Here is a 57,671-nt window from a genome sequence, read left to right on the forward strand (position 1 = left end):
TATGATGTTGTATTCCTTGAAAGCGATGAAGGGAGCGTCCGAATTGCTGACGTTCGTTTGCATAAAATAAACTGAGTTCCATAACTCTCTCCGCGGCGCCTGCCATCATAGCTGCTTTAGCTAACGCCAGATAATAAAGTGATTTTTCAGATATCAACACAGAGTCAACCTGATAGACAGTCAGTCCGTCGATCTTAACTTGAGAGAAAATAACTGAATCTCTAGGCTCTGCAGCAATGTTATTCTCTTCCCTGATTTCTGCATGGGCGAGAGGGACCAGTGCAGCTACTTGCTTGCCGTTCAAATCTCCGCATATCAGAATTTGCTCCATATATCTTGCCCATGGAACAGCTGATGCTGAGCCACCCAGTGTATATCCATCACCTTCATCAACAAAGGAAAAGTTAGAATCATTTTGCAAAGCTAATGTGAGCGGTATGTCTCCCACCTGACCCCCTACTTCTGCAAATAACCATTTTCCGATTAAGGTTTCCGCTAATGGCACAGGCACCCCATACTTTCCAGCAAGCTTCAAAATGTTATAGGCATCAATATAATCGCCACCAACTCCACCTGCTTGTTCAGAGAAACCGATGGAAATGATGCCAGCCTCAGCTAGAACGTCCCAAAGTTCTTGCGGCCAGTGACCATTTTCTGCACGATCTAGTAACTCCTTTGTACAATAATGCTTAAAGATTTTATTCGTTGAATCCATAATCAGCTCATAGCTTTCACTCATTGTGCCACAACCCCTTTCGCTACGATTCCTCGTAATATTTCTGTTGTACCGCCGCGAAGAGTGAATCCTGGTCCATGAAGAATCGATTGAGCCATTAATCGGCTTAACCGATCGTTAGATGACATTGAAGGGATACGTGAAATGATCAACCTCGCCTTTTCAGCAACATTCGTTTCAAAAACAGTTCCTAAATCTTTTACGAGGGCCGCAATCATATTGACATCCTGCCCCTCTTCCAAATATTTAGCTACACCCATCGACATATTGCGCAGAGTCCATAAATCAGGCAGCAGAGCAATTGTTTCTTTCAAGCCTGCCTCATCTTCATTTTCCCGTAAAATATGGATCATTTCTTCAAGTAAAGGATAGGTGCTTAGTATCCTTTCTGGGCCGCTTCTTTCATAAGCTAGCTCAGCCATACCCTGCTTCCAGCCATTTCCTTCCGTTCCAATGAGACGATTATCAGGCACGAAAACGTTTTCAAAAAAGACCTCATTAAAGTGATGCTCCCCTGTTAAAAACTGTATTGGCCGCACCGTCACTCCTTTTTCCTTCATATCGACGATTAATTGACTCATTCCTGCATGGCGCTGGTTTTGGTCGTAAGGAGATGTTCTGCAAAGAACAATCATATAATGGGAGATATGTGCACCGCTCGTCCAGATCTTTGAACCATTTATCAGCCAGCCTCCATCTGTCCTTTCTGCTTTCGTGCGAATCGCAGCAAGGTCAGAACCAGCGTTCGGTTCGCTCAGCCCAATAGAGAAAAAGCATTCTCCTTTTGCAATTTGAGGTAAAAAAAACTGTTTTTGCTCCTCTGACCCATATTTCAAAAAAAGCGGACCTGTTTGTCGATCAGCAAACCAATGTGCAGCAACAGGTGCTCCAGCAGCTAATAATTCCTCTGTTAGAATATAGCGCTCAATCGCACTTCTTTCACCCCCGCCATATTCCTGCGGCCAGGTCATGCCAATCCAGCCCTTTTGACCAAGCTTTCGCGAAAATTCGATGGAATCTCCGCTTAACCATGAATCACATTTAGATTCAAATGTGCCAGCCAATCTTTCATTTTGGAGAAAGCTACGTATAGTTGCTCGAAAATCTTTTTGGTCTTGTGAGAATTTCACAACTGGAAGTTCTAATTTAATCATTGGATTCACCTCTTTGTTTACCGATATACGATATTTAGTATCTATAATTAATATTATACTGGTTTTTTTATTTAGGTGTCAATTCTAAATTTTTAGAATTTTACATACAGTTTGTTAGAAATCAAAATCTGTATATTGGCAGATTAATTGATATTAAAAAGGCTATGCCTTCATTTTAATGAAGGCATAGCCTTTTTTTCTTAAATTAAAATGCTGTTTTAGCTCCAAGATAACGAGAATCCCAATATTCTAGAGTGATATCACTAATCGTCACACCATTTGATGACCCTGCATGAATAAATTGATTATTGCCTAGGTAAATACCTGCATGAGATGGACCAGCTTTGTAGGTTTCAAAGAAAACAAGGTCTCCTACTTTTGGTGAAGAAACCGATTTCGTTGCATTCCAAATCGTTTCAACTGTCCGCGGAATTGAAATGCCGATTTTATTAAATACATAGTTCAAGTAACCGCTGCAATCAAACCCTTTTGTGGTGCTTCCACCCCAAACATACGGCACGCCAATATGTTTTTTTGCTTCTTTAATTAACGCTTCCACTTTGGCTGTAGAATTAATAATCTCAGACGGCGGTGGTGTCTGTGTGCTGCCAGATATTTTTAATTGTTGTCCTGGGTGAATAGTATCTGACTTTAAGTTATTCATTGACTTGATTTGTGAAACCGATAATTTATGGCGAGAAGCTATTCCCCAGAGACTATCCCCTGCTTTCACGGTGTAAACACTTTCATTATTTTGCGGAGGTGTAGGAGTTGATGCTGTCCCTTGCAGTTTCAATGTTTGTCCTGGAAAAATTGTATCGCCTTTTAAACCGTTCAGATTCTTTAAATCTATCACAGATAGCTGATGGTTAATTGCAATTCCCCACAAAGTATCGCCAGACTTCACTGTATAAGTTTTTCCATTAGCAGCCGTTGTTTTGCTGCTTTTAGGGTCTGCCAGTACAAGTGATTGCCCAGTGTATATAATTGAGTTATTCAATTGATTCCATTCCATCAGTTGATTAACTGAAAGTTGATTCGCTGTTGAAATTTTCCATAATGAATCTCCAGCTTGTACCCGATATGTATTAACCTGTGCGCCTACCTCAGTATAGGTTGCAGCAAATATGCCCGCAGCTGCTGCTACTGTAATCAGTTGCTTTCTCAAGATGTAACACCCCTTTTATAATCACTAACAGATTAATAGTAGTAAAAATTTCCACAAAAACCTATACTGAAAATCATGGTTTATATGGAATATTATTCTAATATCATTCTTTCTATAGGCATAAATGGGATGAGCATCCATAATTTTCGATAGCTTCCGCCTATCATTTTATTCTATTTTAACCTTTCAATGGTCTTTATACCTAAAGTCTATGAATTTTTTATGGATATTTTTATTTAAAGGGTTAATTAGGCTCACTTTCCTCCTATTTTTAACGATGTTTAAAGTTTTTCTTGATTTATCTCATTCGTTTTTCCCGCTTATCTTTGTTAAATAATTCTTATTCAATTTAACCATTGTCATTAAAATAGGGGCATTTATCAATCCAACAAGTTCACATGTTAGATGGGGCTCCATCTTTTTTTGGAACCCCATGGTCTTAGCTTTTGGAAATTAACATCCATACGAGAATTTGATGCTCTCCTGTACGTTTCATTACCCGATAACCTGTCGCAGATGTACTAGCTACTCCTTGATCATTGGGCAGACAATATCCATTTACTTTACATGTTCCATCATCTCACACCAAGAGTTTGCCGATCAAACCAACCGATATCCATTCCTCCCTCTCAGTCCTAGGTACATATATTTTCGAAGGGTGCCACTCAGGATTCAAAATCGGTTCAGTTCTAGTTACTGGAGTTGTGTTTCCTTCCTCATCCGTTAATTCAGGGCTAACTACTTGATAAAGAACCTTTCGCCACACATCCTTTAAATAGCAATCATGCCAATTGAGATGATGGGCATCTGCAAGGATAGACGGTGCAGAACTAAAGACACCTAAGATGTAATGTTCTTCTGATTGCGCTTTCCTCACCTTTTCCCCAACTAGTGTAACGAAATATCCCCGCTCGATCGTTTGTCCTTTCAAACATTTCTGCATAGTCTGCTCCCAGCGGTTGGCAGTTCCTTGCAAGAATAGATTTTCGGTCGATCCTTACAGAACAGCCGCCAATCTTTCCCCTGATGGTGATGTACATTTGCACCATGCCAAGAGTATGGATACAAGGTTGAGCGTGGGCATATTCTCCACTGGCCGTTTTAGAAGCTCCTTCTGCGTGAGAATACTGGCCAGTAGCTACTTCCAGCACCCTCCGCATGAGAATAATTACCGGATGCAACCGTGCCTCCTCCCTCTGCGTGAGCAAAATTACCAGAAGACACAGCTCTTGAACCTTCCGCATGGGAAGAAACTACACTCGCCGATGAACCTATTCCTTCTGCATGCGCCCCATCGCCACCCGCATCGGTAAAGGGCTCCAATCAACATTGTTATCAATAGTTTGTCTTATCAAAACCTATGAAAAAACAACAATCTTTTAGAAAAGAGCCTTTTTTATATCAATGAGACTGTCATATATTATATCGAATGCAATGTTTACAGTGGCTAATAATAGAACGATTATAAAGGCAAACCATCAAACAACAATATTTCTATATAATTTTAAAAAAGGATTCCAGTAAAATGACTTTTAATCACCTTACCAGAAACCCCATCTACTAATTCACAAGTCAACTTAACCACTTACGCGTATTTTCTTCCCTCACAGTGATTTTTCGTCCATCCAAACTCTCTAAAAACGGTATGATATATTTCCTCGATAATCCGAGAATTTCTTTTGCTTCACTCACTGAGAAAGATGCTTTTGTTTCTTGTTTCAGTAAAGTAACAGCATTCTTATAAGTAGTTGCGTTCCAATAAAATTGCTCATCAAGTGCAATGATGGATCCTTGCTCCACCAAAAATTTTTTTAATTCATCTTCTAAAGCTGCAGGTAAACCAGCCTCTTGATAATAATTTTCAAAATGCTTCACATTTGTCCCAGCATCTTTCAGGTTGCACAGCATCGTTTCTGTTCGCTTACTCCAGCTTGCGGGCACATGAGGGTGGAAACTAGCTTTGTATATAAATTGTTCATCCCTCTTCATTAAACCTTGGAAAACAGCTTCATTTACGGTGTATTCAATCAGTTTCTTTGGATAAATAGTTTGGAATTGTTGGATAATCTCAGCTTTATTTGGGCCTTTTTTCATTGGGTTTTCTTTATGATATTCAAATAAAGCATCACTTAGATCTTCTATAAGACGAGTCTTGATCTTCTGAAGTGAATATTCCTTAGAACTTACTTGAATAAACTTTTCCCCTTTCAGCTCCTGTTCAATTAGATCAATACTAATAGAAGTTTTTTGCATCAGTTCATTCACAGTAAGCATCCTCGCTTCTCCAAGTGCATTTATCAGCCTATCACTTATACTTCCTTCTTTCTTCTGAGCTAACTCAATAACAGTTTCAAAACCGAAGCGATATTTTTCACCTCGAGGCTCGATAATCCAGCCTCCTCCTATCGTTTCTTGAGGACTTGGCCTTCTTATTATAAATCGGTCTCCTCTTTTCGCTACAATTTCGTTTTCCAGCCGTAATTGACATAAGATTTCTTCCCTCACATCACCCTTTACTTCTTTGCGATCAAAAAAGATGATTCTTCCCATTACTTCTGCTGTTCCTATATGGACTTTTACCGTCATTCGCTGCTTTATAGTTATTGCTAAGGCATCCGAAAGACTCAGCACAACATCCACCGTCTTTGTATTATTAAAGTGTTCTGAAGCTACAAGCACATCGCCTCGTTTTAATTCTTCTTTTGAAACACCCGTAAGATTTATCGCCGTTCTTTGTCCGGCAAAAGCATGATTTTTGTACTCGTTATGGACCTGCAGCTTTCGTGCCCGAACCTTTACTCTAGCTGGCAGGACTGTCAAGTATTCACCCTCTTCTACCTGACCTTCGTACACCGTACCTCTAACGACCGTTCCTTGTCCCTTCACTGTAAACACTTGATCTATAGGAAGACGAAATGGCTCTTGCACATCACGAGGCATTATCCCCTGTAAAGTATCGATAATCTTATCATTGAGTGTAGCAACTCCCTTTTGGGATAGGCTATCTATTAGAATGACAGAAGCATCTGCAAAAACCGTTCCTTCTAAACTCTCAACTATTTCCTCTTGTACAAGCTCGATCAGGTCGTCCTCTACCCGATCAATTTTGGTGATAGCGATGATTCCAGTTTGAATTCCTAATAACCGAAGGATGTTCAGATGTTCTTTTGTCTGAGGCATGACTCCCTCATCAGCCGCAACTGTGAGAACTACTAAATCGATACCAGCCACACCTGCAATCATTTGTCTAATAAACCGTTCATGTCCCGGAACATCAATGACAGAAATTTGCATTTCCGCATCTTGATATAAAGGTGCAAATCCAAGCTCAATGGAGATTTGTCTTTCTTTCTCTTCTTTTAATCGATCCGTATCTATATTAGTTAGCGCCTTTGTTAAGGTTGTTTTACCATGATCGATATGTCCAGCCATTCCTATTGTAAAATATCTTTTCATTGCTGCCACCTATTCTATTTTCATTCCTTTATAATGTAGCTGGAATAAACAAATTGTTCAAGATATTGGTTTAAATCGAAAGATACGCCCCCATCGCCCCGCTATATTTTCCTTTTTTAAGAAAAATCGCCTCATAGCCTAACATAGTTGTAAACTTATATAGCTTCTCCTGCAAATTATTATTATTCGACACTGTACTGCCGATAAATAGGATTGAATTAAGCTGATGCTGCGTGGAGATTTGCATGCCTAAAAGGACGATGGTTTCAGCTAGCATGTTGGTTAAAGCTGCCATTTTGTCAGCATCTGCTGCTTCTTTCGATTCGGTAACCTTTGCAAAATTACTTGCAGTCAATTCCCCATCTATAGGAGGATTCCCATTTGAATAAAGATCTTTAACCAACAAGTCAATCTGTTCTCTGTTTCCTGAATCTGATAATTCTACAAGCTCTTCGTATGAACTCTTTCCAGTTAACAACTGCCCAAGACCCATAAAAGTCCCTCCTCCTACTCCACTTCCAAGTACACGGTCGCTCTTACCGTTTTTATTAACGTAAAAAGAGGTTCCTGTTCCGATATTTATTAGTAAATAGTTCTCCCTTTTAATGTCTTCTTCCCTCATTAAATAGGTCGCACCATTGCAACTTGCAGAAAATTCATCTACAATCTTCGCATCTGGGAGATATTTTCTTTGTATATCAGCCGCTCTCCCCCCCGTTAATACAAAGGTTGATTCAGATTGCAGGAGCTGTAACCACTGAATAAGATCATTCACTTTCTGTAGCGGAAAGGATTTATAATGAAAATGGTTCTTTTCCTCGTATACTACTTTTACAAGCGTACCACCCGCATCAATTCCAATCTTATTCATATCCGTCCATCTCCTTTTCACTCTTTCTTGAAAATGGTATCAAAATAAGCCAAAACAACACCAGTGCCACACCTTCTAGGATCAAAATATAAATCGGATAAGGTCCGAAGTAATCTAAAATGGACCCGTTCACTGGTTTATATGACAAAAACATATAATTGCCTCCAGTCCATTTATTAACAATCATCGCAATGACAGCAAATAAGTTTATAGCAAGGATCGCAACAATTAACCCTTTTTTAGTAGGGCGATATTTCATTACAAACACATAGTAGAAACATATCCAAATAATCAGCATATGTGTAAAAAAGAATTGAAAATAGCGAAAATGAGGAAAACCAAGAAATAATTCAGGTGTGATCATCGCCATTGTAGCCCCTGCGACACCAATATAAAACACAACTTGAAATAAAAACCGAGACTCAGTTATGAGCAGTAATAAACATAAAATCAGACTGATTGAGCATAAATGAAGAGGCAGTGCAAATGAGAGATTCCATTGATCTCCAGTCCAGAGCCACACGTGATAGAAAAACTCAAACAGGAATAATAGAATTAACATCGTTTTTCTCATGACTAAGTGAAACGAATGAAGTATAGATTGATAGCGATAAATGAGATAAATACCGATTAAAAACATCGCAATCATGACAGAGTGTGAGATAGAGAAAAGAGAAAAAGGAAATTCCTCATATTGATGAGCGAAATATTTACTCATAATTTGATCCTTTCTTTGCTATTTCAATTATTATTGGCTCTTTATAAGTTATATCCCTTTATTCTTAGGCAAAGTATTATGAAAAAGTTCAAATCAGAATGCAAGATTATCCAATTAAAGATATCCAACCAAATTAACCTGTCAATGAACTACTGCTATCAAATTAAAAAAGAGCCACGTCACAACACGAAGCATGGATGATCATTCATTAAAAGCTTATTTCCTGTTTTTAAAGTGCAGGCTTTTGCTACTTGGAAAGCAAATATAGGGACTAAGTTTGGTAATAAACGGGGGTAAAACAAGCGAACATCTTACCAGTAGCTAAACGGATAAGGCATGATTGATTTTGAAATAAGAGTTGTACAATGAATAAGAATGATGTAAAGGTTACTAATCTATCAATAGAAAATGCAAATAAATTGTTGAGGGAATTGGTGAAAAAGCAATTTAAAGAATAGAAGAACTCGGTTTAATACAGTGGAGTTCTACTTTTAGGTCAAGTGTACATGACCTTAATTTTTCTGTCCAGATAAGTATAGACTTTCCAGCACCATATCCCATATATGTTGAAAAACCAGGATCGAACGTTCTTTGTGGTTCTTGGCTTCTTAATGTTTTATTTCGTTTCGCATATGCTAATAAACCCGTTAGAGAACCGATGGTAGCACTTGTAATCAAATCTAATACCATTGACATCACCCTTTCAAATTTTAAAATTTGGCACAAAAAAACAACCAGTGGGTCATAATTATTATTTGCTTATAAAAATAGCAAATAAAGCCATCAACCCAAAGATCGTAATTGCAATGCACCACTAATCCAAGTAGGACAGTAAAAATAAGGATATGTATTAATTTCACTATATTGCTAGTTTTTATTCAATGAGAATTCATATACTTTAATCTTTTTATTCCAGTGAAATGGTCGCTTTTGCTTTGCTGCTGCTTTTTTATCTATTTTTTGATTTGGTTGGTTTTCAAGTTCTTCAGGGTGTGTGGACTTCATACACCCTGAAGAATTCCAATTAATAAACAACGTCTGTAAAGGCGTTTAAATATTTTTAACCAAAATCCGCTTTACTTTGCGGTGTTATTTGACCAAAATCTGCTTTACTTCGTGGCGTTATTTGACCAAAATCTGCTTTGCTTCGTGGCGTTATTTGACCAAAATCTGCTTTGCTTCGCGGCGTTATTTGACCAAAATCTGCTTTGCTTCGCGGCGTTATTTGACCAAAATCTGCTTTGCTTCGCGGCGTTATTTGACCAAAATCTGCTTTACTCGAAATACTTGTTTTATTTTCTTCTTCCAGCAGACCTAGTGGAGTAAGAGTACCAATAGCAATCAAATTTGTCATTATAAAAGATTTTAAAATGATTTTTTTCATTTGATCTCCTCCATTATTTTTATAATGTTATCCCTTGCCTCGTGAGCTTTTTCAAAAAACAAAGCTTCATTTTGAAAATCATTCCTTTTTTTGAAGAATATAGCCAAGTCTAATGTTAGTTCAGCTACTTCAGACCACAGCCCTTGTTTTTTAAGATCTTCGAGAGATTCTGTTATTTTTTTTAGATTGTATTCTTCGTACATAGCGTGAATAAGATTGAATTTGGCGATGTGTTCAATTTCATTATGATTAATAGCTTTTAGATTACCAATTTCATATAACTGTCGCCCTTCTTCTTTTAGTCCTTTTTTATAAAGTACATAACTTAAATCGAACATGGTTTTTATTCCGATTACAGAGTCATGATGTTCTTGAATTAAAAGAGCCTGCTCAAGTGTTTCTTGTGCTTTTGAAAGTAAATTTCTTCGTGCATAGTTTAAACCTAAGTTTCTGTAAACTAATCCAGTAGTAAAAGGTTTGTTGTTTTCTTTCGCCATTGTTAGCGCTTCTTTGTAATGTCTTTCTGATTCTTCATACTGAAATAAATCTAGTTTAATAGCTGCAATGACCATTTTACTTGTGATAGTACGTTCTATATATGCAGTATCGTCTTTAAATAATTCGTTAGCTTTTACTGCATGATTTAAGGAGAGGAGGTGTTGGTCTATTCGATAGAAGGCAATAGCTAATTGGTAATGGAATTCCGCGATTTCTATTTTATCTGGAATCTTATGAAGTTTGTTTTCAGCGATCTTATAGAAATTAATTGCTTTTACATATTTCTTCTCATAGAAGGCGTATACTCCAGAAAAGAAGTAAAAGTAATATTGAATCATGTCATCAGTTTTTTTTTCGATGTCTGTTCTCTCTATTGCGTTTAAGATTTCACCTGTTTTTTTGTATTCTTCTAGCATCATGCTATAACGAGAGTCTACCAGGCTAAAATAAAGTAAAACATCTTGATTTTCTTCCATGTCATCAAACGAATTTTTGATCTCCTTTCGTAATGTTATTGCTTCTTCAATATTTCTTTTTTTGATTGATATGTACCATGCATTTAAACGGTTTACTACATGTTCATAATCAATCTTTGCCATTTTTACTGCCATTTGATCCTCCTTTATAAAATAGTTTTTTCTTTCCGAGGTTATAGACTCCCATATCAAATTGCCAATATGGTTACGATAGTTTAACTTATACTTATTATAACAATATTTAGGAATATTCATAGTGTTTTTGAGAAAAAAAGGAATAATCGTATGATAATCGTAAGGTATTTTCGCTAAAAAAATAGGTGTTTATACCCTTTTTGCTTAAATGTATTTTTTCTATTTATTACCTATTGAACATATATTATAATTCACAATAAGGAGGTGAAATAGATGAAAAAGAAAATTGTGTTACTATTGTTTGTGTTCTCAGTATTTGCGGTCTCATCAGTATCTGCTGCACCTGATAGAGAACCTATTTGTATTAAAGTTCCAGGCGGACAAGACATTTGTGAATGGTAAGTTTTATAAAAAATAAAAGTTTAGTTCGGAATAACTAAACTCTAATATGTTATTTTACATACTGTAGACAAGCTCTATGAAAAACGGGTTTGCCCACAGTCTTTTTAAATTGAATAAATACATTTCATAGGGTGTGTTTGGTTAACTGTATAGCTCAGTCTCCTCGATTTTCAAAAGGCTATAGATGATTTAGCCTTTACTAGATAATGAAATCCTCTGCAGTTTGCTATGCCTTTTTTATACCCACCCCCTAAAATAAACAATATTTAGATTCTTATCAAACAAACCTCCTCATTGAAAAATTCTACTACAATAAGGTGCTTTGATTCTTCCTCTAGCACGGTTCCAGATCCCCCTATATATGGGAATCGTTTACCTCTGTTTCGGTTACTTTTTCGCGAATATGGCCCATAGCCTTTTTAAGATTTCTATTTCCTGCTTTAACCAAAGGTTTTCTTTTTGAATCTCGGCCAACTCTTTCGGCGTCAAGGCTTCTTTCTCTGAACTGATCGAAATCGTTACTTCTTATACACCATACTCGCTACTTAGTTCTTTAACAGATCTGCTAGAATGATACAAATCCACAATCGTTTTCTTAAAACCAAGGTTATACTTTTTCCTGCAGGTTTACGTTCCAATTTGGACACATCCTCTTAACATTTATAATCACCTTGTTAGAAGCGATAATCAAAAATGAAGCTATTAAGATATAGATCCCATAATAATGCAGAATTTCATCTGTCTAGCGTATTGCATGTAGAAGCAATGCAATCCCATAAAGAAAAGACAAACTGATCGTTTCCAAATTTTCTTTCTATTCTTCTTATCAAGTGCATGCGATTGTCTTTCTCTTGCTTTTCTTGTCATTATTAAGGATACGAACTGTTTTAGAACTTTGAGGATTCTTCATTTTTTATTTCTAACCTTTATATTAAAATTCACATCGAATGCGCCTTGGTTACTAAGAAAAGACACAATTTATTCAGAGATAAAAATAATTTGACAAACAATTCAAAATAAAACAATAATAGATAGTGTAACTAGAAAATAATGATGTATCAAGAAGAAGGTTAGCCGATAATGGCTAACCTTTGATTTGCAATATATTTTAAAATCATACCTATTCTTTTCGAAATAGACCGGTAAACCTTAACACAATATTCATGAAATCATCATAGGATGAATCATTTTTTTTCCGGCGATTATACCATTTTCTGATGGTTTCTATTAGCCAAAAAGGAACGGATTTTCCATCAACAATATGATAATGCTCCTCATAGGCCTGTTTCAAATGCTCCCAGCGAAAGTCATTGCCAGATTGGACATACTCGGAAACATCTATCAATTTTGCTCTGCCATTTTGCAGTAAAATGTTCTTCAAATGGATATCACGCGGATTCAACCCTTTTTCTCTGACATACACTCTGGCATCTTCTACATCCTTTATCGCTTGTTTAGGTATATGGATTCCTTGCAGCAAACAATCGAAAAGCGTTTGGCCTGCTTCATAGCTTAAAACAAGGCAATTGTCATAAGAAGCAAAACAAGTAGAAAAGAATGGAGATTGTCCCAATATATTGTAGACTTCTTCCTCTATTTTTATCTTTGCCTTTTTATCCTCCGCATATAGTTTAAATGCAAAACCAGGAACGTCCAGGGATTGAAAGACTGCTGCGTCTGTCCCTACCCCAATACATCTAAGCGAGTCATGACTACCACAAATGGTCACAGGCTCATTATTCGAATTGGAAGTGACGTTAATCTGCGAAAGAGGTTCGATTGCAATATCCCATTTGTTATTCATCTTTTCTCCCTTCCCTTGCATTCACGGAAGTTGATTAATAAGCTCTTGTATGGTTACTATTTTGCTACTTATGGCAATACAGATACCAATTGCTTATTATGATGAGTATGAATGCAAGACTATACTTATGTCCAGCATTCTGAACTTTTTGCTTTGCATTTTTGACCGTTCGGATGAAGGAAATAAAATAAAAAGGAACCCATCATTATTAAAGATAATGGGTTCCTTTTTATAACATATCTATTACTTTTTCTTAACAGTGATCGTCCATTCAGCCTCGCCTACAGCTTCATAATTCGTTACTGCATGGCCATTCTCCGCTGCCCAACGAGGAATGCTTTCTGTTGCTTGAGTACAATCAAAGTTAATGATCAGCTCTTCGCCTGACTGAATTTCATCAATCACTTTCTTAGCTTCTACTAAAGGAAAAGGACAAACCTGCCCAACCACTTCTAATGTCTTTGCCATTATAAATCCCTCCTATGATGTTATCGCGGCTGAAGCCGCATTTGATTTTCCTGGACGAATAAAAACAAAATATGACGCTGTCCATGTTCCAAGAATAATAAAAATTAATGAAACCCAGCCTTGCCAAGTCATCATCGCCGTCATTACCAGGCCATTTCCAATCGAACAGCCGCCTGCTAAACTTGCACCAAACCCCATCAAATTCCCACCAAGAAAGCTGTTGATTCCCGTTTTTGTATCCGGCATGCGGAATCGGAATTCTCTGCTCGCTTTCGCAGCAATAAACGAGCCTAAAAAGATGCCGAGCACCAAAAATACTCCCCAATTGATTAATGAAACATCGCCTGTTACCGAGTATTGTAAAATATTCGCTGATGGCGTTGTAATACCTAATCCTGCCATCCTTCCTGTAGCTTGGCTCAAGGGCCATGCAGAAATAGCAATAACTCCTATTAATACAGCTGTAAAGAATGGATGCCAGCGCTTTTCAAATAACAGATGCCCGAGTCCCTTACGCTTTGGCTTCAAGGATGGAATGACCACTTTTGGTTTGCGCAGCTCTCTCATCACAATTGCAGCGACTATCACTACCAAAATGGCAATAAACACCCAAACTGAAATACCAGTCGTCTCTGCGATTGAATTGTTAGGCAGCTGGGTAGCCTGCATTGCCTGATTAACAGGCAGCAAGAACCCTGATTTCATTACCGCACTCATAAACATATAACCAAAAAGGGCGATCCAGCTTCCAATTAAACCTTCGCCTGCACGATACCACGTGCCGGTTGCACAACCTCCAGCCAAAACAATACCTATTCCAAAAATAAAAGAACCGATAATTACAGCTACCCAAGGAAATGCTCCAGCGGTAAATTGAATCAATCCAGTTTGAATTAAGATATAGACCCCAACACTTTGTACAGCAATTGCGATTAGAAGCGCGTAAAACATGCGATTATCCTTCGCTATATACATATCACGGAAACCGCCAGTTAGACAGAATCTGCCGCGCTGCATGACAAAACCCAGCAACGCCCCGCAAATCAACCCCGTGATCAACATTTGCATCATTTTCATCCCGCCTTTTGATAAAACATAGTAAACCAATATGATTTATATATTATATAACAATTTTATGATCAGCAATAGGTATATTTTAGGATATTTTAACCTTTTTTTGTATGATATTCCTTTATTTAATAATATCGATATCGCTTTAGAAAGCAACAAACTTGGTCTTAATCTAAGCCAAACACCCGATTGTTTTTTTAAATTCCTCACCCAAATCAGCTTTATACGCGAGGTTGGCTTTCTCATTACTATTAGGGATGTTCACATTGATGTTTTATCAGCTTTCGCATACTTTCACTTGTTCTTCATAATATGATTAAAAAAGGGGGAAAGGATTTGCACAGGCTTCCCGAAAATTATATAGGAGTTGAGTATCCCAATGAAATGCTGTCTATTATTAAAAGTGGGTTAAAGTCAAAAACAAAGCCGAAAAAAATACTTATAGCAGGTGCAGGCATTTCGGGATTAGTGGCAGCCTCCTTGCTCAAACAAGCCGGACACCAGGTTGCGGTCATTGAGGGAAATAGTCGAATAGGCGGAAGGATATACACAGTAAGGGAACCATTTACGAATGGAAACTATTTAGATTTAGGGGCAATGAGAATTCCAAACACACACGTCTTAGCCTTTGAATACATACGCAGATTCAGACTTCGCACAAATATTTTTAATCATTCCACACAGAAGGACCTTATCTTTGTTAATAACATCCATGTCTCTGTAGAAGCCTATGAAAAAAATCCAGATATATTAGGCTTCCCTGTTCGGGAATGGGAAAAGGGAAAAACAGCGGCTGAGCTTTTCTTAATTGCCGTTCAGCCATTTATGGACCTCTATGAAAATAGCTCTCTATCAGAACAGATTTTCTTGAGCAAGCAATTTGGTAAATATTCTATGGAAACCTTTTTAAAAAAGAATCCGCTCGGTCCTTCGCTATCATCGACCGCCATCAATATGATCAACGTAATGCTGGGCATTGAAGGCTTTAAGGAACTAGCTTTTATCAGTATATTATCAGTAACTTTTCCGCTTTTTAAACATGGCATCAAATTTTATGAGATCACCGGTGGCAATGACAATCTCCCATACGCTTTTACCCCTGAATTGCATTCTGAAATCTTACTTAATGAGAAGATAGAAAAGATTACTCAAACAAGGGAGGGCGTTCTCTTTCAAACAAAGAATCAGATAACAGGTGAATTCCATACTTATTCAGGCGATTACGCCATCCTGACTATCCCTTTTACCGCTATGCAATTTGTTGAGATTTCACCTTATTCATCTATTTCATTTAAGAAAAGGCAAGCCATTCATGAGTTGCAGAATATCCCTGCCATCAAAATCGGCATCGAATTCAAGCATCGTTTCTGGGAAGCAAACAATCAAGGAAACGCCATTTCAGATTTACCTATACGATTCAGTTATATTCCTAGTCATGATCTAGGAAAAAGCGGTCCGGGTGTCCTTTTAGCAAGCTATTGCTGGGGGCATGATGCTTTATTGTGGAATAGCTTGTATGATAAAGAAATCATCTATTATGCACTCAAGGAGCTGGCCAAAGTTTACGGCAACGTGGTTTACCAGGAATATATGCAAGGATTTTCATTCGATTGGAGCAGAAACCCATTTTCAGCAGGATGCTTAACATTATTTTCACCAACTCAACAAGCCGCTTTCGGCAAAACCATTCAACAAACTGAGGGACGGCTCCATTTTGCTGGAGAACATGCCTCATCTTTTCCTGGATGGATAGAAGGAGCAATTGAGTCCGGTATACGCGCTGCACATGAGGTGAGTGGCATACAATAGGAAGTGAAGTAAATTGTTTCTATTAAGTATATAATCGCTTCTTTTTTATCAAAAAAGCGTGGAAAGCAGATTGCCGCTTCCCACGCTTCTTCCTCTTATTCATTATTTACTTTAACAAGCTGCTTGCCGGTATTTTCCCCGCGAAACAAGCCAATAAATGCATCAGGAGTGTTTTCCAGTCCTTCAATCACATTCTCGCGATATTTGATTGAGCCTTCACTCACCCATTGGCCAAGCTGCTTTAAACCCTCTCGGTGCTGTTTAGCAAAGTCTCCGACTATGAAGCCTTGCATGAGTGCGCTTTTTTGGATTAATTGTCCTTGGACTCTTGGACCTGAGTCAATAGATTGCAGATTGTAAGCTGAGATTTGGCCGCATAAAATAATTCTTGATTGATAGTTGATCCTTCTGATCACTGCGTCGGAAATCTCGCCGCCTACATTGTCAAAGTATATATCTACACCATTTGGACAATGTTCTTTGAGCTTCTGCTTTACATTATCGGTTTTATAATTAATTACTTGATCAAAACCAAGCTCTTCTTTCAAGTATTTGCACTTTTCCGCCGTACCTGCGATTCCTACGACATAACAGCCTTTGATTTTAGCAATTTGGCCTACAGTAGAACCTACTGCGCCAGCAGCTCCCGATACGACAACCGTTTCCCCCTGCTTTGGCTTTCCAATATCCAAGAAGCCAAAATATGCAGTCAGTCCAGGCATGCCAACAACGCCAACTGCTGTGGAAATAGGTGCCAGGCTAGGATCAATCTTTCTAATATTATCTCCTTTTGATACAGCGTAATCTGCCCAGCTCAAGCGGCCTTCTATGATATCTCCAATTTGGAATTTTTCGTTGCGGGATTCTACAACCTTACCTACGACTCCACCGCTTAACACCTCGTTTAATTCAAACGGATCGGCATAGGTTTTGACTCCATTCATCCTGCCTCTCATATACGGATCGACAGACAAATAAATCGTACGGATTAATACTTCACCATCCCCAATTTCAGGGACATCTTTCGTAATAAGCTTAAAGTTATCTTGGTTAGGCATTCCTTCTGGTCTTTTAACTAACAGAATACTTCTGTTTTCCATAATGTATTCCTCCTCAAATTATAGGGTACTGCCTCCATCAACACTTAATACTGTGCCAGTTACAAAGTCGCTTGCTGAAGATGCTAGATAGATGGCTGCTCATTTAAGCAAGTGTTCATCGCCAATTTTTCTTAAAGGAATTGTTTTTAGGATTGATTCTTCGTTTTTATCAAGTATTCCTGCTGACATTTTAGTCCGAAACATGCCAGGAGCAATTGCATTGACATAGATATTATGCCGTGCCCATTTAATCGCTAAATCTTTTGTAAAATGGATGACAGCCGCTTTGCTTGTTGTATAGCCAATTGTATTAGTCACTTCAGGCTCTCTTACAGTTAATCCTGCAGCTGAAGCAATATTGATGATTTTTCCGTATCGCCTCTCAATCATATGCTTTCCAACAGCTTGGCTTAAGAGAAAGGTGCCAGTTACATTCACATCTAATACTTTTCTCCAAGCCTCCAAAGGCATCTCTTCGACAGGTGCTCCCCAAGTGGCTCCGCTATTATTAACCAATATATCAATTTGGCCAAAATCACGCAGAATTTGCTGAAAAAGCTCTTTTACGCCTGTTTCATCCGTTACATCAAGCTCATATCCATATGCTTTCACACCATATTTCTCAGATAGATTGCCAGCAACTTCTTCGCAATTGGACTTTTTTCGTGAACATAGGGCAAGGTGGCATCCTCTTTCGGCATAAATCTCTGCAATTTGCTCGCCCAGTCCCCGCCCTCCACCTGTTATTAACGCTACTCTGCCAGTCAAATCAAATAATTGATTAAAATTCATCCCATCACCTCATTAGCGGGGAATCTTTTGATGACGAGCCACGATGCTTTCCCTTGCTTGATTATATTGTTGTTTTAATTCTGCGGTAATTTCCTCTATCGATTGGACTTCATGAATAGATCCTATGCCTTGTCCAGCGCCCCAAACGTCTCTCCATGCTTTTACTTTATTATTTAGTTCGCCAAAGTTTATTTCTTTTTTCACTAAATTGGCTGGATCTAAACCTGAATTAATAATGCTCGGAATTAAATAGTTCGCGTTTACTCCGCTGAAGGCGTCTGTATAAATAATGTCATCAATTCCTGAATCAATAATCATTTGCTTATATTCGTTCTGAGCTAAGCTTTCCTTTGCAGTAATAAACCTTGTTCCCATATAAGCGATATCAGCACCAAGAATTTCTGCAGCTAAAATATCTTCTCCTTTAGATATTCCGCCAGCAAGCATTAGCGGACCGTCGAAGAATTCTCTTACCTCATGAATAAATGCAATTGGATTGTAAGTTCCTGCATGTCCACCAGCTCCGCTTGTCACCAGTACGAGACCATCTGCGCCTTTTTCTAACGCTTTCTTTGCAAATTTAATATTAATAACATCAGAAATAACCATACCGCCATATTTATGTACAATCTCTGCAACTGGACCTGGATCACCAAGTGATGTAATAACTATAGGAGGCTCGTATTGTTCAATTAGTTTAAGATCTTCTATATACCTTTTATTTGAACGATGAGTGATAAAATTGATTCCCCATGGGGCTGCTTTTTTATCTGGGTTTTCGTTATTAAATTCGGTTAATTCTGTGTTTATTTGACTCATCCATTCTTGTAAAATCTCTTCTGAGCGGGCGTTTAGAGCTGGAAATGTGCCAACTACACCAGATTTGCAAGAATTAATTACGAATGCTGGATTGCTGATTAAAAACATAGGTGCAACCATTACTGGCAGACTTAAAGATTCCTTCATACTTTCAAAGTTGTTGTTTTTCATTATGAGACCTCCTAAATTTATATCAAAGAGATCGGCATGAACATTCAGCCGACCTCTTTTCAAGCTAATTAGTCAACTTCTTTTAGCACAATTTCACCGTCTTCTACTGTAGCCATCCTTATTAAGTTTACGAGACCGCCTTCCTCATCAATGCTAGGAATCTCATAAACTTTTTTATCGTCTGGTAAATTGTCTAATCCATCTTGAATATGTTCTCTAATTACTTTTGCATCATCAACATTTTCGGCTGCTTTCATTGCTTCTACTAATAGATAAGTAGCTAAATAATGATAGCCTGCCTCAGAGCCAGGATCCTTCTTGTATAAATCACGATACTTATCAATAAACTCAGGTGTTCCTGGGTACTCCGTATAGATAAGAGGTGTAACGCCAACTGATCCTTCTAAAGGCTCGTAAGTTTCAGTCACGTTCTTCATCTCATCCAGCTTGGCCTGATCCATTATGATAAATCCACCCTCAAATCCAAGTTCTCTCGCCTGCATAACCACCTTTGCAGTTGGCTCTGAAGCACCGCCTATGAATAATACATCAGGATCTTCCTTTAAAGTATTTGTCAGAATGGTGAAGAAGTCTGTATCCTTTGCGAAATCGATTGAAGCTTGGTGCACGACCTCTCCACCGTGTTCCTCCCAATAAGGGACAATCGCTTCAGCCCAATCTTTTCCGTATTGCGTGACTGGTGGAAGGGCTGCCAGTTTCTTGCCGAATCTTTCCATCGCATAGGTTGAAAAAGGTTCTACATAACCTTCATAGCTTGGTGGAATTCTAACTGTGAGTTTATTACCTCTTTCAGTAATATCCGGTTCGCTTGAATAGGCAACAATCAAGAAGTTATCAATCTCATTAAATACCTGTAATGCTGCAATTCCCCCGCTATGCGGAGAGAAAATGATTGGCGTTTTACTCTCTTGAACTAGCCTTTTCCCATTTGAAGCGGTTTCATTAGGCATGTATTTATCGTCAAGGGAAACAAGGTTTAACTTATACTTCTCCCCTGCTACCTCAAATCCCTCTTTATTAATTTCATTTACTGCCATTTTTAAGCCGTTTAAAGTATTTTCACCATATAGAGCTGCTGCTCCGCTAAGAGGTCCGCTATACCCTATATTTACTACCTTCTCTTTACTAGAGCCTCCACTGGACTCTGCACATGCTGACATCATAACCACTGCAAAAGCTAAGCTGATAATGAATAACATTTTTATCTTTTTCATTGGTATTTTCCCTCCCTATTAAAAGTGGAGTTGGCCTGATTGAGGAAGCACGGTATTGGGTGCCCGCAACCATTTCAACTGGTTGATTTATTTTTCAAGCTCCAATATAGGCCTTTCTTACTTCTTCATTAGAAAATAGCTCGTCTGAAGTTCCATTAACAACTATTTTTCCATTTTCATAGACATAGCCTTTGTCAGCGATACTTAGAGCAGCATTTGCATTTTGTTCTGCCAATAGAATCGTGGTGCCTTCCTGATTAATATGCTGGATGCTTTTAAACATTTGCTCAACAATCAAAGGGGCTAATCCAATCGACGGTTCATCAAGGAGCATAAGCTTCGGCTTGGACATGAGCGCCCTACCAATTGCCAGCATTTGCTGTTGCCCTCCGCTTAATGAGCCAGCTGGGTCATCTCTTTTGTCATATAATATAGGGAACAATTCGTTTACTTCTTCTAAAGATTGCTTAATTTGATTTTTCTTCCTTCGATGTACATAAGCACCCATCATTAAGTTTTGCTGAACACTCATTTGCGGGAATAGTTTTCGATCTTCTGCACATTGCACAATGCCAAGCTGGACAATTTTATCAGGGGTTTTCCCGCCTATTTGTTCATCTTCAAAAAAGATTTCACCTGCTGCCGGTTTCAACAATCCACTAATCGTCTTAAATGTTGTACTTTTTCCAGCTCCATTCGCACCAAGTAATACCACGATTTCTCCTTCATTTACTTCAATGTTGACATCTTTAATACTTGTGTATTTCCCATATTTTGCAGTAAGGTTTTTTATACTAAGCACTGACACTCCCTCCCCCTAGATAAGCTTTAATCACCTCTTCATTATTCTTAATTTCATCAGGTGTACCCTCCGCAATTTTCTCTCCATAATTCAAGACCATTATATGATCGGCTAAACTCATAATCATTTGCATTTTATGCTCTATTAAACAGACTGTAATGCCTTGTTCAGCCATCTTTTTTATTAGCAAAGACAGCTCTTCCGTTTCATCTGGATTGACACCTGCAGTCGGCTCATCTAAGAAAACAATTTCAGGATCAGTTGCCAGAGCCAGTGCAAAAGCTACTCGCTTCTTTTCCTCCTGTGAAATATTTGCAACCAGCTGATCGCTGACATTCGCTAAACCCGTAAATTCCAATACCTCTAGCGCTTTCTCTTTACACCTTTCTTCCTCTTCCTTCAACCGTTTTGTTCGGAAAATAGCATCAAATAAATTTGATTTTGTTCGCAGTCGATGTCCGACAATTACATTGTCAAATACGGTAGACATTTCAAAGAGATTGGTTGTCTGGAATGTTCTTGCCATACCTAATAGGGCGATTTTATTAGCTGGAAGCTTGGTTATATCCTCCCCTTTATAAAATATCTGTCCTTCGGTAGGTGGATGTACCCCGGTAATAAGATTAAAGAAAGTCGATTTACCTGCTCCATTTGGTCCGATAATGGCATTTACCTTTCCTTGTTCTATTGAAAAGTCGACATGCTTAACTGCGATATTGCCGCCAAATTTTTTCGTTAAATGCTTTGTTTCTAATATCATTCTTTACCCCTCCTTTACATGCCCCTTCGATGTGATTACTTTCTTTTTAGTCTTCCAATTGGCATATTGCATCAATATAAAACCGACAATGCCGCGTGGTGAAAAAATGATTAATAACGTTAGAAGCGGTCCAAAAATAAGCATTCGGTAATCTTGTAGAAATTGCAGGTTTTGCGAAAGTAATACAATTAAGAATGTTCCGACAATTGGACCTGCAAATGTACCGATTCCTCCTACAATCATATAAGTAAGCAAATCGAACGTAATCGTAGTATAAGCAATTTCCGGTCCAATGAATCGAATAAACCCTGCATACATCGCGCCCGCTAAACCAGCAAAAAACGTCGAAAGCACAAAAGATAGCAGTTTATTTTTCTTAGTTGAGATTCCCAGCGATAACGCCAGCTCCTCACTATTTCTTATCGCTATAAAGGTTCTGCCTGTTAATGAGTGAATAATCCGGTAAATGACAAGTACAACAAGTAGAAATACGACCAAAGCAAAATAATATTGTGAGATTGGTGAAGTAAATGAGATAGGACCGATTGCCTCCGGTGCTGGGATACCAATTAAGCCACGCACACCCTCTGTTAAACTTTCCCACTTATCAATCACTAAATAAATGATATAACCAACGCATAAGGTATAAATCGCAAAGAAATGTTCCTTTGTCCTTAGTGCGAATAAGCCAACAACTAAACCGATGATCATCGTGATTAGAGGAGCTAACAAGAAAGCCATCCAAAAAGAAAATCCTGCTTTTACTGTAAGCAGACCTAATGCATATGCACCTATGGCAAAGAATCCACCATGAGCTAATGATAAGTAGCCAGTATAGCCTGCTAATAAATTCAACCCGTAAACAGCAATCGTCCAAATAAACGCGAGCGTTAAAATATGCAGATAGTATTGATTTTGAATCACGAATGGAAAAGCCGCTGCTAACAAGATTAGTAAAATAATAATGTTTCTCTTATTCAATAATTTCATTCTCTACGCTCCCCCTTTGGAAAATATACCTTGGGGCTTGGCAGATAAAATAATAATGAGTAACACAAATGCAATTAAATCTTTATAATCACTAGAAATATAGGTAGCACCAATGCTCTCAGTAAATCCTAAAATATATCCGCCTAATATAGCACCTGGAATACTGCCCATTCCCCCTATAATGATAATAACAAAGGCTTTTAATATAACTAAATGACCCATACCCGGAAATACAAGATTAATTGGTGATGTTAATGAAGCTCCAATTGCAGCAAGGGCGCCGGCTATGAAGAAAGTAAGAATGGCCACTTTATTTGTATTGATCCCTACGAGAGCTGCACCTTCACGGTTCTGAGCCATTGCAATGATGGTGGAGCCGATAAAAGTTTTCTTTAAAAACCAGTACAGGAATATCATTACAGCAATTGCTGCTGCAACAATAATGATTCTTTGCAGCGTCAATGTTAAACCGAATACATTGACCACCTGCCCAAACGGTGTGGGCATTTGGCGATAATCAGCTCCCCATAGTAATTGGGCGAGCGCTTCCAAAAATAACAATATTCCAATAGCCGCTACCTTATCCTGAATTGGCGGGGAATGACGGAGAGGATGAAAAACAAGCCTCTCCATTAATACACTTAATACCCCTACAACAATAATCGACACAAGAATCGCAAGAATATAATGCAAGCCCGCGTTGGTCATCATGATTAGTGTTATATAGCCACCAACCATATATAACGCCCCATGAGCAAAGTTAGGGATATGCAATATCCCATAAACCAATGTTAGCCCCAGGGCTACAAGACTATATACACTGCCAATCGTTAACCCGTTGAAAAGCTGCTGCAGCAATAATTCCATTCTTTTTTCACCCCTTAATTATTCAGTTGCAATCTTTTATATGCAGGTATCTTTATGTTAAACCTCACTATGATTCACTACTTTCGCTTCTTCCTCCTCTTTTAGCTTGCGCCATAATATCTTTCCGCTGCTAGTCATTGGAAACTTGGTTCTGAACTCAATGACGCGAGGATATTTATAAGCCGCCATCTGTTTCTTAGACCATTCTACTAATTCGGATTCATCAATCTTCCCATCATAATCTTCATTTAAGATAACAAAGGCTTTTACCGATTCTCCTTTTCTCTCGTCAGGAATGCCAACAACGCAAGCTTGCTGAACCGCTGGATGACGATATAGATGGGATTCTATTTCTGTTGGCCAAACTTTATAACCGGAGACATTGATCATCCGTTTCACGCGGTCAACAATGAAGAAATATCCCTCTTCATCACATCTTCCCATATCTCCCGTTCGGAAAAATCGTTTACCATCCAATTCAATAAAAGCGCTTTCATTTTCTTCATTCCTATTATAATAGCCCGTCATTACTTGATGTCCGTGTACAATAATTTCTCCCACTTCATTGACATCAAGCTCCTTCTTAGTAACCGGATCAATTATTCTCGCATCCACATCAAAGAATGGAATGCCAAGACATTGCATTTTGGGTCGTTCTACAGGATTAGAATGCGTTTGGGCAATGGTTTCTGATAATCCATAGCCTTCCAGGAAGGTTAAACCGGTTAACTGCTGAAGCTTTTCACCAACAGCTTCAGGTAGTGTCGCGCCTCCTCCCGAAATGCCAATAAGGGATGAAACTTTATACGCATCCAACTTTGGATTAGATATAAAATCAATAATCATCGTACTAATAGCAATCCAGTTCGTACATTGCTGCTGATCAATTAAATCCAGAGCTGCCTGCCTGTTCCACCTTGTCATAATAACCATTGTTCCTCCCGTATAAATAGGAACATGCATGCTTTGCACCATTCCTGTTACATGGAAAAACGGCAAGGTTGATAAATGCACATTACTGGCAGACACTCTTCCCCATACTGCACCGCCAGCGACATTGGCTTGAACAGAACGATGGGTATGCATGCACCCTTTTGGCAGTCCAGTTGTTCCAGATGTATAAGGCAGAACGACAAGATCATTTGGGTGCGCGTTATAGGATTGTGGAACTTCATTTTTATCAATGCAGCTTTTCCATGAATGAAGATGATCTTCATCCCATTTTTTTGGTAATTCTTTTACTTCTGCGGGTAATTCTATTTCGAAATCTTTGTCAATATAGTCTGAGTATGAGGCAATGAGGAGATTTTCCAATGTTGTCGTTTGGACGAGAGGCTGAATATTTGTGTATAATTCCTGACCAATAATTGCTGTTTTAATTTGGCAATCTTTAATATAAAACTCCATTTCATGTGATAGCAGCATAGGATTAATTGGAACAACAACTGCTCCTGCCCTTGTAATGGCATAATAACTAATGATAAATTGAGGAGAATTTTGCATGAATAACAGAATTTTCTCATCCTTGATTATTTTAAGTTCATTTTGTAAATAGCCAGCAACGCTGTTTACTTCTTCAAGTAATTCACGATAGGTCATCTTCTTCCCATAAAAGAAAATCGCATTTTGATTAGGATAGCGGGCAGCGGTCACTTCTAAATTATTGTAAATAGAAGACTCTGGGACAATTAGCGTTTTTGGCAACCTTGGCCAATGTTCAAAATGACGAGTTTGCATGAATATCCCCCTTAATTTCTTATTAAATTAAGCTCTACCCTAGCATGAATGCAGGCTGGTTCAAAGTTGGGGGAACAGCTCCCCCAACATAAATCCTCTCGTATTAACTGTTAAACCTTGGCTCTCTTTTCTCTTTAAACGCCAGCACTCCTTCATGATGATCATTTGTAGTAACCATTGTTGCTTGGGTAATCCGTTCTTGCTCAAGCACTTCCTCAAGTGTTGAATTAAGCGATTGATTGGCAATTTTTTTAATAAATCCATATGAAAGACATGGCCCTGCAGCTAGTTTCTGTGCATATGCTTCAACTTTTTGTTCAAATTCATTCTTCTTATAGATGTGATTCACAATGCCGAGGTCATGGGCTTTTTCGACTGATAGCGGTTCAGCATTAAAGAATAGCTCTTTTGCTTTATTCAATCCGATTAATCTTGGCAGAAAATACAGCCCGCCGCCATCAGAAATTAAGCCTACCTTGGAAAAACTTAGAATAAACTTTGAATTTTCTTCAGCCAATATGAGATCACTTGCTAAGGCGAGATTAAATCCTGCTCCGGCAGCATATCCGTGCACAGCGGCTATAATTGGTTTTTCTAAACTGTCCATCATTACAATCAATTCATTCAATTTGCCTATATGCTCATAGGTCGCAAGGGGGCTGCCGCTGCCCATACGTTTAACATCACCGCCTGCACTGAATGCCCTTCCGGCTCCTTTTAAAATAATCACACGGATGCTTTGATCTGCTTTTGCTTTTGTTAATGAATCCTTTAATCCTTGGATAATTTCAGCACTGAAGGAATTTAAGCTTTCAGGCCTATTTAATGTTAAAGTCATAACACCCGTTTTTACATCGATTAATAAATCATTTGCAATTGATTCCATTTCTCAACACTCCTCTTTTATTTATCAATAACCACCATACCGTTTTCTTTGACAACCGGAGAAATATTATAAATGTCCCTTGATGCAACAAAAGCAACTTCATCATCCATACCATATTTAGAGAGCATTCTTCCTACACGCGAGGCTTTTAGAAGCTCTTCACCTCTATCTGCTGCTCCTTTGAAAAACTGGTGTGCTGCTAGAGCAGAGTCAGTCAATTCCCAGCTATGATCTGATTGTCTCAATAGGCATTCAATATAATATCCAACACCATAAAAGTCCTCAAGATTAAAGGAACCAGATGATCCAGAGCAAACGAGCACTATCGTTTCATCCGTATGTTGTTCAAGCACTTGCTTCGCCGAAAACGCCGCATTTAATAGAGACGCAACAAATACCTGTTTCGCTTCAATGGCATTTCTAATAGCCACCGTTCCATTTGTTGTCGATAAGATGACAGTTTTTTCTTTTACAACACCTTTTAGTTCTTGTGGGTGGGGAGAGTGAAAGCCTTCTATCGTTAAACCTTGATACTCACCAACTAATAGGTAGGATTCTTTCTCTCTGCTCTCTGCTTCTAATAGAGCTGCCTCCCCATTCAAAACAGGAAGTACTTCCTTTGCTCCATTTTTCAAAACAGAAGTGATCACAGAGGTAGCCATCAAAATATCAAATACAACGACCAGTTTATTTTCATTCAGCTTTTCCTTATTTAAATCTTCCTTGCATAATATAACATGCAGTTTCCCCATTTTCGCACCTCATTAAAGTGAACTAATCCTGTCTTTTTCGAGACGTCTCCAGTGCATATTGAATTAAATTATTTACATATACATTTAACTCAGCAAAGCGTTCATCCACTGTTTGCCCTTTCTTCCAGCGGTAATAGATTTGCTGGCAAATAACAGCCAATTTAAAATAGGCGAACGTTAAATAAAAATGGATATTCGAAACATCCCTGCCGCTTTTCTCTGCATATGCAGCGATAAACTCCTGCCTTGTAATAAAACCTGGCAAGGCCGTGATGGGTGCATCGCCTAACCCCTTTTTTAATAAATCAGAATCGTTCGCTTCGGTCCAATAGCTTAAAGCGCAGCCTAAATCTGCAAGAGGGTCGCCAACAGTTGTCATTTCCCAGTCAAAGAGACCTACAAGCTTTGTAAAATCACTATTGAACATTGAATTATTTAATTTAAAATCATAATGAATTATTGAGGGCTCTTGAGAATGTGGGATATGCCCTGTCATCCATTTTGTTAATTCATCCAAACCATAAATCTCTTCGGTTTTTGACCTTTCGTACCTTTTAATCCAGCCATGCACCTGTCTTTCTAAAAACCCTTCAGGCTTTGTCATTTCTGTTAATTTTGTAGCCTTATAATCGATTTGGTGCAAGTTTACTAACGTATCGACCATATTATATGAGATGAGCTTACCTAATTCTTTTGTCGGCTTTATCCCTTCAGGAAATTCAGTGTCTATGACGACTCCTTTTTTCCTTTCCATAATAAAAAATGGCGCACCGATTAAGTCTTCATTTCCAAACACAATTGGCTTAGGTGCTGGAGGAAAAAACGGATGGATTTCTTGTAAAATAGTAAACTCTCTTTCCATGTCATGTGCTTTAGGAGCCACTGGGCCAAGCGGAGGTCTTCTTAAGACCGCTTCCCATTCTCCCATATTCAATTGATATGTTAAGTTTGATCGTCCAGCACTAAATTGTTCAACTGTTAGTGTCTCTTCAGGCAATCCTTCAACTTGATCTCTCAAGAAGGATTCAATTTTCTTGAGGTCTAGCTCTTCGCCTTTTCGAATTGGAATCGTATCGGAAGTCATATTATCCTCCTGTAAAAATATTATGATTGTTGTAGAGGAGCATATCTTTCAAGATTCTCTTTTAACTTCTCCGGAATTTGAATGGATTTTTGTTCTATAAAGTTAAAGCAAACAGTAACACAGCTCGCTTTAGCGATGACTTTACCGCTGCCTGTCTCTGTAAGGATATGGCTTAAGCTAAAGCTCTTATTCCCAATGTCACTCACTTCAGTTACTACATGCAATGTTTGACCTGCGTAGGCCGGCTCTATATAGTCGCATTTGATAGAGGCAAGAATCATACTGAATGCAGAGTTTCTTTCAGGAAAAACTTGATGAAAAAATTTCGTTCTAGCTTCCTCAAAATATAGGAAATAACTCGTATTATTTACATGTCCGACCGCATCTGTTTCACTAAATCGAACAAATACGTCAATTTCATGAGATGATGACATAATCCATTCCCCTTACTGATTTAATCTTTATTAATTCCACTCAGAATCATCTCCATATAAAGTTCAGAGAGTTCATAATCCGAAATTTCACCATCTGGTTTGAACCAGTAGTAATTTCGATTTAACATTCCAAGGATAGCGAAGGCCAAAATATCCGTCCTTATATTATCTTTAAATTCTTCGGCTTTTTTTCCTTCATCTAATATCTGCTCAAAGATGATACGGAATTCTTTACGTTTTTGTTTGATCTGGTTTACATGATTTTCATTTAAATGTCTCATTTCTCTAAAGACAATACGGGCATCCTTACCCTTCGTTTCAATTTTACTATTTATAAGGTAGATCACTTTAAACAGCTTATCTTTATACGTCGATTGATTGTCTTTATATATTACTTGCTGCTCTTCCAGCAAACCCTCTAAATAAGCTAAATGAATATCCCTCAAAACCTCTTGTTTACTATCAAAGTAATAGTAGAATGTCCCCTTGGTTACACCGATCTTATCGACAATATCTTGAATGGACGTTTCTTTGAATCCTTTGGCGTCAAATAAGTCTATGCTTTCCTTCAGTATTTTCTGCTTCATATTTGCTGAGCCTCCTAACTACCCATTAGCAATCCAGTTCGATGATAGATATTGTCGACGATGTAAAGTTTAAATAGCTTCTCTTTCAATAATGACTGCAATTCCCTGGCCACCACCGATACAGGCAGTTATAAGCGCATATTTTCCATTCGTTCTTTTAAGCTCATATGCCGCCTTTGTAATCAAAATTGCACCAGTAGCACCAAGTGGATGACCGTGAGCAATCGCTCCGCCATTTACATTTAATTTTTCTTGGGCAAAATTCAGCTCCCGATCACAAGCAATAACTTGTGAAGCAAAAGCTTCATTCAATTCTACTAAGTCGATTTCATCAAGAGTAAGCTGGGATTTCTCTAAAAGTTGTTTTACAGCAGGGACCGGGCCAATCCCCATAATATTTGGATCAACCCCAGCAATCGCTGATTCACGTATGACCGCCAGCGGTTGAAGCCCCAGGCTATCAGCCTTTTCACGTGACATAATCACTAATGCTGCAGCAGCATCATTAAGCCCTGAACTATTACCGGCAGTGACGGAGCCATTTTGAACAAAGGCTGCAGGCAGGTTATTTAATGTTTCAATAGTTGTTTGCGGACGTGGGTGCTCATCTCTAGAAAAAACAACAGGTTCACCTTTTCTAACAGGTATGAAGATCGGCACGATTTGCTCATCGAATCGCCCTTCTTCCATAGCAGTTGCCATCCGCTGTTGACTACGAAGAGAAAATGCATCCTGTTCTTCTCTCGTAATATTATATTTTTCAACTAGGTTCTCAGCAGTAATACCCATTGGCGGGTCGCCAACTTCTTTCGGAGATAGCTGAGATTTTCTGAATTTAGGCAAGCCGGGACTATAAGCTTTTTCCGCTCGCTCCATTAGATAAGGCGCACGGCTCATGCTCTCAGTTCCACCAGCTATATAAACATCTCCTGCACCAGAAGCAATAGCCTGTGCTGCAAGTACAACCGCGTTAATGCCAGAGCCGCATTGACGATCAATCGTTAATCCAGGCAAATTCACTGATAGACCTGTTTCCAATGCTGTTAATCTAGCAATATTTCCGCCTCCGCTTAAAACATTGCCAAATATGACATCGTCAATCTCTTCAGCATTAATATTTGCTCTTTTTACTGCTTCTTTCACAACCTCAGCTCCGAAAACATGAGCAGGGACAGACGCTAATGCCCCTCCTTGCCTCGCAATCGGCGTTCTGACGGCCGAAACAATCACTGCATCTCTATTCATAAAATTAACCTCCTTCTTTAATCAATTTGCTATTGATCCTCCATCCACAACGATTGTCTCTCCAGTAATAAAATCAGAAGCTGCACATGCTAAGAATAGCGCTACACCTTTTAGATCTGTATCGGAACCAAACTTCCGCAATGGCGTCCCTTGCAAAAACTTATCTCCGCTTTTTTCTATTAGAACCTTTGACATTTTTGTCGGGAAGAAGCCTGGTGCTATTGCATTCACATAGATGCCCCGCGGTCCCCATTTAACGGCGAGATCTCTTGTAAAAGAGATGACGCCGCCTTTGCTGGCGTTATACCCAATCGCATCCATTACGTCAGGATTTGACCCTTTTAAGCCAGCAACGGACGCAATATTAATGATTTTCCCATACTCTTGTTCCAACATGACTTTCCCGGCAGCCTGTGACATTAAAAACGTACCAAATACATTAACATTCAATACCTTTTGAAAGGCTTCTAACGGCATGTCTTCAGCTGGTGCTCCCCAAGTAGCGCCGCTATTATTTACAAGGATGTCAATCTTGCCAAACTTCTCAACCGTTTGCTGAATGACGGCGTTGACCTCTTCTGGGTTTGTAATATCACATTGTAATGCAAGTGTTTCCACGCCAAGCTTTTTCAACTTCTCGCTGACTTCTTCACAGTTTTCTTTTTTCCTCGAGCAGAGAACAACATTTGCACCAGCTTCTGCAAACCCCTCTGCTATTTGTTCACCCAGACCGCGTCCCCCACCAGTAACAATCGCCGTTTTGCCTGTCAAATCAAATAATTCTTTTACATGCATAAACGATTCACCTCCAGATTATTTTTATTGATACTTTTTCAATTCCTGTCTTGCAATCGCTCTTTTATGCACTTCATCAGGTCCATCAGCTAACCTTAAGGTGCGAATATTTGCCCAGCTGGCTGCAAGCGGATAATCTTGACTGACTCCAGCAGCACCTAATGCTTGAATAGCGTGGTCAATGATTTCCAAAGCCATATTTGGTGCAACTACTTTTATCATCGCGATTTCTGTTTTTGCTTCTTTGTTGCCAACCGTATCCATCATATATGCTGCTTTTAGTGTTAAGAGACGTGTTTGTTCAATGTTGATTCTTGCTTCAGCAATCCATTCTTGTATCACGCCCTGCTCTGCTAATTTCTTGCCAAAAGCTGTTCTCTCCTGTACTCGCTTACATAAAATTTCTAGTGCTCTCTCTGCTGCACCGATGGTCCGCATGCAATGATGGATTCTTCCAGGTCCAAGTCTGCCCTGAGCAATCTCAAATCCCCTGCCTTCACCTAGAAGCATATTTGAAGCTGGTACTCTTACGTCTTTATATTCAATTTCCGCATGGCCATGGGGAGCATGATCGTAGCCGAACACATTTAAAGTCCGTTTGATGGTTACACCAGGTGTATCCAACGGCACAAGAATCATCGATTGTTGTTTATGTTTAGCTGCATTCGGATCGTTTTTACCCATTACAATGGCAATTTTGCAGCGCGGATCCCCCGCACCTGAAGACCACCATTTTGTTCCGTTAACAACGTACTCATCTCCATCACGAATAATGCTCGCCTGAATATTCGTTGCATCGGATGAAGCCACTTCAGGTTCTGTCATCGAAAAGCAAGAACGAATTTCTCCGTTTAATAAAGGAAGAAGCCACTTATCCTTATGTTCTTCTGTACCATAGCGCACAAGAACCTCCATATTCCCTGTATCTGGCGCAGCACAGTTAAATACTTCAGGTCCTATGCTTGATCTACCCATCATTTCACAAAGTGGCGCATATTCTACATTTGTCAAGCCTCCGCCATATTCACTCTCCGGCAGGAATAAGTTCCAGAGTCCTTGCTCTTTCGCTTTCTGTTTTAATTCATCAATGATTTGCGGATAGGAGGAAAACCGATCATTTTTATCCAGTTGATCCCTATATGTCTGTTCATGTGGAAAAATATGTTCATCCATAAATTCACCAAGCTTCTCTTGTAAATCCTTCACTTTATCAGAATAATCAAAATTCAATTACCGCACTTCCTTTCTCTTTTTTAATAATTAATCTATTATTCTAGTAACTAGGCGTATTTTCTGAATTTAACTTTTCCTTGAATAACGGTTTTATCCTTTTGATTGGTTGCAATAACATGAAAATAAACGCCTTCTATCTCTTCTTCGGCTACAGTTGCTTGGAGGGTAATAACATCATCAATAAAAACCATACCTGCAAACCGGATTTCATAGTCCTCAATAAATCCTTCTTCGTAATAAGGAGTGAATAACTTAGCTAAATTCCCCATCGTCCACATGCCATGAGCAATAATCCCTGGAAGTCCTGCCTTCGTTGCCTCCACATCTACTGTATGAATTGGATTAAAGTCACCGGATGCTCCAGAGTATTTAATTAAATCCATTCTCGAAACAGGGGCAAGTGTAACCGCCAACTGTTCATCCTTATGAAGACCTGCTAATGTTTTCATACATTCATCGCCTTTCTTACCGCTTCAGTAATAATCGTCACAGCTTCTTCTGTAAAAACGATATTGCCATCAGCGTCTTCACCATATCTTTTCACAGCGAGAAAGCCCATTAAACCGTTGCTTCCTTTTTTCTCATAGTAATCCTTCACTTCTATCCAGCAATAGATCTCTTCACCTACGAGCAAAGGTCTCGTGTAATGGTACTTTTGCTCACCATGTATTAGGCCTTTTTCGGGAAGCTTTAAGCCTTCAATAGATCCAGAGTCAAAGATTCTTGGAAAAGTTGGTGGAGCGATATTATTGCCAAATCTGGACAGCTTGCCAAACTCTTCATCGATAAAAATAGGATGGGCATCACCAATCGATTCAGCGAATCGTTTGACGAGTCCTCTCTCTACCGTGTTTTTAATCTTTCCCGATACATTACCTACGAAATTCTCATACATTAACCAATCGCCTCCATGATTAATTCTTCGGTCCACCAGCAACATAAATCACTTGACCGCTTACAAATGATGATTTTTCATCAGCAAAGAACGCCACTGCATTTGCAATATCTTCAGGTTTTCCACTTCTGGCTACCGGAATTGTGCTAATTGCTCCTTTGATAAAATCTTCAAATGGTACACCGACTCTAGCTGCTGTTGCTTTCGTCATCTCCGTTTCAATGAATCCTGGTGCGACAGAATTAGCTGTAATGCCATATCTTCCAAGCTCAATCGCTAGGGTTTTTGTTAAGCCTTGCAATCCAGCTTTAGCAGTTGAATAGTTAGCTTGACCGCGGTTTCCAAGTGCTGATGTAGAAGAGATGCTAATGATTCTGCCATATTTTTGCTGAACCATATATTTTTGAGCTGCACGCGCGGCATTGAAAGACCCTTTTAAATGGACATCCATTACAAGCTGCCAATCTTCATCCGTCATTTTAAATAATAGGTTATCCCGAATGATGCCAGCATTATTAACGAGAATATCGAGAGTGCCGAACTGTTTGACCGTTTCCTCCATCGCAGAATCAACTTCACTCGCTTCTGTTACACTCGCTTTTTTAACAAGAACCTCAAAGCCTTTTTCTTTAAATTCTGCTTCTGTCTCAAGAAGTGCCTCTTCATTTATATCTATAATAGAGATTTTTGCACCTTCTTCGGCCAGGTGAAGTGCTACCCCTTTTCCAATACCTCTGCTTCCTCCTGTAACAAATGCTGTTCTGTCTGTAAATCTTCCACCCATCTTGTTCTCCTCCTATGAAAATGATTTAATCGTTTTATTATAATTGTTGGCCGATCTTCACATGCCCTTTAATTAAGTTTCTAGAAATGATTAGTCTTTGAATCTCATCTGTACCATCATAAATTCTCCAAAGTCTTGCTTCCCTGTACCATCTTTCTATCGGCAACTCTCTTGTATACCCCATACCTCCATGGATTTGCAAAACTCTATCTACAACGCGATTGCCCATGTTTGAACCATATAGTTTAGCCATAGAAGCGTAATGGCGGTTATCTTCTCCTTGGTCAAGAGTAAAAGCAGCATTTAATACAAGCCATTTCGCTGCTTCAATTTCCACTGCTGAATCAGCTATTTGCCATTGAATCGCTTGTCTTTCTGCAATCGGTTTACCAAACGTTTCTCTTTCTTTTGCATAATCAATAGCCATCTGTAGCAAACGTTCTGCGGTACCAACAGCACGGGCACCAACGATCCACCTGGCAAATCCGATCCATTCCAAGCCTAAATTATATCCTCCATTCAATTCACCTAATATATTTTCCTCGGGAACTCTCACATTATCAAAAATCAAGCTTGCTGGTCCCCATTCGCCCATTGTATGAATATATTCAGATTTCCAGCCCATATCTCTATCAGCGATAAAACAGGTCACTCCTTGTCGGCCTTTGGATTTTTGATGAACCTCTTTATCAGTAATTGCAATAACCATTACAAAATCAGCTTCATTGCCGCCAGTAATGAAGGTTTTTTCCCCGTTTAGGACCCACTCGTTTCCATCCTTCACAGCTGTCAGTTTGATATTTTGCGTATCAGATCCAGCGCCTGGCTCAGTCATAGCAAAGCAAGACTTTTTCTCACCGTTAATCGTTGGAATTAAATACTTCTTCTTTTGTTCTTCATTCCCATAATAGAGAATATTATCTGCAGACCCGCCAAATTGAAAAGGAACAAACGTTTTTGAAACTTCCATTGAGACAATGGCCTGCATCATCTGCCCAAGATTTGCCCCGCCATATTCTTCCGGTGTATTAATTCCCCAAAATCCAGCTTCCTTGGCTTTTAGCTGTAGTCTCTTTTGAATGTCTTTAGAGATACTTGGTTTTCCTTCCCTCTCATTGCGCAGTACATCGTTTTCAAGTGGAATTAACTCTTTCTCGACAAATTTACGTATCGTTTGCTGCACCATTTTTTGTTCTTCAGTTAATCGTAAATACATAAATGACACTCCTTTTATTTAAAAGATGCAGTGGAGGAATTTAATTTATGAATTGAATTGCTCCAGCTCATCAATTTGCTCACTGCCTCTGGCAATGATTTGACGAAACCAAATCTCATGCTGACCTTAAGTTACTCTCCACGCTCGGTTGCCCAAAAATACTAACCAGTTGGTATGTTAGAACCAATTATCGCTGCAATTGCTCCTTTAAGGTTCGCTTTAATATTTTCCCGACTGCTGTTTTTGGAAATTCTTTTAAAAATTCCACAGATCGAGGTATCTTATATGAGGCTAGTTGATCTCTGCAAAAGCTTATCAGCTCAGCTTCGGTTACAGGATCATTGTCCTTGAGAACAACAAAGGCTTTTACTGTTTCTCCACGATACGGGTCAGGTACTCCAACAACTGCTGCCTCCAAGACTTTCGGATGAGAATAAAGTACATCCTCCACTTCGATTGGATAGACATTATAGCCGCTTGCAATGATTAATTCCTTTTTCCTGCCGATAATGTAAAAATAACCATCCTCATCCATTTTCGCTAAATCACCTGTGTACAGCCATCCATCACGAAGTGTGTTCTCCGTTTCTTCTGGCATATTCCAGTAGCCTTGCATCACTTGAGGGCCTTTAACAATCAGCTCTCCTACCTGTCCGATAGCCATTTCTGTCTCGCCAGTTGCAGGATCGACAACTTTTGAATCTGTATTGGGAATTGGGATACCAATGCTACCAGCCTTCTGCATCCCTGATATGGGATTTCGATGAGTAACTGGCGATGCTTCAGATAAGCCGAACCCTTCAGCTACCTTCGTGCCGCTCGATTCGTTAAACTGTTTCAGCACCTCTATTGGCAACGGCGCAGAACCGCTGCTACAGGTTTTTAAACAGCTTAAATCAAAGGCTTTTACCTTATGATAGTTTAAAAGAGCAATGTACATTGTTGGTACGCCGGGAAAGACTGTAGGTTTCGTTTGTTCTATAATACTTACTACCTCTTCCGGATTAAATCTCGGTATAAGTATTAGATTGCCTCCAATGTAAAAGGTAAGATTCATACAGCTTGTCATTCCATATACATGAAACAAAGGGGATATGGATAATACTCTTTCTTCACCTAAGTTGATGCTGGAAACTGCTGTGGCATAGCTTTGCAAGGTGTTTGCCACCAAATTATTATGCGTAAGCATCGCACCTTTTGATCGCCCTGTCGTACCACCGGTATATTGCAGGACTGCAATATCCTGACGCGAGTCAATTTTTATAACTGGTGCTTTTCCCCCTTTATCCTGAAGGAACTCATCAAACTTGGAACCGCTTTCAAAAGATGCTGGAATGATTGCAGTTAATGAGGTATGTTCTTTAACCTCTTCAACTGTTGGTAGCATTTGATCAAGCACGAACATCACAGTTGCCCCAGAATCATTTAATACATGCAGCAGTTCTGATGATTTGTATAAAGGATTAATCTGAACGACGGTTGCCCCACATGCAAGTGCAGCATAATAGGCAATTGGATATTGAGGGCAATTAGGCAGCATGAGTGCAACCCGGTCTCCTTTTTGTACACCAAGGTTGCTCAATGAATATGCTGCATTTTCAATCATTTGTTCAAGTTGTTGGTAAGTAAAGGTCTTATGATAATAAGTCATCGCGGTTTGGTGTGCATATTTGCGTGCAGATTGCTGGAAGAGTTCTAGAAGTGAAATATCAGGGATGTCGATTTCTCTTGGATTTCCTTCCGCAATATGTTTGAGCCAGGGTTTTTCCATAGATTAATCACAACCTTCAAAATGTAATGAATAAGAATACTAACCGATCAGTATGTTCAGAATATTCAATTATCATAATAACAAACTTCTATTGCTTTGCCAACATTTTTCTGAAAATTGTCTACTTATTTTTGAAGTGAAGATTTCTTTTTTCAATATCAGCTACAATTGAGCTTACTATATGCAGTGTATCCCATTCCCCATCGGATAGCTGAATCATTCCATACCTTTTCGGAAATAGTTTCTCTCTTATTTCTATGACAGTATTTCCTGTAATATACAAGTTTGCTACCTCTTTATATAATTGCTCTAAATAATCTATTTTATGTTGAATTTGCTTTTTTCCATGGGCATGATATCCTGAATGTGCACAAAACATAGAATCAAAATCATATTTTAAGAGTTTTTTCAATGAATGAATAATCGATGGGATGGACTCCGAATTCATTGCAATCCTCGTCTGCGGATTGACATAAAGGTCACCGGAAAACATCATTCCTCTTTCCTTACTGTATAAGGAAACATGGTCGTCTGCGTGCCCGGGTGTATAGATTACTTCCCAGCTATCATTGATGGATTCAATCGTATGCGATAAAGGCAATGCTTTAAAAGCAGCTCGCTTTCCCCATGTCATCTGCCTGTATTTCGGATAAGGGGTGTCCTGTGCGCAAATGTCCAAACCATTAGAATGCGCATAGATCGGCAGGCCTTTTTCTTCAGCAAACCAAGGGCAATTACCTGAATGATCTTCATGACTATGCGTTAAGACAACCTGATCAACTGTGTTCTTTTCATAGAAAGGAATCAATTCCTTCTCTAAATTCTTCGGTCCTGTATCTACGACCATTCCATCTACGATAAATGAAAAAATGGTTCTGACGACTTTTCCATTCTTCTCAAGTCCCCCTTCCGCGCAGATGACATGATCATGTTTATAAACTGTTAACATAGCTATCTACCCTTCCATTAGAAGTATCATCTATAAACTTCAAAACACTATAAACGGCATCAAGTGTTGGAGTATGAATACTCATTGCACCAGCTTGCTTCACAATAAAACCACACATGGACTCCACTTCCATTTTCTTTCCTTTTATACGATCCTGGAGCATTGAAGTTTGGTGTGTCCTAGCAAACTCTGCCCTGTCAAATATCGTCAGCATCATTTTCTCACTATCAATATTCAGTCCTTTAGCGATGGCGACATCAATCGCTTCTTTGCATACCATCTCAGCCGTTCTTCTTAAATGAACATGGTCTAAAATCTCCCCTATTCTTGCACCAGAGATTGCTGACAACGGATTGAAGGTAGCATTCCAAAGCAGCTTACTCCATTTTGTTTCTAAGATATGGGGAGCGTACCTTGCATCGACACCTGCAGCGTTGAATAATTGAACCACCTCTTCACAGATATCTTTCCCCTCACTTGATAGCTCTCCAATCATTAGATGGAAGGATCCACTTTGCTTAACGATACCTGGTTTCTCTAACGCTGCCTGGACATAGGTAGCCGCTGATAGCATTCGGTTCTCTCCAAATAAATTGCTTAAAACTTCTTCATTATCCACTCCATTCTGCATGGTCAAAATAATCGCATCTTTTTTTAGAATTGAACCTAGCTGCTTTGCCATTTCAATCGTATCTGTCGATTTGACACAAAACAGTACGACATCTGCATCAGCTAGATCTGGCATGTGATCAGTAAATGTCCCTTTAACCAATAATTTCTCTTCCCCTTTTAAAATGGTTAAAAATTGTTCTTGCATAACTTTTAAATGTTGTCCTCTCGCTAGGAAAGTTACCTCATTTCCTTTTTTCGCCAGAAGCCCTCCAAAAAAGCTTCCGACAGCTCCTGCTCCAGCCACACCAATTTTCATCTTCTTTCCCACTTTCCGGCATTATTTATCCATTAGTTGAACGGTTGCAAATTCTAGCTTTCTTGACCCTTCCCAATCAATAATGGAAGGATCCTCAAGAAGTAAACTTTCTTAAACAATGGTCCATCATAAACAAAGGAATGGTAATCTCCTGCCATTATCTGAAGTGAAAACAAAATGAACAGGTATTCTAAGTGCTTCCCCTTGTTTCTCAATCAATTCCCGTCGTTCGCCCTGGCCATAGGAACGATGATCCGAGTCAGGCATTGTTGTTACTAAACAAGAAACCTCAATCCCTACCCTCAATAACTTATCCAGCGCCAAACTGCCATCCCTTCCCCGCGCCAAGATAGAGCGACTCTCTCCCCCATACCCTTCACCCTTTCATTACTATGCTGAAATTCTAATACTAGTATAAAAATAAACAGAAAATTCTTTAAATACATTCTACTCGTTACAACTAAATACATCAAATAAATGAATTGAAAAAAGAAAAGCGCAGTCGCGTTGTTCAGCGATGACAAGCATAAGACACAATGGAACTGAAGGTTTACCGATTATTTTTACTCAAACAGAGGCTTCTTTCATTATATTGGAAAATAATAAAACAGCCGGGGTGGCTGCCCTTCACTATGTTTAAGGGAGGAAAATAAAATGTCGGACGTTAAATAAGTGGGTTTTACCAAGTTTGGATTCACGGGAGTTGTGAAGGTAAACCTTGTGAGGTAACTTACATTTATTAACAATATATTTTAACAAGATAAACGATTTCTAGTATATGAATAAAATTCAAATTCCAACTTTTATTGTTCAGATGATGTATGATGATTATTTTTAAAAAATCCAAGTTAGAAAAAACACATAAAACTAACCACCTCATAAGAAACACAATTTGAAATTTTGCCATCACTAATCTAGATTCTAAGGTTTACCAATGTCCATCGGGGCTCCTAGAACTCATAGATATAATACTTTCTAGTGATTTTTGATGAGGAGGCGCAGGTTGAATACTAAAGTTGTGCGAAAAAATATTGGAATCCATATAAAAAACCCCCTTTAGGTACTAGTGTTAAAATAACCACTTTACTAAAGGAGGCCAATGTTGAAGTCTATAGGCTTCCAACTTCCGAACATTTATTCTTAATCTGCTCTACTGATTTCTTGCTGATCTGCATATGACGATACAACCGCCCTACTCATTCTCGTATGAGATGCGCATCTGCTAGAGGCAAATGCAAAAATATCACCTAGTAAATTAGTTAGGTAAACAACCCTACCATTGTTGCCGACAATACCGAAGCAAGTGTTGCAGCCAGTAGCAATTTTAATCCGAAGCCTGCAACTATTGAAGCCTTTTCTCCATTAATAGCTTGGATTGATCCGGTAATTATTCCAATAGAACTAAAGTTAGCAAATGATACTAAAAATGTTGAGATCACGGCTACAGTTTTCGCTGTTAGATCCGGAATCAACGGCTGGAATTGAAGCATAGCAACGAATTCATTCGTTGCTAATTTTGTACCCATTATTGAACCTGCAGTTACGATTTCACTTGCTGGTATACCCATTACCCACGCAACTGGTGCAAACACATACCCTAACATCGTTGTTAGATCCATACCGAATACTCCACTAAAAATCCCGTTAAGAAGTGACATAAGAGCAATATAGGCAACTAACATAGCAGCTACAATTAAAGCAACTTTACCTCCATCAAGTGCACCATTTGAAATGGCTTCAAAAACAGATTTAGTTTCAGATACTGCCTTAATGTTAATTAGTTCATCCTCATCAGGTTTAATCGGAGCAATTAAAGTGGCCAAAATCAAAGCTGATAATGCATTCAGAATCATGGCTACTAAAACGTATTCAGAAGGAATCATTGTCATGTATGCACCCATGATACCAGCTGAAACACTTGCCATAGCGGATGTTGTGATAATAAATAGTTTGTTTTCATTCATTTTTTCTAGATGTGATTTAATAGCTAATATCGATTCGCTCTGACCAAAGAAAATAGAGTTTACTGAGTTGAATGTCACAACTTTTGACAAGCCAGTGATTTTAGCTAATGTTCCACCAACATATTTAATCGCAAGTGGTAAAACTTTAATATGTGTAAGAATAGATAATAGTGCTGACGTAAAAATAATCAGCATCAATACATTAATAAAAAATACGGAAACACCTTCCGGAACAAGGCCACCCAATATGAAATCGATACCATCATACCCATAATTCAATACTGTTGCGACTAGATTTGAGATAGTTTCTACTATCTTCAAGCCTAAGGTAGTTTTAAACATAAATAATGTTATTAGGATTTGTAGCACAATCATAACGATAATTGCCCTGTAATTAATGTTCTTTCTGTCATTGGACAGTAAGAATCCGAGACCCAGGACTAGCAAGATTCCTAAAATACCTGTAAAAATACTTATCATCTTTGTTTCTCCTTTTTGTTTGATATGTCAAAAATGCAATTAAGCAGTTAACTCTAGAAAGTCAACCGCTTAAGGAGTGTTTATTTCTCTCTGGCTTCTACTATACGTAGGCCATCACAATTAAGAAATTCATGCGGGAGAGTATCGCCTTTCCAATTAGGAAATAAAACGATACTAGTTTTCTGATTTACTGTGTCAATAGGCTATGTGCAAATGAATAATTTTTTCAGTTTGAGGTTTTTAAAGTGCTTTTCCTTTAGTAAACAAACTCTTTAGTAGTATTGACAACAACAAGGGCAAACCATACCGATTACCTGCAATGTCATGTGCTAAAGAAGAAAGTACAATTTGTCTTATTTGTGTTTTCGTGAGCTTTTCCTTTCTTCTTAATACAACATCATCAAATTCAAGATCTTGGTAACTTTTTTTTCGTAACCGTTACACGAGTATTCCAATAGATCTTCAGACTATGTCCCCATCTACTTAAAAAGCAGCCTGTGTTCACTTCGATCATTACTTTCTGAATGAGATTAGAGATAAGTAAGTTGCCACTAACTAAGATCATGTCACCGATGCGCATATGATCAACCTCCTTTCTTAAAAAGAGGAGCCTCTAAATGAGAGGCTCCAAAAAAAAGAGAGAAAGAGAAATAATATACACATAGAGGGTACATATTGTATGATGAACGCTAAACTACATTTATAGTCAGTTAGTTATTTACTCACAATCTTTGTTTCTATCACTTCTCGACCGATTACCGCTTTGATTAGAACATTAACTTTGTTCCTTTTTATAAATGATCATCTCGAGCAATTAGGTGTTAAAGCAAAGAGAAAATGGTCGCCTGCATCATTTAGAACAGGCGACCACCTTTTTAATCTTCGCTGCTTAACCAGGTATTATCAACATGCTTCCTTTGCTGTTGATTGTTTAGTTTCCGATATTCTTTCGATTTAAACACAATATCAAAGTCATAGTCCTCTGGATATAATTCTTCTTTTTTAATATACAACTTCAGCCGTTTATGATTGATTGACTTTTTCTCACTTTTAACCTGAACGATATAATTCCCACTGGTGTCTGGACCCTTATATACAATGCCGCTTTCGTTTGATTCCGTTACAATCACATGATCACCTTGCTCGTATTGTAGTACACCTGACTGAGCAGGTATAACCGTTTTTCTTTTTCGGGCATATTTGTTTACCGTCACCTGTTTTTCATACTTCGGGGCCATCAATTGTGACGACTCAATGCTTTCACTGTATGGGATCTCTTCCTTATAGGTAATTTCGTGTGCTTTTTCAATTAACTTCGGATGCATCCCAAGCTTTATTGCTATTGCAAATGCCTGACTGCTTCCACTTTGGCCAAACACAAGTTTGTAGGTTGGCTGAAGTGAATCAATATCAAATTCCATTGTTGCATTTAGAAAGCCTTCTGTTTGATCTGCAAATTCCTTCATTTCACTATAATGAGTGGTTGCAAAGATGGTCGCTCCTTTTAGAAATAGCTGCTCTAATATCACAATCGCTAATGCCATACCTTCACCTGGATCTGTTCCTGAACCTAATTCATCTATGAGTACAAGAGAGCGGTCATTTGTAACACGTAAAATCTCAATAATATTGACGAGCCTTGAACTAAAGGTGCTTAAATTTTCTTCAATGCTTTGTCCGTCACCGATATCAAGGAATATATGCTGAAAAATAGCCAAATTGCTTCCTTCCGCTGCAGGAATAGGAAGTCCGGACTGCGCCATCACGGTAAGTAATCCAACCGTTTTTAAAGTAACCGTTTTACCGCCTGTATTTGGTCCAGTAATCACTAATGCACGTTGTTCATCTCCAAATGTGATCGATAACGGGACAGCCTTTTCTCCTAACATTGGATGACGCGCTTCACGTAAATCAATATAATAATCTTCGTTTAATACTGGAATACTCGCATTAGTTGCTCTGCTATAAGCCGCTTTGGCAAATAAGACATCATAATGATGGAAGGTTTCCATTGCTATTGCGATGGTTTGCTCTGCAGCTAAAAGCTCCTCCGTTAATCCATAAAGAATTCGTTCTACTTCTTGTTCTTCACTGATTTTCAATAGCTCTATCTCACTTTGAATGGCTTGCAGTTCTGCCGGTTCAACAAAAAGAGTAGCACCAGATGCAGAAGTATCTAAGACTGAGCCTTGTACTTTGCTGCGGTATTCTCTTTTCACTGCCAGTACAAACCTGCCACCTCTTTCAGATACAACTGTTTCTTGCAGCATATTGCTGTATCGCTTTGATTTTACTAGATGTTGTGCTTTATCCTTCAGTTTATCTAACAATAAGGATAATTGTCTACGCATATAGGCAAGATTACTTGAAGCATGATCATCGACTCTGCCATTACGGATGGCTGCACTGATATTTGTTTCAATAACGCTCATGTCTCCGATAGATTCGGCATATAGGCTCACGTTGGGAGCCGCATATCTTTTATCTCTCATGTATTGTTTCAGTTTTAAACAGTGCTGTAGAAAAGACATGACATACATAAATTGGTCAGCGCGTATATACATGCCTTTCTTCGCCTGTTTAATCAAAAAATCCATGTCATCTAGTGTATGAATCGGTACACTGCTGCTGATTTTATGGATTTCAATAGCTTCCTCTACTTCTCTAAGCAGGGTTTCTATTTTCTTTTTTTCCTGTATAGGCCGGAGTTCTCTAATCGTACTTTTCCCTTTTGTGGTTTTTGCATATTCGGCAATATGCTCCAAAATCGTTTGAAATCCTAATACATCAATCGTTTGTTGATTCATCTCATAATCCTCCCTATAATCATCCATTTATATTTCCCCACAAAAAAAACCGTCATGAACAAAGCGCTCATGACGGTAAGAAGATTAATATTAACTGTAATTTGCATACGTAAAAAAACGAATAATCCGTATTTAAACACAAAAAAGCTATGACAAAACATGTCATAGCGGGACAGTCAATCTTCTATGCTATGATGCGTGTTCTTAACAATTCTTGAAAATGCACACAACAAATTCACCAGCGTAGCTGCTGGTTTTTTGCAAATTCAAGACCGTATCCAATTGACGGTTAGTTAAGAACATTCACACTCATAAAACAATCTCCTTTTTCGTGCAAAAATATATACTACTTGACAATAATATGTTTTCTAAAGAATGTCAACTACTTGATTAGCCAGCCCCCATCAACTAGGAGGTCAGTACCTGTTACATAAGAAGCATCCTCTGAAGCTAGAAAAGCAATAACATTCGCGATTTCCTCTGGCTTTGCAATTCGACCGAGCGCAGTTTTCCTCTGTATGGTCTTTACAAATTTCTCGTTTTCCAGACTATTTTCAATTAGCGGTGTTTCAACGAAACCTGGTGAAACAGAATTTGCTCGGATTCCATGGGGAGCAAATTCAAGAGCAAGCGCCTTGGTAAAGCTTATTACACCTGCTTTTGATGTACTGTAAGGAACAAATCGTGCACCTGCTTTATAACCGGAAAGTGAAGCCACATTCACGACTGCCCGATTTTGCTGAGAGTGGTCATTCCCAGCCCCTGCAACCATTATTTTACCTAGCTTTTGTGTGATTAAGAAGATGCTCTTCAGATTGATATTTTGCGCGTAGTCCCAGATATCTTCAGTTGTTTCCAATATGGTCCCATCAGCATTGCCACCAGCATTATTTATAAGAATATGAAGATCACCAAACTGTTCTTGTACGTAATCTGCAAGCTCTTGTATATCTTCCACATCAGTTACATCAACTGTAAACACTTCAGCTCTCGGAACTTTTCCAGTTTGGTTGATCTGATTTGCAACAGCATCTAATTTCGACCTAGTGCGACCTGTTAAAATAACCTTGGCCCCTTCATTTGCTAACCGTATCGCTGTTTCCTTGCCTATCCCGCTGCCAGCTCCTGTAATCAGCGCAATACTCTCTTTAAAGCGCATATAATTCCCCCTTAGTATGTGCTGCTAATTAAACCATTTCGTTGGATTATTTATCGGCATTGTCTCAATGTCCTTTTCAATTGCGCCTCTCTCATACCAATCCGGTATGATCTCTTCAAAAGTATATGTCATCGACCATTTGGGTAATACTTTTTTTACATCTTCGTCATCATGCCAATCAGAAGAGAAACAATAATCTTGAGATAGGAGCATCTGATTAGCGTAGCCTCTGGTAACAAGTTCATGAATGGTTGCTGACCTCGCATTTGTATTCATGATATGATCGAGACCATACCGACCCATTCCAATGAATGCCCCTCTATCCAATACTTTTAAAATCATTCACTTGGTCGATTGCATTTTAAAGTTCTTTCTCTTCCTTATACAAATGCGGGAATTGGATGAATACCGACTCAGAACGAATGCGTAGATGTTCATGAATGAGCATTTTTCCAAGCTGTGAATGGTCAATTTTTCCCACTACGGTTTGAAAGGGCTCATTGCTTACCTCCTCATTTCATTATGGTTTCTTGATATTTTTCTCGAAGTTGATATTTTAATATTTTTCCTGATGTATTTCGAGGCAGCTGATCTATTTCATAAAAAGCCCTAGGAATCTTATAGCCTGCCAAATCTTCACGGCAAAACTGCTGAAGCGCATCAATATTAATCGATCTACCCTCTTTTGCTACAACAACTGCAGCTACTGTTTCTCCCCACATTTCATGAGGAATGCCAATCACTGCTGCTTCCAATATATCTGGATGTTTATAAAGCACATGCTCGACCTCTGTTGAATATACATTTTCGCCACCAGATATAATCATATCCTTCTTACGGTCGACTAGTGTGATAAATCCATCCCCATCCTTTGTAGCTAAATCGCCAGTATACAGCCAGCCATTTCTTAAAGCTTCACTCGTTTCTTCAGGATTTTTATAATAGCCTTTCATGACTGATTCACTTTTTAAAATAAACTCACCAACTTCTCCCGGCTGAACATCTTCTCCATTATCATTGACAACCTTAGCATCATTTCGATAATCTGCTCTGCCCGATGCTCCCAGGTTTGTTTTGTGGTACTCCGGTAATAAAAAGACACCACCTGGCCCCCCTTCTGTCTGGCCGCACATATTGAAAAATTGATCCGTTCCAAACATATCCATTGCCTGGGTCAATACTGAAATTGGCATTGGCGCTGCACCATACCCGCAACGAAGTACACTCGACAAATCATATTGATTCCTATTTGGCACTTGTAATAAGAAGTTATACATTGTTGGAACTGCAAAGAACAAACTGATCTTATACTCTTCAATATCCTTTAACGTTTGCATCGGGTTAAAATCCTGACGAATGACATTTGTGCAGCCCAGCATTGTTCCAGTCACAAGAAATAAATTTAATTGCGCACAATGGAAAAGTGGCGCCAAGTGAATGAGATTATCTTCCGATCCCATTTTAAACATAATAGTCGTTCCAAGTGCGACATGAAGAACTCGGTGATGGTCCAATAAAACCCCTTTAGGCTTGCCCGTGGTTCCCGAAGTGTACATGATCTCTGCATCATCAGACTCAAAAACTTCGATATTTGGATTCTCTTTATTTCTGCTTACAAATTCACTTAGCAGCTTTTGATTCACGCTTTTAGCTCGGCCGGAAACAATTTGCAGCTTAACCTGCTGGTTTCCTCCAACTGCCTTATGCACTGTTTCAGAAAGGTCACTGTCCGCAAAAACAAGGATAGAATCGGAATGACTGATAATATAGCCCGCCTCTTTAGAAGTTAAACGAAAGTTGACAGGTACAGCAATAGCACCTGCTTTTAAAGTCGCATAAAAAACAAATGCGAATTCTGCAGAGTTTTTCATCATTATCGCGATTTTATCTCCCTTTTTTACTCCATAAGCGACAAGTGCATTGGCTATTTGATTCACTTCTTCATTGTATTGTTTATACGTATAAACTTTATATTGGTAAACGATTGCTGCTTTTCCTGCATTATTGCGGGCATTTCTTTCAAGTCCTTGAATGAGATTCATTGCCATCCTCCTAAAATACTATTTTATTTATTTAGAAAGTAAACAACTAAGAATTGAATTTGACAGAGTGAAGTACGAAAGTAATATTATCATGAGGAAACCATATATTATGATTTGAGAAGCAGGAAATCAATGTAATTATTTCAACCGATATTAGCGTCTGCACATTTTTCTTTTAAGTGATTTGATAACGTTTTCATTTATCTAAATATTATCAATTTTTAGATAATATTACAATGAATTCATTTTTTCTTTATCATTTATTTAAGGTATTCCTGTACAAAAAGGACACTTCAATTTATTAAGTGTCCTTGAGCATCTATTATCTATTTTTATGAAAGTTCATATAAATATAATGAAATTAAATAAACCGTTAGCAACATGAAGTTCATTCATTATTGATACATGAAAACTTAGTTAATGAAAAAAATCCATCATTTTCCATTACAACAACTTTCCCCTCATCCATACATTGCTCTGCCTTAATCATTATCGATTTATGATTACTATTTATTTGGATTAATCTTATAACTGCAAATGTAATAGCAATAATAACGATTGATGAAATAATCATTTTTAAAGTGCGATTCATCTTTAATCTCTTCTGCTTTTTCTCTTCATTTGAAATTGGTTGATGAGAATTATAAGATCCATCTAGATACTTATTTATTTCAAGATAAAGCAAAAGATTATGAATAACCATTATTAGCAGGATGAGTACGATAAACACATAACGGTTAAAGGGAAAAGCGAATAAAAAAACTAATAATGGCAATACGCTTGTAAAAAACACATACACTTTTTTCGTAGCATTTTGTGTCACTTGTCTCAACATTTCATCGTCATCTATCAGCTCACCAGGATTGATAAGGGTTACACCATTTACCCTATGTGATGGATTTAGTTTGTTATGCTGCTTAATTTTAATTGAATAAGCTATAAAAAAAACGATGATTAATATCACACCGATGATGATTGAAATGGTTGCTGGAACTGGCCATTGAACAACTACCTCGTTTTCGACAATACTAAAAACACCCTCAAAATCATCAAACATTAAATCAACATAATGTACTATACCGTAAAACCAGATTAATAGAATCATACATAAAACAATATTCCATAATGGCATTTGGACACGGAAATCACTTTTATTCATTTTCATCCTCCCCTTCTAACCAAAATAATTCATCTACAGGAATATGCAAATGCTTGGCTATACGTAAAGATAATGCAATAGATGGTGAAAATTCCCCCTTCTCAATAAAACCAATGGTCTGCCTTGTTACTCCTACTCTCTGCGCAATATCTGTTTGGGAAAATCCATGCCTGGCTCTCAATTCTTTTACTCGATTACAAAGCATTAGGTGCTCCTTCCAAGAAATGATGTGAATTATTATATACATAATGTAAAGTATTATTAACATCAAGTCAATAATTATTTCCATTTCTAGAAATTATTTTATTAAATGAAACTTAATGCATCTTTAATACGTAGTGTGATTATACAAAGGAGGAATATTTGGTGAAATACACCAATTCTTCATTTGTTTTGTGGGCGCTTTGGTTTATTGGATTAATTATTTTATTAACCATCAGTCATAGTGTCGGCAATAAAATCATTCAAAATGCAACTGACCATTTTCAAGATTATATGAGTGCAAGCCATCATTCCAATTGTGCTAGGACTCTATTTTTCTCTTATCTTAGTCAGAAAATGGACAGTTTCCTTCAACCCGGCATTATTTGTTTGTGTTACAGTTCCCACGATCCTTTTAGCACTTCTCTATCCAATAATTGCAACTTTTTCTACTGCTGGTATTGAAAACCCTACACTAAGCTCCCTATTCATTTGGCTTGTGGATATTAATACATCATTTGGATTCGTCGGTTTTGTTGCTGGCTCGACTTTAATACTTAGTGTTTTTGGTGAATTGAGGAAAAATATCGATTAGATACTCATCGAATTGGGAATCTTACATGGACTTAGGTGACCTATTCAGTTAGACACTCATCGAATCGGGAGTCAAACAGAGTTAGATCCCAAAACAGCTACCAATAGCTCTTTTCCAAGAGACCGAATCACCCAATGTTGCAGGAATGTCTAATGTTCGTATAGAATGATATATTAAGAAAATATTAAAGCGAGGTGAAATGATATGAACTCTACATTTACTGTGTTTTTGCCAATCATTATTTATTTTATTATCTTTGTTTTCATGTCGTTGTTTATCATTCGTTATGCTAAAAGTAAAGTTGCAATGACGGCAGTAATTGTTGTTGGTATCATTATTTTATTATTTATTATTTTGGGTGTTTATCCTTTAATATTCTAGAAAGGTATTTTATTCAAAGGATGCCACAACATTAGTTAATTCAAGGATGGCTTTTGCTTCTATCTTTAAAGCGGCATATTTTTCACCAATTCCACCATAGATAAAATCATATTCTACAAGCTGTTGATCAATGATATAGGGGAAAGGCAGAACTGAACCAACCTCATAACCGGTTTTTTCTTCAACTACTTGATGGGTGGCCATTCTCGCTTTGTTCTTATTTAAAATACGGGCGATTTGTTTAAAATCACCCTTTTTTTAGTTGCCAGTTATTAATAATGCGAAATAATCATACTCTGATTTAATAATCAATACTGGAGCAGTTTGACCACGTTCTATTCCCTAGGAATCTAGCCCCTTCTTCAGCAGTCCGAATTGGATGTTTATGAGGTATGACAACATAGTTACGTTTGCTTCTTTTTACTTTTTCCAGTGTAAACAGCTCCTATCTAAAAAAACCCTTTAAGGATCTAAAGGGCTTTTATTTACGTTATATCAATTCAACATTTAGCTGCTTCAGCAGTGACTTCGCAACAGAGAACCTTGCTGTCATTAATGGATCCACTATTTGACAGACTTCTACTTGGCCCGCTGCACTCATGATCATCGTGACTTCACTTAACGACAAGTCTGTTTTTGATACAATTCTATCGATGATTTCTTCTGTTGCTTTTTTGCAAGCTTCATCCAGTGTTTTTGCTGATACAATTTGCATGATAGACTCCTCATTCTCCAGCATAGGATGTTTGAGTGTCACTCCTTTTAACACTTCTAAAGTAACTGTGACCTTAGCTGGAATCTCGATTCCAGATACACTGATTTCACCATCCCCCATTGCCGCATGACAATCACCAAGGGCGAATAACGCACCATCCGTAAATACAGGAAAATAAAGGGTGGCCCCTTCAGCAATCTTTTTATTATCCATATTTCCGCCATGCTCACCTGGTGTTCCACAATTCACAGGCTCACCATCAGGAGCAACTCCAATGACTCCAATCATAGGGTTTAAAGGAAGCTCAATCTCATTAAACATTGCTTTGCCTTTTTGAATCGGAATCATTTTCGCTTCCATCTCTTGAATGCGATGTCCCATTACGCCTAAGTTAGGACCAACAACCATCACACCTTGCTTTGCAATGTCTATTTTGTCTATCCTTACCTTTAATACATCGCCTGCTACTGCTCCTTCAACAAAGATCGGACCTGTCGCAGGGTTAATTTGATTCCAGTCTATTTCTGATACAACCGTTTCCGGTGTTTGAATTTGATTTTTAAAGCAATCATAAGTTTCTACCGTTATAGTAGAACCAGATGGAACAGACCTAATTGGGTTGTGATCTTTGCTGAATTCATAAATGACACCTTCACTTTTCGTTACAACTTTCATTTTGACGCCTCCCTAATTTATATATTCTATCAATCGTTCCCTAAGGTTAAAGCGCTGCATTGATTAATTGAATGATGCTGTGATAATAAGAATTTGGATGAGGAACAAATCTATCTTTCATTACCTTTTCATTCAACCTCTTCACAGAATCATCTGCTAGTATTTCAAAACCTTCAACATGGATTTCTTCAGACTTTTCCAGCCAAAGATCTGTGAAATCGGAAAATTTTGCCCGAATGATACCTGCTACCTCTTCTTTTTGCAATGAGAAATCTTCATAATCTACTTTTTTAGTATATAGATAAACATGGGCGAACTCTCTATCAATAAATCTGCCATTATCTTTTTCAACACAATATGGAATTTCACCTAGTTTCTTAAGTTCATGCATGAATAGGCCCAGGCCCAGCTCTTCATGTACCTCACGGATTCCATCATTAACATTTTCATTTGCAAGCAAATGACCCGCAGCTGTTATATCAAAAAGGTCAGGGAAATCTGCCTTTTCTTTACTTCTTAATTGAAAATATATATATGATATATCCATATCAAAATATACAACCCAGCAATGGAAAGTCTCATGCCAATAACCGTTTTTATGAACTTCTGATCGAGAAGCTACACCGGTCTGCTGCTTATTTTCATTAAAAACCTTTAACATTTCCAACTTAGAATCTCCACTTCTATGTAAGTAATTTTGTCATAAAAACACTGTTTGGATCCGCTTGATACTCAGAGAATGGCCCACAATAAATAAACCCGTTTCTTTCGTATAGTTTTCTTGCCGGCAGGAAGGCTTCCATTGACCCAGTTTCCAAACTAAGTCGCTGAAATCCCCGCAATGCTGCTTCATTTATTATATGGGTCAGCATCCTTTGAGCAACGCCTTTTCTTAAATGTTTGTTTGAGGTTCTCATAGATTTCAGCTCTCCATGATCATCAGCCAACTTCTTTAGCGCACCGCATCCCAATAATTCTTCTCCTTCCCATACACTCCAAAATGTGATAGAGGGTTCTTTTAATCCGTCTAGATTTAACGCATGTATACTCTCTGGCGGAGAATTTATTGCCATTCCATCCAAATGTTCAGCAATTAGTGAGATAATCTGATTACCTGTTAAATTATCTATTTTTATATCCATAAACCATTCTCCTTCGAAAAGTAATCAAAATATTAACATTAATTATAATAGTAGTAATTCACCAAGTAAATCTTAATTACCACAGGAATATTATTTCACAAATAAATTGAAATGAATTATACTAAGCAAAGGTTTATTTAAAGGAAAGTTGGGATTATACGTGAACGGTAGAAATAGAAAAGATATTATGCCAGGTATTGAAGTCAATATTATATTAAAAGCAGATCAAAGGTCAGGGAAGCTTACAAAAGGAATAGTGAAGGATATTTTAACAAATTCAAGCACGCATCCACATGGTATTAAAGTCAGATTAACCGATGGACAAGTAGGACGCGTTCAGGAAATACTTTCTTAATTCGAATACTTTAAGACAAAAAACGAGGAGAAGCACTGATTAAAGGCTTCCTCTCGTTTTTTGTTTTGCTGATTTTACGTAAAATACTTTTGTTATAAACGCTATACAAATAAAAACAAATAGACATAAATATATATTTCTATAGATTAGTTGTAGTGCCATTCCCTCTTGAAATTTTAATAAGAGACCGCAGATCGTCACACCTACTGCACCACCAGTGAATTGCAATAACTGAAGCAGCCCCATCCCTGCACCATTTTCTCCTCTCGGTAATATCCTCGTCACTTCATTGGAAATACCTGAATTAATCGAAGCAAAACCGACACTTGCGAATAAATAAGTGATTAAAATAAAAACCGGGGCTATAGATGATAGATAAGCATACATAATAGTTGCAATCATTAAAAACACTTGACCGAGAAAAACAAATGGTCTTGTGCCATATCGATCAATTAGCCTGCCTATTAATTGACCTGCGAGGACTGCTATAATTGCGCCAGGAAAAATGATCAATCCCATTTCAATCGGTTCTTTTTTAAATTGACTCAATAAAATAATCGGCATTAAGAACAAATTCGAGAAATTAAATAGATAGGCAATCAAGCCGATTAATAAAAGTTTTTGATATTGTTTTTTCTTGAGAAGCTGCGGCTGTATAAACGGATTCCTCTTTCGATTCAAGTACACCCATAAAATAAAAAACAACAGAACAGATAGGGAAAGCAAGAGGAATGACAATGTGGAAATATAAAGCAGGAAACAAGTGACACTCGCTGCTGTCAATAGGCTTCCACTAAAATCAAAATGCCCGGGTTTCACAGTCTCATTTGGCAGTAGTTTAAATAATAATGGAATCGCGATGATAATTAAGGCTGGTATAAGAAATAGGAAATTCCATCCGAAGAATTGGGTGGCTGCTCCTCCGATAACTGGACCCAGACCAAATCCTAAACCTGCACCCGAGGCAATGATTGCCATACCCTTTCCTCTGCGGGTGATAGGTATAAAACGGCTTGCTACAATTAAAGACAAGCCTGGAACAGCTCCCGCGCCTAGAGCTTGAAGTACACGTGCAGTCAGCAATAAATAAAAGCCGTTTGTAAAAAAGCCAAAAACCGACGCAGCACTAAATATTATTAGTCCTATAAATAAAAGCCTTGAAATTGGAATATAATCAGAAAGTCTGCTGAATGTTAATGTGGAGATTGCAAAGGCAATAGAATATCCTGACACAATCCATGCAGCTGTAGAAGTATGAATATGTAAATCAATTAATATCGATGGCAAAGCGACATTGAACATCGTTGTATTCATTACTACAAACCATGTGCAGAAAAACAAGGTCCATACAAGTTTATTCTCGTTTAATTCTTCCTTATACTCTTGAATCAGTGAATGGGAGGATACTCTAGACATAGACTTTACACCTAATCCTTCTATAATGACTTGAATAAATCATCATTTGTATATAAATATAATCATGTAGGGTTTTTTATTCCTTTAATATATTGAAATAATAGTCCATTCTAATGCGAAAGCTCACACACTTTGCTTAAAACATTGCTTTTTTATAAGCTTAGAATGCTTTTTTAATTAAATATTAGCAATGTTCTAATAATTATACAACGATTTCTCCTTACATTTTTATAATATTAGCCGCAATCTAGAAAGATTACGGCTAAGCAATGGTTAACTTAAAAATACAAATTTAGTTTGACTTCCGCCTTTGGTTGCTATAACTTCAAGACGCGCATCAATTCTTTCTTTTAATTCTGGCACATGGGAGATGATTCCAACCAGTCTGCCACTGCTTTGAATTTCTATTAGAGATTCTATCGCCTGCTCAAGAGATTCAGGATCGAGTGTACCGAATCCTTCATCGATAAACATGGTTTCTAAAGATACGCCCCCTGCATGCTGCTGCACAATATCTGCTAGCCCAAGTGCAAGTGCTAAAGAAGCTTTAAAGCTTTCACCGCCAGACAATGTTTTGACATGTCGTTCCTGCCCAGTATATTGGTCATACACTAAGAGCTCCAGCCCGCTTTGAACATTACCTTTAGAGCGATCCGTTTTTCTTAGTAATTCGTATCTTCCACTCGTCATTTTACTTAACCTGACATTTGCCTCTCTTAATATGTCATCTAGGAAAGAAGCAAGAACGAACCGTTCAAAAGTGATTCGATAAGTATTCTGTCCGCGGGACATATCTGATAAGTGACCAATGAGTTTGTATTTTTCCTCCAGATCCTGAATTTCTGTATTTATTTGCTGAATCTTCGTTGCAATCGTCTCATTATCTCTTTTCTTAATGGTTAAATCTGTATGTTTTTCTTTAATAGATTGGAGTTCCTGGCTGATTTCCTGAAGCTCAGATTGTAATTTTTCTGCATCAGGCTTATTGATACCTTTTAGTAAGTCTATCAGCTCTTCGTATCGATCATGAACTGAACGGACCTCTTCCCTATAACCTCGAATGGAGGAATCCAATTCTGCTATGTCCTGTTCAGTTTTCTTGGCATTGGCATACTCTCCGTACACTTTGAACCCTTGTTTCTGCATTCTTTGTACAAAAGCAGCCCTCTCCACACCTAAAGCATCCTTCATTTGTGTTACATTTTTACCGATTGTTTCAACACGAGCTTGTTCTGCGGAAAAACTAGCTTTTGCATCCTCAAATTTTCTCTGAGCATTTTCTAGGCTTTTGCGTAAATCTGATAATTTCTTTTCGGCTGTTTCTATTTGATGATGATAGGCTTGCATCGACCTTAATTCTTCGGGAATAGCATTGATCATCCGCATAAGGTTAGCATTTTGTTCTGTATAGGTAATTCTTGTTTCACTATATAATTCTGTATGCTCTTTTAATTGCAGCGAAAGCTCATTCTTCTTTAATTCTGCTTGTTCGATTTCCTTGCCGCATATGGTTAACCGATTCTTACGCTTGCCTAGTTCATTTTGCAAATGTACAGCTTCTTTATATTGATTCTTAATAGACGCAAAAAGAGTCAATGAATGATCATCTGCAAAATCAGGCCTTTTCAGCTCAATCTCCTGTTTTAATTCTTGGATTGCGTCTTGAATTGTTTCAGTTTTGGATTGCGACTCATAATACTTTGTATCTGCATGGGCTTTTTCTTTTTCTATAACGGCTAATTGTTGTTTTGCTGCCTTTAAATCCTCTTCATTTGGAATTTCTTCTGACGAAATTGCGGGTGTCGGATGATCCATTGACCCGCAAACAGGACAGGGTTCCCCTGATTGCAGCTGGTCAGCGAGAATCGAAGCTTGTCCATGAAGCCACTGTTCTTCCAATGTTGTGATCAATTTTTTAGCATCTTTCAACCTGGCATTTATATTTTGCACAAGCCATTTATTTGTTTCAAAGACTTGAATTACAGCTTTGTAATTCTCTTTATGGGTTAAATATTTTCGCAACTTATTTTGTTCATCCTCTAAAGTATATAAAAGGCGCTCATTTTCGACAGATTGCATTTGTTCTTTTTCAAGCATCTGTTTTTCTTCTTTTAAAGATTGCAGTTCTTGTTCTTGCAGTTTGATAGCTGCTTCGTCATCTGATTGCAACTGATTATAGAATTTCAACTTCGTTTGCAAAGAACGTACCATTTCGTCCACTTTTGCAAATGATCGAATATCCTCTTCCATATTCTTCAATCTATTTATTTCAGATTCAGCTTGCTGCCTGTCAGCTTCACGGTTTTTCTCTGCTTGATAGGCAGCTTCACTCGTCTTTAACAGCTCAGTAATTGCCGAAAGCTGTGTACGCGCATTATTTAATTGCCCATCCGCCTTGTCTGAATCTCGCTTAAGTCTGTGACAAAGCTGTTCTTGCTGATCGAGAACGGATGCTTTGTAAGCAAGAGCTAAATCCTTTTCTTTCTTTTGAAAATCATCTTCCATTCTTTTTAACTCGTCTTTTCTTTTTGCCAATTCATCTTTTGTTTTCAACTGCTTCATGATGGATTCTGCTTCAAAAAGCTTTTGCTGTAATTGATTTTTCACTTTTTCTCTATCTATGACAGTTGTATGAAGAGACTCTAATTGTGTTTCCATCTCTTCAATTTCTGCCAACAGCAACGGAATAATCACATCTGCCTGATCCGCCCCATCCAGCAATGCTGCTTGAAGCTGTTCATTATTTATCACATGAATTTGTTGAATAGCATGGGTTCTATGATTCACTTGAGATTCAACGGCTCTCCTCAGTAAAGCTGACTCTTCTTTCAGCTTTTCTTCAACGCGTTTATAAACCTCAGTATGAAAAAGTCGCTGAAGAATCATTTCTTTTTCTTTACTGTCAGAGGTTAAAAGCTTACGAAATTCCCCTTGTGGAATCATCAAAATTTGCTTAAATTGGTTGCTATCAATAATCATAATTTCCTTCATTTTGTCATCAACATCACGCACATTTGATGCTAGTAGTAACTGTTCACCATCGTCATTATAGACGTATAGCTCTGCTTTTGCACCAATTGTTGTTGTGCCATCTCCACGCTCTTTTTTCTTCAGCTGTTGCGGAGAACGTTTAATGAAATACATTTTATTTCTTAGTGAAAACTCTAAGGTCACTTCAGTTGGATTATTTGGCTGGGCAAATTGGCTTCTTAAATCTATTCCATTTCGATCTTCCCCGCTCGCCTTTCCATAAATCGCAAAGCTGATTCCATCAAATATCGTCGTTTTCCCTGCTCCTGTTTTTCCCGAAATAACAAACATCGTTCGCGAGCCTAAAGAGGTGAAATCAATTGACTCTGTACCAGCATAAGGACCAAATGCTTGCATAGTTAATTTAAGAGGCCTCACTTTAATGATTCCTCCTTTCTTACCTGCTCAATAATATCAGCCATCATACTGCGTTTTTCTTCTGTGAAATCTGCTGTTGTCATTTCCTCGTAAAACTTAGAAAATAGTTCCAACTCTGACTTTTTCTCTTCTTTTAAAGAAGTAAAGGTGCTTTTCTTTTTCATATCTGTAATCGCTAATTTCCGCTCTA

At 38.2% G+C, this 57,671-nt stretch carries 60 protein-coding genes and 1 pseudogene (2 of these 61 running past the window's edge); 6 read left to right on the forward strand and 55 right to left on the reverse strand.

The window, feature by feature from the left end:
• The 11 genes from J2S17_RS07850 to J2S17_RS07900 all read right to left on the reverse strand — a co-directional run.
• Positions 1 to 739, reverse strand: partial view of an acyl-CoA dehydrogenase family protein gene (locus J2S17_RS07850; protein ID WP_307473566.1) — the 5' portion only. Its footprint begins 344 nt before the window's first position; only the first 739 of its 1,083 coding nucleotides appear in the window; the start codon lies at positions 737 to 739; its stop codon lies off the left edge, out of view.
• Complete coding sequence (locus J2S17_RS07855) at positions 736 to 1,890, reverse strand: acyl-CoA dehydrogenase family protein (protein ID WP_307473568.1); 1,155 nt, start codon at positions 1,888 to 1,890, stop codon at positions 736 to 738. Before J2S17_RS07855 ends, J2S17_RS07850 begins: the two co-directional genes overlap by 4 nt.
• A 205-nt stretch (positions 1,891 to 2,095) precedes the next feature.
• Positions 2,096 to 3,058: a C40 family peptidase gene (locus tag J2S17_RS07860; RefSeq protein ID WP_307473570.1), complete on the reverse strand. Its 963-nt coding sequence runs from the start codon at positions 3,056 to 3,058 to the stop codon at positions 2,096 to 2,098.
• Between the two features lie 580 nt (positions 3,059 to 3,638).
• On the reverse strand, positions 3,639 to 4,001 hold the full coding sequence (locus tag J2S17_RS07865; protein WP_307473572.1) for a peptidase G2 autoproteolytic cleavage domain-containing protein: 363 nt from the start codon (positions 3,999 to 4,001) through the stop codon (positions 3,639 to 3,641).
• A gap of 158 nt (positions 4,002 to 4,159) precedes the next feature.
• Positions 4,160 to 4,381, reverse strand: coding sequence for a hypothetical protein (locus tag J2S17_RS07870; RefSeq protein ID WP_307473574.1), 222 nt, complete (start codon positions 4,379 to 4,381; stop codon positions 4,160 to 4,162).
• Between the two features lie 249 nt (positions 4,382 to 4,630).
• Entirely contained in the window at positions 4,631 to 6,514 is a 1,884-nt protein-coding gene (gene selB / locus J2S17_RS07875) for a selenocysteine-specific translation elongation factor (RefSeq protein ID WP_307473576.1), read from the reverse strand.
• A 70-nt stretch (positions 6,515 to 6,584) separates the two neighbouring features.
• Entirely contained in the window at positions 6,585 to 7,385 is an 801-nt protein-coding gene (gene coaW, locus J2S17_RS07880; protein WP_307473578.1) for a type II pantothenate kinase, read from the reverse strand.
• A complete protein-coding gene (locus tag J2S17_RS07885; protein WP_307473580.1) occupies positions 7,378 to 8,103 on the reverse strand; it encodes a YwaF family protein in 726 nt (241 codons plus the stop codon). Before J2S17_RS07885 ends, coaW begins: the two co-directional genes overlap by 8 nt.
• Before the next feature lie 447 nt (positions 8,104 to 8,550).
• Positions 8,551 to 8,802, reverse strand: a complete 252-nt coding sequence (locus J2S17_RS07890) for a hypothetical protein (protein ID WP_307473582.1) — start codon at positions 8,800 to 8,802, stop codon at positions 8,551 to 8,553.
• 361 nt (positions 8,803 to 9,163) lie between these two features.
• The gene (locus J2S17_RS07895; protein ID WP_307473584.1) at positions 9,164 to 9,487 is read right to left on the reverse strand and encodes a hypothetical protein; all 324 of its coding nucleotides are present in this window, start codon (positions 9,485 to 9,487) and stop codon (positions 9,164 to 9,166) included.
• A complete protein-coding gene (locus tag J2S17_RS07900) occupies positions 9,484 to 10,596 on the reverse strand; it encodes a Rap family tetratricopeptide repeat protein (RefSeq protein WP_307473586.1) in 1,113 nt (370 codons plus the stop codon). Before J2S17_RS07900 ends, J2S17_RS07895 begins: the two co-directional genes overlap by 4 nt.
• Before the next feature lie 273 nt (positions 10,597 to 10,869).
• On the opposite strand from J2S17_RS07900, the gene J2S17_RS07905 reads away from it, so the two are divergent.
• Positions 10,870 to 10,998, forward strand: a complete 129-nt coding sequence (locus J2S17_RS07905; protein ID WP_307473588.1) for a hypothetical protein — start codon at positions 10,870 to 10,872, stop codon at positions 10,996 to 10,998.
• 1,120 nt (positions 10,999 to 12,118) lie between these two features.
• On the opposite strand, the gene J2S17_RS07910 is transcribed toward J2S17_RS07905, so the two are convergent.
• The 3 genes from J2S17_RS07910 to J2S17_RS07920 form a co-directional block, all read right to left on the reverse strand.
• Positions 12,119 to 12,802 (reverse strand): serine/threonine protein kinase, encoded by a 684-nt coding sequence (locus J2S17_RS07910; RefSeq protein ID WP_307473589.1) that lies wholly within the window; start codon positions 12,800 to 12,802, stop codon positions 12,119 to 12,121.
• A gap of 243 nt (positions 12,803 to 13,045) precedes the next feature.
• On the reverse strand, positions 13,046 to 13,270 hold the full coding sequence (locus J2S17_RS07915) for a sulfurtransferase TusA family protein (protein WP_307473591.1): 225 nt from the start codon (positions 13,268 to 13,270) through the stop codon (positions 13,046 to 13,048).
• A gap of 12 nt (positions 13,271 to 13,282) precedes the next feature.
• Positions 13,283 to 14,341 (reverse strand): YeeE/YedE family protein, encoded by a 1,059-nt coding sequence (locus J2S17_RS07920; protein ID WP_307473593.1) that lies wholly within the window; start codon positions 14,339 to 14,341, stop codon positions 13,283 to 13,285.
• 336 nt (positions 14,342 to 14,677) lie between these two features.
• Between J2S17_RS07920 and J2S17_RS07925 the strand changes: the two genes are divergently transcribed.
• A complete protein-coding gene (locus tag J2S17_RS07925) occupies positions 14,678 to 16,150 on the forward strand; it encodes a flavin monoamine oxidase family protein (RefSeq protein ID WP_307473595.1) in 1,473 nt (490 codons plus the stop codon).
• 95 nt (positions 16,151 to 16,245) lie between these two features.
• On the opposite strand, the gene curA is transcribed toward J2S17_RS07925, so the two are convergent.
• The 25 genes and pseudogenes from curA to J2S17_RS08050 form a co-directional block, all read right to left on the reverse strand.
• Positions 16,246 to 17,250: an NADPH-dependent curcumin/dihydrocurcumin reductase gene (gene curA / locus J2S17_RS07930; protein WP_307473597.1), complete on the reverse strand. Its 1,005-nt coding sequence runs from the start codon at positions 17,248 to 17,250 to the stop codon at positions 16,246 to 16,248.
• Positions 17,251 to 17,268: 18 nt separating this feature from the next.
• A pseudogene (locus J2S17_RS07935) lies at positions 17,269 to 18,042 on the reverse strand (SDR family oxidoreductase).
• 12 nt (positions 18,043 to 18,054) lie between these two features.
• The gene (locus tag J2S17_RS07940; protein WP_307473599.1) at positions 18,055 to 19,032 is read right to left on the reverse strand and encodes an NAD(P)H-dependent flavin oxidoreductase; all 978 of its coding nucleotides are present in this window, start codon (positions 19,030 to 19,032) and stop codon (positions 18,055 to 18,057) included.
• Positions 19,033 to 19,100: 68 nt separating this feature from the next.
• Positions 19,101 to 20,267, reverse strand: coding sequence for an ABC transporter substrate-binding protein (locus J2S17_RS07945; protein WP_307473601.1), 1,167 nt, complete (start codon positions 20,265 to 20,267; stop codon positions 19,101 to 19,103).
• Positions 20,268 to 20,361: 94 nt separating this feature from the next.
• Complete coding sequence (locus J2S17_RS07950; RefSeq protein ID WP_307473602.1) at positions 20,362 to 21,069, reverse strand: ABC transporter ATP-binding protein; 708 nt, start codon at positions 21,067 to 21,069, stop codon at positions 20,362 to 20,364.
• On the reverse strand, positions 21,062 to 21,829 hold the full coding sequence (locus tag J2S17_RS07955; RefSeq protein ID WP_307473604.1) for an ABC transporter ATP-binding protein: 768 nt from the start codon (positions 21,827 to 21,829) through the stop codon (positions 21,062 to 21,064). Before J2S17_RS07955 ends, J2S17_RS07950 begins: the two co-directional genes overlap by 8 nt.
• 3 nt (positions 21,830 to 21,832) lie before the next feature.
• The gene (locus tag J2S17_RS07960) at positions 21,833 to 22,819 is read right to left on the reverse strand and encodes a branched-chain amino acid ABC transporter permease (protein WP_307473606.1); all 987 of its coding nucleotides are present in this window, start codon (positions 22,817 to 22,819) and stop codon (positions 21,833 to 21,835) included.
• A 3-nt stretch (positions 22,820 to 22,822) separates the two neighbouring features.
• On the reverse strand, positions 22,823 to 23,686 hold the full coding sequence (locus J2S17_RS07965; RefSeq protein WP_307473608.1) for a branched-chain amino acid ABC transporter permease: 864 nt from the start codon (positions 23,684 to 23,686) through the stop codon (positions 22,823 to 22,825).
• Between the two features lie 57 nt (positions 23,687 to 23,743).
• On the reverse strand, positions 23,744 to 25,423 hold the full coding sequence (locus J2S17_RS07970; protein ID WP_307473611.1) for a long-chain fatty acid--CoA ligase: 1,680 nt from the start codon (positions 25,421 to 25,423) through the stop codon (positions 23,744 to 23,746).
• Between the two features lie 103 nt (positions 25,424 to 25,526).
• The gene (locus J2S17_RS07975) at positions 25,527 to 26,309 is read right to left on the reverse strand and encodes an enoyl-CoA hydratase/isomerase family protein (RefSeq protein WP_307473613.1); all 783 of its coding nucleotides are present in this window, start codon (positions 26,307 to 26,309) and stop codon (positions 25,527 to 25,529) included.
• A 17-nt stretch (positions 26,310 to 26,326) separates the two neighbouring features.
• Positions 26,327 to 27,061 carry a 2-phosphosulfolactate phosphatase gene (locus tag J2S17_RS07980; RefSeq protein WP_307473615.1) on the reverse strand — a complete coding sequence of 245 codons (735 nt, stop codon included), beginning with the start codon at positions 27,059 to 27,061 and terminating at the stop codon, positions 26,327 to 26,329.
• Between the two features lie 22 nt (positions 27,062 to 27,083).
• Positions 27,084 to 28,145 (reverse strand): phosphotransferase family protein, encoded by a 1,062-nt coding sequence (locus tag J2S17_RS07985; RefSeq protein WP_307473617.1) that lies wholly within the window; start codon positions 28,143 to 28,145, stop codon positions 27,084 to 27,086.
• Positions 28,146 to 28,165: 20 nt separating this feature from the next.
• Entirely contained in the window at positions 28,166 to 28,579 is a 414-nt protein-coding gene (locus J2S17_RS07990; RefSeq protein WP_307473619.1) for an acyl-CoA thioesterase, read from the reverse strand.
• A 20-nt stretch (positions 28,580 to 28,599) separates the two neighbouring features.
• Positions 28,600 to 29,166 carry a TetR/AcrR family transcriptional regulator gene (locus J2S17_RS07995; protein ID WP_307473620.1) on the reverse strand — a complete coding sequence of 189 codons (567 nt, stop codon included), beginning with the start codon at positions 29,164 to 29,166 and terminating at the stop codon, positions 28,600 to 28,602.
• Positions 29,167 to 29,235: 69 nt separating this feature from the next.
• The gene (locus J2S17_RS08000; protein ID WP_307473622.1) at positions 29,236 to 30,411 is read right to left on the reverse strand and encodes a thiolase family protein; all 1,176 of its coding nucleotides are present in this window, start codon (positions 30,409 to 30,411) and stop codon (positions 29,236 to 29,238) included.
• Between the two features lie 21 nt (positions 30,412 to 30,432).
• A complete protein-coding gene (locus J2S17_RS08005) occupies positions 30,433 to 31,206 on the reverse strand; it encodes an SDR family oxidoreductase (protein ID WP_307473624.1) in 774 nt (257 codons plus the stop codon).
• Positions 31,207 to 31,230: 24 nt separating this feature from the next.
• Positions 31,231 to 32,436 (reverse strand): acyl-CoA dehydrogenase, encoded by a 1,206-nt coding sequence (locus J2S17_RS08010; RefSeq protein WP_307473625.1) that lies wholly within the window; start codon positions 32,434 to 32,436, stop codon positions 31,231 to 31,233.
• A gap of 50 nt (positions 32,437 to 32,486) precedes the next feature.
• Positions 32,487 to 32,888: a MaoC/PaaZ C-terminal domain-containing protein gene (locus tag J2S17_RS08015; RefSeq protein WP_307473627.1), complete on the reverse strand. Its 402-nt coding sequence runs from the start codon at positions 32,886 to 32,888 to the stop codon at positions 32,487 to 32,489.
• Positions 32,885 to 33,334 (reverse strand): MaoC family dehydratase N-terminal domain-containing protein, encoded by a 450-nt coding sequence (locus J2S17_RS08020; RefSeq protein ID WP_307473629.1) that lies wholly within the window; start codon positions 33,332 to 33,334, stop codon positions 32,885 to 32,887. Before J2S17_RS08020 ends, J2S17_RS08015 begins: the two co-directional genes overlap by 4 nt.
• Before the next feature lie 19 nt (positions 33,335 to 33,353).
• Positions 33,354 to 34,118 carry a 3-oxoacyl-ACP reductase FabG gene (gene fabG / locus J2S17_RS08025; protein ID WP_307473630.1) on the reverse strand — a complete coding sequence of 255 codons (765 nt, stop codon included), beginning with the start codon at positions 34,116 to 34,118 and terminating at the stop codon, positions 33,354 to 33,356.
• A gap of 37 nt (positions 34,119 to 34,155) precedes the next feature.
• Positions 34,156 to 35,334, reverse strand: a complete 1,179-nt coding sequence (locus J2S17_RS08030) for an acyl-CoA dehydrogenase family protein (protein ID WP_307473632.1) — start codon at positions 35,332 to 35,334, stop codon at positions 34,156 to 34,158.
• A gap of 187 nt (positions 35,335 to 35,521) precedes the next feature.
• On the reverse strand, positions 35,522 to 37,105 hold the full coding sequence (locus J2S17_RS08035) for a long-chain-fatty-acid--CoA ligase (protein ID WP_307473634.1): 1,584 nt from the start codon (positions 37,103 to 37,105) through the stop codon (positions 35,522 to 35,524).
• A gap of 121 nt (positions 37,106 to 37,226) precedes the next feature.
• The gene (locus tag J2S17_RS08040) at positions 37,227 to 38,054 is read right to left on the reverse strand and encodes an MBL fold metallo-hydrolase (protein WP_307473636.1); all 828 of its coding nucleotides are present in this window, start codon (positions 38,052 to 38,054) and stop codon (positions 37,227 to 37,229) included.
• A complete protein-coding gene (locus tag J2S17_RS08045; RefSeq protein ID WP_307473638.1) occupies positions 38,038 to 38,982 on the reverse strand; it encodes a ketopantoate reductase family protein in 945 nt (314 codons plus the stop codon). The genes J2S17_RS08040 and J2S17_RS08045 overlap by 17 nt, the downstream gene beginning before the upstream one ends.
• Positions 38,983 to 39,108: 126 nt before the next feature.
• Positions 39,109 to 39,330 (reverse strand): adenine nucleotide alpha hydrolase family protein, encoded by a 222-nt coding sequence (locus J2S17_RS08050; protein WP_307473640.1) that lies wholly within the window; start codon positions 39,328 to 39,330, stop codon positions 39,109 to 39,111.
• A 169-nt stretch (positions 39,331 to 39,499) separates the two neighbouring features.
• Between J2S17_RS08050 and J2S17_RS08055 the strand changes: the two genes are divergently transcribed.
• A complete protein-coding gene (locus tag J2S17_RS08055) occupies positions 39,500 to 39,622 on the forward strand; it encodes a hypothetical protein (protein ID WP_307473642.1) in 123 nt (40 codons plus the stop codon).
• Positions 39,623 to 40,241: 619 nt separating this feature from the next.
• On the opposite strand, the gene J2S17_RS08060 is transcribed toward J2S17_RS08055, so the two are convergent.
• From J2S17_RS08060 to J2S17_RS08095, 9 genes are all read right to left on the reverse strand, one after another.
• A complete protein-coding gene (locus tag J2S17_RS08060) occupies positions 40,242 to 41,426 on the reverse strand; it encodes a NupC/NupG family nucleoside CNT transporter (RefSeq protein WP_307473643.1) in 1,185 nt (394 codons plus the stop codon).
• A gap of 406 nt (positions 41,427 to 41,832) precedes the next feature.
• Complete coding sequence (locus J2S17_RS08065; RefSeq protein ID WP_307473645.1) at positions 41,833 to 42,006, reverse strand: hypothetical protein; 174 nt, start codon at positions 42,004 to 42,006, stop codon at positions 41,833 to 41,835.
• A gap of 295 nt (positions 42,007 to 42,301) precedes the next feature.
• A complete protein-coding gene (locus J2S17_RS08070) occupies positions 42,302 to 44,233 on the reverse strand; it encodes an endonuclease MutS2 (RefSeq protein WP_307473648.1) in 1,932 nt (643 codons plus the stop codon).
• Between the two features lie 382 nt (positions 44,234 to 44,615).
• Positions 44,616 to 45,392: an SDR family NAD(P)-dependent oxidoreductase gene (locus tag J2S17_RS08075; protein WP_307473649.1), complete on the reverse strand. Its 777-nt coding sequence runs from the start codon at positions 45,390 to 45,392 to the stop codon at positions 44,616 to 44,618.
• Between the two features lie 24 nt (positions 45,393 to 45,416).
• Complete coding sequence (locus J2S17_RS08080; RefSeq protein ID WP_307473651.1) at positions 45,417 to 45,734, reverse strand: phosphotriesterase family protein; 318 nt, start codon at positions 45,732 to 45,734, stop codon at positions 45,417 to 45,419.
• 19 nt (positions 45,735 to 45,753) lie between these two features.
• Positions 45,754 to 45,873 carry a hypothetical protein gene (locus J2S17_RS29080; RefSeq protein WP_503128667.1) on the reverse strand — a complete coding sequence of 40 codons (120 nt, stop codon included), beginning with the start codon at positions 45,871 to 45,873 and terminating at the stop codon, positions 45,754 to 45,756.
• A gap of 31 nt (positions 45,874 to 45,904) precedes the next feature.
• Positions 45,905 to 47,434, reverse strand: coding sequence for a class I adenylate-forming enzyme family protein (locus tag J2S17_RS08085; RefSeq protein WP_307473653.1), 1,530 nt, complete (start codon positions 47,432 to 47,434; stop codon positions 45,905 to 45,907).
• 388 nt (positions 47,435 to 47,822) lie between these two features.
• The gene (locus tag J2S17_RS08090) at positions 47,823 to 48,593 is read right to left on the reverse strand and encodes a hypothetical protein (protein ID WP_307473655.1); all 771 of its coding nucleotides are present in this window, start codon (positions 48,591 to 48,593) and stop codon (positions 47,823 to 47,825) included.
• A complete protein-coding gene (locus J2S17_RS08095; RefSeq protein ID WP_307473657.1) occupies positions 48,586 to 48,798 on the reverse strand; it encodes a helix-turn-helix transcriptional regulator in 213 nt (70 codons plus the stop codon). Before J2S17_RS08095 ends, J2S17_RS08090 begins: the two co-directional genes overlap by 8 nt.
• A gap of 294 nt (positions 48,799 to 49,092) precedes the next feature.
• On the opposite strand from J2S17_RS08095, the gene J2S17_RS08100 reads away from it, so the two are divergent.
• Both J2S17_RS08100 and J2S17_RS08105 read left to right on the forward strand, forming a co-directional pair.
• Positions 49,093 to 49,389, forward strand: coding sequence for a hypothetical protein (locus J2S17_RS08100; protein ID WP_307473659.1), 297 nt, complete (start codon positions 49,093 to 49,095; stop codon positions 49,387 to 49,389).
• Between the two features lie 204 nt (positions 49,390 to 49,593).
• Entirely contained in the window at positions 49,594 to 49,770 is a 177-nt protein-coding gene (locus tag J2S17_RS08105) for a hypothetical protein (protein WP_307473661.1), read from the forward strand.
• 9 nt (positions 49,771 to 49,779) lie between these two features.
• Here J2S17_RS08105 and J2S17_RS08110 read toward each other — a convergent pair whose 3' ends face one another.
• The 4 genes from J2S17_RS08110 to J2S17_RS08125 all read right to left on the reverse strand — a co-directional run bounded on the left by J2S17_RS08110 (position 49,780) and on the right by J2S17_RS08125 (position 52,302).
• Positions 49,780 to 50,007, reverse strand: a complete 228-nt coding sequence (locus J2S17_RS08110) for a YbaK/EbsC family protein (RefSeq protein ID WP_307473766.1) — start codon at positions 50,005 to 50,007, stop codon at positions 49,780 to 49,782.
• A gap of 253 nt (positions 50,008 to 50,260) precedes the next feature.
• Complete coding sequence (locus J2S17_RS08115; RefSeq protein WP_307473663.1) at positions 50,261 to 51,160, reverse strand: acetamidase/formamidase family protein; 900 nt, start codon at positions 51,158 to 51,160, stop codon at positions 50,261 to 50,263.
• Positions 51,161 to 51,206: 46 nt separating this feature from the next.
• A complete protein-coding gene (locus J2S17_RS08120; RefSeq protein ID WP_307473769.1) occupies positions 51,207 to 51,821 on the reverse strand; it encodes an NUDIX hydrolase in 615 nt (204 codons plus the stop codon).
• Between the two features lie 22 nt (positions 51,822 to 51,843).
• Entirely contained in the window at positions 51,844 to 52,302 is a 459-nt protein-coding gene (locus tag J2S17_RS08125; protein ID WP_307473665.1) for a GNAT family N-acetyltransferase, read from the reverse strand.
• Positions 52,303 to 52,462: 160 nt separating this feature from the next.
• Here J2S17_RS08125 and J2S17_RS08130 point away from each other — a divergent pair, with 160 nt between their 5' ends.
• A complete protein-coding gene (locus tag J2S17_RS08130; protein ID WP_307473668.1) occupies positions 52,463 to 52,657 on the forward strand; it encodes a YwbE family protein in 195 nt (64 codons plus the stop codon).
• 39 nt (positions 52,658 to 52,696) lie between these two features.
• On the opposite strand, the gene J2S17_RS08135 is transcribed toward J2S17_RS08130, so the two are convergent.
• The 3 genes from J2S17_RS08135 to J2S17_RS08145 all read right to left on the reverse strand — a co-directional run.
• Positions 52,697 to 54,073, reverse strand: coding sequence for an MFS transporter (locus J2S17_RS08135; protein ID WP_307473670.1), 1,377 nt, complete (start codon positions 54,071 to 54,073; stop codon positions 52,697 to 52,699).
• A 273-nt stretch (positions 54,074 to 54,346) separates the two neighbouring features.
• Positions 54,347 to 57,481 (reverse strand): AAA family ATPase, encoded by a 3,135-nt coding sequence (locus tag J2S17_RS08140; RefSeq protein WP_307473672.1) that lies wholly within the window; start codon positions 57,479 to 57,481, stop codon positions 54,347 to 54,349.
• Positions 57,478 to 57,671 carry the final stretch of an exonuclease SbcCD subunit D gene (locus J2S17_RS08145; protein ID WP_307473674.1) on the reverse strand. Its footprint extends 952 nt past the window's final position, so the window shows 194 of its 1,146 coding nt (coding positions 953–1,146); the start codon falls outside the window, past its right edge — the gene reads right to left on this strand; its stop codon occupies positions 57,478 to 57,480. Before J2S17_RS08145 ends, J2S17_RS08140 begins: the two co-directional genes overlap by 4 nt.

The organism is Cytobacillus purgationiresistens (genome assembly GCF_030813235.1).
Taxonomy (GTDB): Bacteria; Bacillota; Bacilli; order Bacillales; family Cytobacillaceae; genus Cytobacillus; species Cytobacillus purgationiresistens.

Coding starts and splice junctions, on each gene's coding strand:
- coaW (WP_307473578.1), bottom strand. CDS start 7,385: ATGAATAAGATTGGAATTGATGCGGGTGGTACGCTTGTAAAAGTAGTA.
- J2S17_RS08090 (WP_307473655.1), bottom strand. CDS start 48,593: ATGAATAAAAGTGATTTCCGTGTCCAAATGCCATTATGGAATATTGTT.
- J2S17_RS08060 (WP_307473643.1), bottom strand. CDS start 41,426: ATGATAAGTATTTTTACAGGTATTTTAGGAATCTTGCTAGTCCTGGGT.
- J2S17_RS07985 (WP_307473617.1), bottom strand. CDS start 28,145: ATGACTTCCGATACGATTCCAATTCGAAAAGGCGAAGAGCTAGACCTC.
- curA (WP_307473597.1), bottom strand. CDS start 17,250: ATGGAAAACAGAAGTATTCTGTTAGTTAAAAGACCAGAAGGAATGCCT.
- J2S17_RS08115 (WP_307473663.1), bottom strand. CDS start 51,160: ATGAAAGTTGTAACGAAAAGTGAAGGTGTCATTTATGAATTCAGCAAA.
- J2S17_RS07965 (WP_307473608.1), bottom strand. CDS start 23,686: ATGGAATTATTGCTGCAGCAGCTTTTCAACGGGTTAACGATTGGCAGT.
- J2S17_RS08055 (WP_307473642.1), top strand. CDS start 39,500: ATGACAAGCATAAGACACAATGGAACTGAAGGTTTACCGATTATTTTT.
- J2S17_RS08035 (WP_307473634.1), bottom strand. CDS start 37,105: ATGGAAAAACCCTGGCTCAAACATATTGCGGAAGGAAATCCAAGAGAA.
- J2S17_RS08105 (WP_307473661.1), top strand. CDS start 49,594: ATGAACTCTACATTTACTGTGTTTTTGCCAATCATTATTTATTTTATT.
- J2S17_RS07855 (WP_307473568.1), bottom strand. CDS start 1,890: ATGATTAAATTAGAACTTCCAGTTGTGAAATTCTCACAAGACCAAAAA.
- J2S17_RS08075 (WP_307473649.1), bottom strand. CDS start 45,392: ATGCGCTTTAAAGAGAGTATTGCGCTGATTACAGGAGCTGGCAGCGGG.
- J2S17_RS07915 (WP_307473591.1), bottom strand. CDS start 13,270: ATGGCAAAGACATTAGAAGTGGTTGGGCAGGTTTGTCCTTTTCCTTTA.
- J2S17_RS07970 (WP_307473611.1), bottom strand. CDS start 25,423: ATGCAAACTCGTCATTTTGAACATTGGCCAAGGTTGCCAAAAACGCTA.
- J2S17_RS08070 (WP_307473648.1), bottom strand. CDS start 44,233: ATGAATCAACAAACGATTGATGTATTAGGATTTCAAACGATTTTGGAG.
- J2S17_RS07940 (WP_307473599.1), bottom strand. CDS start 19,032: ATGAAAAACAACAACTTTGAAAGTATGAAGGAATCTTTAAGTCTGCCA.
- J2S17_RS08040 (WP_307473636.1), bottom strand. CDS start 38,054: ATGTTAACAGTTTATAAACATGATCATGTCATCTGCGCGGAAGGGGGA.
- fabG (WP_307473630.1), bottom strand. CDS start 34,118: ATGGGTGGAAGATTTACAGACAGAACAGCATTTGTTACAGGAGGAAGC.
- J2S17_RS08020 (WP_307473629.1), bottom strand. CDS start 33,334: ATGTATGAGAATTTCGTAGGTAATGTATCGGGAAAGATTAAAAACACG.
- J2S17_RS08080 (WP_307473651.1), bottom strand. CDS start 45,734: ATGATTTTAAAAGTATTGGATAGAGGGGCATTCATTGGAATGGGTCGG.
- J2S17_RS07905 (WP_307473588.1), top strand. CDS start 10,870: ATGAAAAAGAAAATTGTGTTACTATTGTTTGTGTTCTCAGTATTTGCG.
- J2S17_RS07920 (WP_307473593.1), bottom strand. CDS start 14,341: ATGATGCAAATGTTGATCACGGGGTTGATTTGCGGGGCGTTGCTGGGT.
- J2S17_RS07980 (WP_307473615.1), bottom strand. CDS start 27,061: ATGGGGAAACTGCATGTTATATTATGCAAGGAAGATTTAAATAAGGAA.
- J2S17_RS08000 (WP_307473622.1), bottom strand. CDS start 30,411: ATGAATAGAGATGCAGTGATTGTTTCGGCCGTCAGAACGCCGATTGCG.
- J2S17_RS07900 (WP_307473586.1), bottom strand. CDS start 10,596: ATGGCAGTAAAAATGGCAAAGATTGATTATGAACATGTAGTAAACCGT.
- J2S17_RS07975 (WP_307473613.1), bottom strand. CDS start 26,309: ATGGAATCAATTGCAAATGATTTATTAATCGATGTAAAAACGGGTGTT.
- J2S17_RS08095 (WP_307473657.1), bottom strand. CDS start 48,798: ATGCTTTGTAATCGAGTAAAAGAATTGAGAGCCAGGCATGGATTTTCC.
- J2S17_RS07910 (WP_307473589.1), bottom strand. CDS start 12,802: ATGAATAACAAATGGGATATTGCAATCGAACCTCTTTCGCAGATTAAC.
- J2S17_RS08135 (WP_307473670.1), bottom strand. CDS start 54,073: ATGTCTAGAGTATCCTCCCATTCACTGATTCAAGAGTATAAGGAAGAA.
- J2S17_RS08120 (WP_307473769.1), bottom strand. CDS start 51,821: ATGTTAAAGGTTTTTAATGAAAATAAGCAGCAGACCGGTGTAGCTTCT.
- J2S17_RS07945 (WP_307473601.1), bottom strand. CDS start 20,267: ATGAAAAAGATAAAAATGTTATTCATTATCAGCTTAGCTTTTGCAGTG.
- J2S17_RS07995 (WP_307473620.1), bottom strand. CDS start 29,166: ATGAAGCAGAAAATACTGAAGGAAAGCATAGACTTATTTGACGCCAAA.
- J2S17_RS07895 (WP_307473584.1), bottom strand. CDS start 9,487: ATGAAAAAAATCATTTTAAAATCTTTTATAATGACAAATTTGATTGCT.
- J2S17_RS08085 (WP_307473653.1), bottom strand. CDS start 47,434: ATGAATCTCATTCAAGGACTTGAAAGAAATGCCCGCAATAATGCAGGA.
- J2S17_RS08045 (WP_307473638.1), bottom strand. CDS start 38,982: ATGAAAATTGGTGTGGCTGGAGCAGGAGCTGTCGGAAGCTTTTTTGGA.
- J2S17_RS07865 (WP_307473572.1), bottom strand. CDS start 4,001: ATGCAGAAATGTTTGAAAGGACAAACGATCGAGCGGGGATATTTCGTT.
- J2S17_RS08125 (WP_307473665.1), bottom strand. CDS start 52,302: ATGGATATAAAAATAGATAATTTAACAGGTAATCAGATTATCTCACTA.
- J2S17_RS07990 (WP_307473619.1), bottom strand. CDS start 28,579: ATGTCATCATCTCATGAAATTGACGTATTTGTTCGATTTAGTGAAACA.
- J2S17_RS08030 (WP_307473632.1), bottom strand. CDS start 35,334: ATGTATTTACGATTAACTGAAGAACAAAAAATGGTGCAGCAAACGATA.
- J2S17_RS08015 (WP_307473627.1), bottom strand. CDS start 32,888: ATGAAAACATTAGCAGGTCTTCATAAGGATGAACAGTTGGCGGTTACA.
- J2S17_RS07885 (WP_307473580.1), bottom strand. CDS start 8,103: ATGAGTAAATATTTCGCTCATCAATATGAGGAATTTCCTTTTTCTCTT.
- J2S17_RS08065 (WP_307473645.1), bottom strand. CDS start 42,006: ATGCGCATCGGTGACATGATCTTAGTTAGTGGCAACTTACTTATCTCT.
- J2S17_RS07955 (WP_307473604.1), bottom strand. CDS start 21,829: ATGATATTAGAAACAAAGCATTTAACGAAAAAATTTGGCGGCAATATC.
- J2S17_RS08005 (WP_307473624.1), bottom strand. CDS start 31,206: ATGCATGTAAAAGAATTATTTGATTTGACAGGCAAAACGGCGATTGTT.
- selB (WP_307473576.1), bottom strand. CDS start 6,514: ATGAAAAGATATTTTACAATAGGAATGGCTGGACATATCGATCATGGT.
- J2S17_RS07960 (WP_307473606.1), bottom strand. CDS start 22,819: ATGAAATTATTGAATAAGAGAAACATTATTATTTTACTAATCTTGTTA.